This window comes from Photorhabdus namnaonensis (assembly GCF_001684335.1).
GTDB classification, from domain to species: domain Bacteria; phylum Pseudomonadota; class Gammaproteobacteria; order Enterobacterales; family Enterobacteriaceae; genus Photorhabdus; species Photorhabdus namnaonensis.
Window position 1 is genome coordinate 985 of record NZ_LOIC01000104.1, and the last position, 57,671, is coordinate 58,655.

The 57,671-nt window shown below is 39.7% G+C and carries 47 protein-coding genes and 1 tRNA gene (1 of these 48 running past the window's edge); 38 read left to right on the plus strand and 10 right to left on the minus strand.

All coding sequences use genetic code 11. From position 1 onward, the window contains the following. The 12 genes from Phpb_RS22805 to ychH all read left to right on the plus strand — a co-directional run. On the plus strand, positions 1-1,399 hold a 1,399-nt coding region (locus tag Phpb_RS22805), incomplete at its 5' end, for an Ig-like domain-containing protein (RefSeq protein WP_205634825.1). 748 nt (positions 1,400-2,147) lie between these two features. After that, positions 2,148-3,644 (plus strand): hypothetical protein, encoded by a 1,497-nt coding sequence (locus tag Phpb_RS22810; RefSeq protein ID WP_065392358.1) that lies wholly within the window; start codon positions 2,148-2,150, stop codon positions 3,642-3,644. 522 nt (positions 3,645-4,166) lie between these two features. Then, positions 4,167-5,672: a hypothetical protein gene (locus Phpb_RS22815; RefSeq protein ID WP_065392359.1), complete on the plus strand. Its 1,506-nt coding sequence runs from the start codon at positions 4,167-4,169 to the stop codon at positions 5,670-5,672. A gap of 398 nt (positions 5,673-6,070) precedes the next feature. Further along, the gene (locus Phpb_RS22820) at positions 6,071-7,567 is read left to right on the plus strand and encodes a hypothetical protein (RefSeq protein WP_065392360.1); all 1,497 of its coding nucleotides are present in this window, start codon (positions 6,071-6,073) and stop codon (positions 7,565-7,567) included. A gap of 558 nt (positions 7,568-8,125) precedes the next feature. Beyond that, positions 8,126-9,631, plus strand: a complete 1,506-nt coding sequence (locus tag Phpb_RS22825) for a hypothetical protein (protein WP_065392361.1) — start codon at positions 8,126-8,128, stop codon at positions 9,629-9,631. 445 nt (positions 9,632-10,076) lie between these two features. Continuing rightward, positions 10,077-11,579, plus strand: coding sequence for a hypothetical protein (locus Phpb_RS22830; RefSeq protein ID WP_065392362.1), 1,503 nt, complete (start codon positions 10,077-10,079; stop codon positions 11,577-11,579). A gap of 405 nt (positions 11,580-11,984) precedes the next feature. Beyond that, entirely contained in the window at positions 11,985-13,487 is a 1,503-nt protein-coding gene (locus Phpb_RS22835; protein ID WP_065392403.1) for a hypothetical protein, read from the plus strand. Between the two features lie 110 nt (positions 13,488-13,597). Further along, complete coding sequence (locus tag Phpb_RS22840; RefSeq protein ID WP_065392363.1) at positions 13,598-15,118, plus strand: hypothetical protein; 1,521 nt, start codon at positions 13,598-13,600, stop codon at positions 15,116-15,118. Positions 15,119-15,201: 83 nt separating this feature from the next. Continuing rightward, entirely contained in the window at positions 15,202-15,888 is a 687-nt protein-coding gene (locus Phpb_RS22845) for a hypothetical protein (RefSeq protein WP_065392364.1), read from the plus strand. After that, positions 15,885-17,210 (plus strand): hypothetical protein, encoded by a 1,326-nt coding sequence (locus Phpb_RS22850; RefSeq protein WP_065392365.1) that lies wholly within the window; start codon positions 15,885-15,887, stop codon positions 17,208-17,210. Before Phpb_RS22845 ends, Phpb_RS22850 begins: the two co-directional genes overlap by 4 nt. Positions 17,211-17,328: 118 nt before the next feature. Next, a complete protein-coding gene (locus Phpb_RS22855; RefSeq protein WP_065392366.1) occupies positions 17,329-18,273 on the plus strand; it encodes an Ig-like domain-containing protein in 945 nt (314 codons plus the stop codon). Between the two features lie 445 nt (positions 18,274-18,718). Next, on the plus strand, positions 18,719-18,994 hold the full coding sequence (gene ychH / locus Phpb_RS22860) for a stress-induced protein YchH (protein ID WP_065392367.1): 276 nt from the start codon (positions 18,719-18,721) through the stop codon (positions 18,992-18,994). A gap of 130 nt (positions 18,995-19,124) precedes the next feature. On the opposite strand, the gene prs is transcribed toward ychH, so the two are convergent. The 3 genes from prs to lolB form a co-directional block, all read right to left on the minus strand. Next, entirely contained in the window at positions 19,125-20,072 is a 948-nt protein-coding gene (prs, locus tag Phpb_RS22865) for a ribose-phosphate diphosphokinase (RefSeq protein WP_011146321.1), read from the minus strand. 64 nt (positions 20,073-20,136) lie between these two features. Then, positions 20,137-21,012: a 4-(cytidine 5'-diphospho)-2-C-methyl-D-erythritol kinase gene (gene ispE / locus Phpb_RS22870; protein WP_065392368.1), complete on the minus strand. Its 876-nt coding sequence runs from the start codon at positions 21,010-21,012 to the stop codon at positions 20,137-20,139. Next, entirely contained in the window at positions 21,012-21,656 is a 645-nt protein-coding gene (gene lolB / locus Phpb_RS22875) for a lipoprotein insertase outer membrane protein LolB (RefSeq protein WP_082302665.1), read from the minus strand. Before lolB ends, ispE begins: the two co-directional genes overlap by 1 nt. A gap of 274 nt (positions 21,657-21,930) precedes the next feature. Here lolB and hemA point away from each other — a divergent pair, with 274 nt between their 5' ends. The 5 genes from hemA to kdsA all read left to right on the plus strand — a co-directional run bounded on the left by hemA (position 21,931) and on the right by kdsA (position 26,899). Further along, positions 21,931-23,193, plus strand: a complete 1,263-nt coding sequence (hemA, locus tag Phpb_RS22880; RefSeq protein WP_065392369.1) for a glutamyl-tRNA reductase — start codon at positions 21,931-21,933, stop codon at positions 23,191-23,193. 31 nt (positions 23,194-23,224) lie between these two features. Next, the gene (gene prfA, locus Phpb_RS22885) at positions 23,225-24,307 is read left to right on the plus strand and encodes a peptide chain release factor 1 (protein WP_065392370.1); all 1,083 of its coding nucleotides are present in this window, start codon (positions 23,225-23,227) and stop codon (positions 24,305-24,307) included. After that, complete coding sequence (gene prmC / locus Phpb_RS22890; RefSeq protein ID WP_065392371.1) at positions 24,307-25,155, plus strand: peptide chain release factor N(5)-glutamine methyltransferase; 849 nt, start codon at positions 24,307-24,309, stop codon at positions 25,153-25,155. The genes prfA and prmC overlap by 1 nt, the downstream gene beginning before the upstream one ends. Then, entirely contained in the window at positions 25,139-25,948 is an 810-nt protein-coding gene (sirB1, locus tag Phpb_RS22895) for an invasion regulator SirB1 (protein WP_065392372.1), read from the plus strand. Before prmC ends, sirB1 begins: the two co-directional genes overlap by 17 nt. A gap of 96 nt (positions 25,949-26,044) precedes the next feature. Beyond that, entirely contained in the window at positions 26,045-26,899 is an 855-nt protein-coding gene (gene kdsA / locus Phpb_RS22900; protein WP_065392373.1) for a 3-deoxy-8-phosphooctulonate synthase, read from the plus strand. A 140-nt stretch (positions 26,900-27,039) separates the two neighbouring features. Here the strand turns inward: kdsA and dauA are convergent, their stop codons facing one another. After that, a complete protein-coding gene (gene dauA, locus Phpb_RS22905; RefSeq protein WP_065392374.1) occupies positions 27,040-28,755 on the minus strand; it encodes a C4-dicarboxylic acid transporter DauA in 1,716 nt (571 codons plus the stop codon). A gap of 757 nt (positions 28,756-29,512) precedes the next feature. Here dauA and Phpb_RS22910 point away from each other — a divergent pair. The 15 genes from Phpb_RS22910 (at position 29,513) to Phpb_RS22980 (ending at position 44,614) form a co-directional block, all read left to right on the plus strand. After that, positions 29,513-30,205 (plus strand): SDR family NAD(P)-dependent oxidoreductase, encoded by a 693-nt coding sequence (locus Phpb_RS22910; RefSeq protein WP_065392375.1) that lies wholly within the window; start codon positions 29,513-29,515, stop codon positions 30,203-30,205. Positions 30,206-30,442: 237 nt separating this feature from the next. Continuing rightward, positions 30,443-30,691: an acyl carrier protein gene (locus tag Phpb_RS22915; RefSeq protein WP_049581814.1), complete on the plus strand. Its 249-nt coding sequence runs from the start codon at positions 30,443-30,445 to the stop codon at positions 30,689-30,691. A 61-nt stretch (positions 30,692-30,752) separates the two neighbouring features. After that, the gene (locus Phpb_RS22920; protein WP_065392376.1) at positions 30,753-31,613 is read left to right on the plus strand and encodes a hypothetical protein; all 861 of its coding nucleotides are present in this window, start codon (positions 30,753-30,755) and stop codon (positions 31,611-31,613) included. Next, positions 31,603-32,352: an ApeI family dehydratase gene (locus Phpb_RS22925; protein WP_065392377.1), complete on the plus strand. Its 750-nt coding sequence runs from the start codon at positions 31,603-31,605 to the stop codon at positions 32,350-32,352. Before Phpb_RS22920 ends, Phpb_RS22925 begins: the two co-directional genes overlap by 11 nt. Further along, a complete protein-coding gene (locus Phpb_RS22930) occupies positions 32,342-33,526 on the plus strand; it encodes a beta-ketoacyl synthase N-terminal-like domain-containing protein (protein ID WP_065392378.1) in 1,185 nt (394 codons plus the stop codon). The genes Phpb_RS22925 and Phpb_RS22930 overlap by 11 nt, the downstream gene beginning before the upstream one ends. Before the next feature lie 129 nt (positions 33,527-33,655). Then, positions 33,656-35,407: a carbamoyltransferase family protein gene (locus tag Phpb_RS22935; RefSeq protein ID WP_065392379.1), complete on the plus strand. Its 1,752-nt coding sequence runs from the start codon at positions 33,656-33,658 to the stop codon at positions 35,405-35,407. Between the two features lie 184 nt (positions 35,408-35,591). Next, positions 35,592-36,467: a class-II aminoacyl-tRNA synthetase family protein gene (locus Phpb_RS22940; RefSeq protein ID WP_065392380.1), complete on the plus strand. Its 876-nt coding sequence runs from the start codon at positions 35,592-35,594 to the stop codon at positions 36,465-36,467. Between the two features lie 87 nt (positions 36,468-36,554). After that, the gene (locus tag Phpb_RS22945) at positions 36,555-37,538 is read left to right on the plus strand and encodes a hypothetical protein (protein WP_065392381.1); all 984 of its coding nucleotides are present in this window, start codon (positions 36,555-36,557) and stop codon (positions 37,536-37,538) included. A 147-nt stretch (positions 37,539-37,685) separates the two neighbouring features. After that, positions 37,686-37,901, plus strand: a complete 216-nt coding sequence (locus Phpb_RS22950; protein WP_181150261.1) for a hypothetical protein — start codon at positions 37,686-37,688, stop codon at positions 37,899-37,901. A gap of 341 nt (positions 37,902-38,242) precedes the next feature. Then, positions 38,243-39,685 (plus strand): long-chain-fatty-acyl-CoA reductase LuxC, encoded by a 1,443-nt coding sequence (luxC, locus tag Phpb_RS22955; RefSeq protein WP_065392382.1) that lies wholly within the window; start codon positions 38,243-38,245, stop codon positions 39,683-39,685. Between the two features lie 13 nt (positions 39,686-39,698). Beyond that, on the plus strand, positions 39,699-40,622 hold the full coding sequence (locus Phpb_RS22960; RefSeq protein ID WP_065392383.1) for an acyl transferase: 924 nt from the start codon (positions 39,699-39,701) through the stop codon (positions 40,620-40,622). Between the two features lie 34 nt (positions 40,623-40,656). Then, on the plus strand, positions 40,657-41,736 hold the full coding sequence (gene luxA, locus Phpb_RS22965) for a luciferase subunit alpha (RefSeq protein WP_065392384.1): 1,080 nt from the start codon (positions 40,657-40,659) through the stop codon (positions 41,734-41,736). Positions 41,737-41,754: 18 nt separating this feature from the next. Next, on the plus strand, positions 41,755-42,732 hold the full coding sequence (gene luxB, locus Phpb_RS22970) for a luciferase subunit beta (protein ID WP_065392385.1): 978 nt from the start codon (positions 41,755-41,757) through the stop codon (positions 42,730-42,732). 115 nt (positions 42,733-42,847) lie between these two features. Continuing rightward, positions 42,848-43,960, plus strand: a complete 1,113-nt coding sequence (gene luxE, locus Phpb_RS22975) for a long-chain-fatty-acid--protein ligase LuxE (RefSeq protein WP_065392386.1) — start codon at positions 42,848-42,850, stop codon at positions 43,958-43,960. Between the two features lie 72 nt (positions 43,961-44,032). Further along, positions 44,033-44,614: a hypothetical protein gene (locus Phpb_RS22980; protein WP_065392387.1), complete on the plus strand. Its 582-nt coding sequence runs from the start codon at positions 44,033-44,035 to the stop codon at positions 44,612-44,614. 202 nt (positions 44,615-44,816) lie between these two features. On the opposite strand, the gene Phpb_RS22985 is transcribed toward Phpb_RS22980, so the two are convergent. After that, positions 44,817-45,119, minus strand: coding sequence for a HigA family addiction module antitoxin (locus Phpb_RS22985; RefSeq protein WP_036814247.1), 303 nt, complete (start codon positions 45,117-45,119; stop codon positions 44,817-44,819). A 308-nt stretch (positions 45,120-45,427) separates the two neighbouring features. Further along, positions 45,428-45,517 (minus strand) — tRNA-Ser (locus tag Phpb_RS22990). Positions 45,518-45,843: 326 nt separating this feature from the next. Here Phpb_RS22990 and ghrA point away from each other — a divergent pair. Then, positions 45,844-46,785, plus strand: a complete 942-nt coding sequence (gene ghrA / locus Phpb_RS22995; protein WP_065392388.1) for a glyoxylate/hydroxypyruvate reductase GhrA — start codon at positions 45,844-45,846, stop codon at positions 46,783-46,785. A gap of 72 nt (positions 46,786-46,857) precedes the next feature. Further along, positions 46,858-47,397: a TorD/DmsD family molecular chaperone gene (locus Phpb_RS23000; protein ID WP_065392389.1), complete on the plus strand. Its 540-nt coding sequence runs from the start codon at positions 46,858-46,860 to the stop codon at positions 47,395-47,397. A gap of 63 nt (positions 47,398-47,460) precedes the next feature. Here the strand turns inward: Phpb_RS23000 and Phpb_RS23005 are convergent, their stop codons facing one another. Together Phpb_RS23005 and mdtH are read right to left on the minus strand one after the other, a co-directional pair. Next, positions 47,461-48,024: a lipoprotein gene (locus tag Phpb_RS23005; RefSeq protein WP_065392390.1), complete on the minus strand. Its 564-nt coding sequence runs from the start codon at positions 48,022-48,024 to the stop codon at positions 47,461-47,463. A 38-nt stretch (positions 48,025-48,062) separates the two neighbouring features. Next, a complete protein-coding gene (gene mdtH / locus Phpb_RS23010; protein ID WP_065392391.1) occupies positions 48,063-49,268 on the minus strand; it encodes a multidrug efflux MFS transporter MdtH in 1,206 nt (401 codons plus the stop codon). 314 nt (positions 49,269-49,582) lie between these two features. Here mdtH and rimJ point away from each other — a divergent pair, with 314 nt between their 5' ends. The 3 genes from rimJ to Phpb_RS23025 all read left to right on the plus strand — a co-directional run bounded on the left by rimJ (position 49,583) and on the right by Phpb_RS23025 (position 53,920). After that, positions 49,583-50,167, plus strand: a complete 585-nt coding sequence (gene rimJ, locus Phpb_RS23015) for a ribosomal protein S5-alanine N-acetyltransferase (RefSeq protein WP_036778615.1) — start codon at positions 49,583-49,585, stop codon at positions 50,165-50,167. A gap of 1,052 nt (positions 50,168-51,219) precedes the next feature. Then, positions 51,220-52,758, plus strand: coding sequence for a murein biosynthesis integral membrane protein MurJ (gene murJ / locus Phpb_RS23020; RefSeq protein WP_046397690.1), 1,539 nt, complete (start codon positions 51,220-51,222; stop codon positions 52,756-52,758). Between the two features lie 382 nt (positions 52,759-53,140). Then, positions 53,141-53,920, plus strand: coding sequence for a thioesterase II family protein (locus Phpb_RS23025; RefSeq protein WP_065392392.1), 780 nt, complete (start codon positions 53,141-53,143; stop codon positions 53,918-53,920). Between the two features lie 68 nt (positions 53,921-53,988). Here Phpb_RS23025 and argS read toward each other — a convergent pair whose 3' ends face one another. Continuing rightward, a complete protein-coding gene (gene argS / locus Phpb_RS23030) occupies positions 53,989-55,719 on the minus strand; it encodes an arginine--tRNA ligase (RefSeq protein ID WP_065392393.1) in 1,731 nt (576 codons plus the stop codon). A gap of 228 nt (positions 55,720-55,947) precedes the next feature. After that, positions 55,948-56,685 carry a cyclase family protein gene (locus tag Phpb_RS23035; protein WP_065392394.1) on the minus strand — a complete coding sequence of 246 codons (738 nt, stop codon included), beginning with the start codon at positions 56,683-56,685 and terminating at the stop codon, positions 55,948-55,950. Between the two features lie 487 nt (positions 56,686-57,172). Here Phpb_RS23035 and Phpb_RS23040 point away from each other — a divergent pair, with 487 nt between their 5' ends. Beyond that, positions 57,173-57,671, plus strand: the 5' portion of a protein-coding gene (locus Phpb_RS23040; RefSeq protein ID WP_036778604.1) for a cytochrome b. The gene runs 56 nt beyond the window's last position; only the first 499 of its 555 coding nucleotides appear in the window; its start codon is at positions 57,173-57,175; its stop codon lies off the right edge, out of view.

Below are 57,671 nucleotides of genomic sequence, written 5' to 3' on the forward strand. Positions count from 1 at the left end.
GGCGGCGGCGAACCCGTCGTGGGTCGATGCTGATCAAAAGGTCAGCTTTGAGGAGCTGAGTCACAGTTATCGGGTCACCGGTGTGACGGTGGAAGTGGATAAAGACAAAGAACACTACAACAATGGCATTGACAGTTATACCTTCACGGCGACGGTGAAGGACGGGCACGGCAATCTGGTGGTGGGTAAACCGATCGACATTGACTGGCAGACAAATCCAACGGTTGACGGGTTAAAACTGACGAAACAGAACAATTCGGTGAGTAACGCGCAGGGACAGGTGACGGCGACCTTAACCAGTACAGTGGTAGCGATTGATGTACAAGTGTCTGCAAAGACGGCTACTCAGCAGACGCCAATGAATGCAGATAAAAAAGTCAGTTTTATCAGCCCTGATGAGCTTGCTTCTCTTACTGTTAGTCCAGATCACGTAACAGAAGGAGAAGGCGAGGGGCATACTTATACCTTTACTGCCACAGTAAAAGATTTTTCCGGGCAGGCGAAAAGTGGTGTTGCGGTGGCTTGGAGTGCAACAAATAGTAAGGGAGTTACCATTACTGATAAAAACTTGGTTACTCAGGTAGTGGGTGATGGTAAAACAGATGATGATGGGAAAGCGCAATATCAGATATATAGCAAAAGTGGCGGGTTTGTTGCTGTTATGGTAACGGCCAAAGTGAATGATTCATCTGTTGGTTCTAAGAATAAAATGGTAGAAATTAAGGCTAATGAGCAGGATGTTGCTAACTTCTTTATATTGGATTATCACTATAAAGATGGAGAATCGCTCGGGCGTTCAGTACCAAAGGAAAGAATGAACTTTGGCTGGCAAGAAATGAAGTTTAAACCTGAGTATTTGCCTGGAAAATTACATATAGATGGTTATTCTGGAGTATATGATTCAAGTAATAAGAGCGTAGTTGATGTTGAGGCGTTACAAGGTGATTTTCAAGTTAAAAAAGCAGGAACGGCTACATTAACTACGACGTTTACACACCCAGAATCTGGTCGGTATTTAAAATATGTTATTCCCGATGTGAAAATTGACCACTTTGTAATTGTTGATTTTAACCCGACAGGGCCGGGGGTTGGTTACGCTTACTCGAAGGATCGTATTGACACGATTCAACCTTTACCTAGTTGTACAAGAGGAAATAGGATAAAGGAGAGAGATCTTGGTAGTTCAATTGATTATCTGGTTAAGAATTTGAATTTGGATCTTATTCAAAAAGGTTTATTAGGAGATCCTCAGCATGAGCTAAATATTGTCGGAGTAACAATGGGAGGGTTGTATGTAGAAAGTAAAGAAAGTAAAGAAAGTAAAGAAAGTATTCAGGCTCATTTGTTGAATAAGCAAGATTCATACACAAAGGCTTATGTGGTTTTATGTGAGAAGTAGGGAGGGAATAATAGGTAGTAAGCATTATTGTGGAAGAGCATTATCTTGATAGAAAATTAGGCGTTTGTTACTTATTGGTGTTTAACTTTAATATATTGACACTTACAGCAGATATTGTCTCGGGAATAACGGTTTTAGAAGCGTGCCCAGTTGTCATCACTGTGACTTATAGTGAGAACGTAGTCATGCTATCTTCTCGTTATTTTAACAAATTCAGTCACTAATGAGCCACCACAGAGGTTTCTCGTACATTAGCTATAGCTAGAATTTTTAGTCACCAAGGCCATTTAGAACTTGGACAGTGAGGCAAAATCAATTATTTAATTGTTCACTGAAATCAATATAGATGATATTATTAATATAAGTGTTTACGCTGATGGTATTGTGTGATAGGAGTTAGATTAAGTATTTATTACTATTGATACTCATAAATTAATCAGGGAAGATGCGAAAGTTAGAGTAAGTGTTATTCAGCTTGGTCAGGTGCTTTTTTGATATGTGGACTCATATGCTGATGGTTTCTGACTTAGTTTTTTGAATATGGGGAGGAAGCACTGTATGTCATTTTATGATATATTTTGGATAGGGAATACATTGCTATTACAGTAATGGCTAAAGTAAATAGTTTATTTATGTGACAAACAGGAAGGCGATAATAGGTAGTCAGCATCATTGTAGAAGAACATTATTTTAATAGAAATTAGGTGTTTGTTACTTGTTGGTGTTTAACTTTAATATGAGGTTTAATATGTCGACACTTACAGCAGATATAATTTCAGGAATAACGGTTTTAGAGGAGTGCCCGGTTGTTATCACGGTGACTTATTCAGGCGATGATACTCACAAAGTAACGGATTCGACTGACATAGCGTACGATAACCCGAAAAATACCAGTTTTGATGAGATCCCTCGTATTTCAAGAGATGTTGAGAAAAATACCTGTACTGCGAAATTTGTTGTTACTGCTAATTCCGGAGCCAATGATTTCACCATAACATTTTCAATGGATAAGGCTACGGACCCCGATGCTAAATTGGAAATTGCATTTCATCCTATTGATAAAAATGGTTTTTCATATGCAGCATTTGAACCTATCATTATTGGCGATTCGTTGATAAAAGATTTATCTCCGGCAGCGGATAATGAGAAACCTTCACCATTCAATGGTAGCCTGCTTATTAATCTCTATGCGTTGAGTAAAACAAATGATCCGTTACCTTATTTTCAAATTCCTCTGGTAACGGATAAGCCAGTGCGTATTTTTGGGTATGATGGAAAACAAATTACGGCAGAAATATTGCCTTTTGTTCGGGGATTCAATAGAAGTAAATATTATATTAATACGAATGAAAACGGTTTTGTTGCTTTAAGGGTTTTCCCCAGTCAGAAAGATAAGAGTAACTATACGGTTGATATGTTTACGGAATTATCTGATTTTTCAAAGAGATCTTCATCAAATATTCTGTTTATTACAAAAGACATTAATTCAACGTTGGCAACGCCAGATATTGAAGAGCTGAATGGTGATAAATTAATGCCATCAACAGGAGATAGCAGTACAAACTTTCATGTGATTATTCCATTTTATGAAAGTGCTAAACTGAGAGATAGAATTTTCTTAATGATTAGAGAAGATAATAATGAAACGCCAAGTGCGTCTGCTGTCATTACTGATCTGAATCAGTTGAATAATCCGTTTATTTTAGTTCCATATGCCAGTGTTCCAAATATTGGTGGTAATGAGTTGTACTATTATATGGCTGATACAACGGGAAATATAACTATGTCATCTGTCCTCTATTTTGATTTAACGAGGTCAGTACCAAATGTACCACCAGAGGTTCAGCGTATATTAGCGAGACCTAGAATTTTTAATCATAGACGACAGGAGGAATTTTGGTGGCCAGCAAAGATTAATCTTGACGGTATCTTAGGAGGGGGGTTGGATGCCCATATTGCTGTGGGTAAAAACAGTGGAATAGAGGTAAATAATGTCATTAATGTACGTATTTACGTCAATGGTATTGTAAATGAGAATCCATTTTCGAAACTTTATGTTGTTAATCCTCATACGGTAACTGCCGAAGAAGTAGCGGCAGGAGAGACTATTATTCCGCTTGGTCAGTCGCCTTTTAGTAATATAGACTCACACCGTGATGGTACGCCAGGCTCGGTTTATATCACTTACAGTGTAGGCCGAAAAGAATCTAAGGTTTGGCTTGGATACATTGATACTGTTCCGTAGACTCATGTTGTGATGATACGCTAGGCTCAGTTTATATTACTTACAGTGTAGATCAAAAGGAATCTAATATTTGGTTTGGATACATTGGTTGGACAATAAATTTAATCAATTGAGCTTTTACCTGTTTATTGGAAAATGCGTAAGCATTTTCCGTTTTCCCAGACATATTTCTTATTGATGAACTGGCGATTTCTTTATTACTGAGCTATAATATTTTCTTAAGCATCTTTATTTTCAACCAGTGAATCATGGAATTAATGGGGGTAGTATGAATAATACCCAGCATGTTGAAAAGTTATTTAATAACTACCGGAATCTTAACTTGTAACTATATAGGGTATACTTGGATATAAAGCCTATATTATGAGTGGTGGTTACGTTAACGGCTAAAGTAAATAATTTATTTATGTGACAAATAGGAAGGAGATAATAGGTAGTAAGCATCATTGTGGAAGAGCATTATTTTGATAGAAATTAGGTGTTTGTTACTTGTTGGTGTTTAACTTTAATATGAGGTTTAATATGTCGACACTTAAAGCAGATATAATTTCAGGAATAACGGTTTTAGAGGAGTGCCCAGTTGTTATCACGGTGACTTATTCAGGTGATGATACTCATAAAGTAACGGAATCGACAGACATAGTGTACAATAACTCGGAAAATACCCGTTTTGATGAGATCCCTCGTATTTCAAGAGATATCGAGAATAATACCTGTACTGCAAAATTTGTTGTTACTGCTGCTTCTGGAGCTGGTGATTTCACCATAACATTTTTAATGGATAAGGCTACGGACCCTGATGTTAAATTGGAGAGAGCATTTCATGCTATTGATAAAAATGGTTTTTCACATGCAGCGTTTGAACCTATCATTATTGGCGATTCGTTGATAAAAGACTTATCTCCGGCAGCGGATAATGAGAAACCTTCTGAATTTAATGGCTGCCTGCTTATTAATCTATATGCGTTGAGTAAAACAAATGATCTGTTACCCTATTTTCAAATTCCTCTGGTAACGGATAAGTCAGTGCGTATTTTTGGATATGATGGAAAACAAATTACGGCAGAAATATTGCCTTTTGTTCGAGGGTTCAATAGAAATAGATACTATATTAATACGGATAAAAACGGTTTTGTTGCTTTAAGGGTTTTCCCCAGTCAGAAAGAGAAGAGTAGCTATGCGGTTGATATGTTCACAGAATTGCCGGATTTCTCAAAGAGATCTTTATCAAATATTCTGTTTATTACAGAAGACATTGTTCCAACGCTGGCAACGCCAGATATTGAAGAACTGAATGGTAATAAATTAGCACCATCGGTAGGGAGTAGCAGTACAGGTTTTCATGTGAGTATCCCATATTATGAAGGTGTTAGACTGCAAGATAGAATTTTCTTAATGATCAGAGAAGATAATTACGAAACGCCAAGTGTATCTGCTGTCATTACTGATTTGCATCAGTTGAATAATCCATTTATTTTAGTTCCATATGCCAGCGTTCCAAATATTGGCGGTAATGAATTATATTATTATAAGGCTGATGCAACGGGAAATATAACTATGTCATCTGCCCTCTATTTTAATTTAACGAGGTCAGCGCCAAATGTACCACCAGAGATTAATCGTACATTAGCTGCACCCATAATTTTTAGTCATATGCTACAGTTGGATTTTGGCTGGCCAGCGAGGATCAATCTTGAAGATATCTTAGGAGGAGGGTTGGATGCCCATATTGCTGTGGGTCAAGACAATGGAATAGAGGTAAATGATGTCATTAATGTACGTATTTATGTTAATGGTATTGTCAATGAGAATCCATTTTCGAAACTTTATTCTGTTAAGCCTTATACGGTAACTGCTGACGAAGTGGCGGCTGGAGAGGCTATTATTCCGCTTGGTCAGGCACCTTTTACTAATGTGAACTCGTATCGTGATGGTAGGCCAGGTTCGGTTTATATCACTTATAGCGTAGGTCAAAAAGAATCTAAGATTTGGTTTGGATACATTGATACTGTTCCACCTGGACAATAAATTTAACTGATTGAGCTTTTTCTTATTTGTGAACTGGCGATTTCTTTATTGCATACTATAATGTTTTATTAATCGTTGTTATTTTATTTTCAACCAAGGAATCATGGAGCTAATGGTGACAGTATGAATAATGGTCAACATGGTGAAAAGTGATTTAACAATTACCGTAATTTTAACCCCAGATATATTGTAACTATATAGGGTATATTTGGATATAAAGCTTATGTTTCGAGTAGAGATTTATTGTTATTACATTAACGGCTAAAGTAAATAATTTATTTATGTGACAAACAGGAAGGAGGTAATAGATAGTAAGCATCGTTGTATAAACGCATTATTTTGACAGAAAATTAAGTGTTTGTTACTGATTGGTGTTTAACTTTAATATGAGGTCTAATATGTCGACACTTACAACAGATATCGTTTCAGGAATAACGGTTTTAGAGGAGTGTCCAGTTGTTATCACTGTGACTTATTCAGGCGATGATACTCATAAAGTAACGGAAACGACTGATATAGTGTATAGTACCCCAGAAAATATCCGTTTTGATAAGACTCCTCGTATTTCAAGAGATATAGAAAATAATACTTGCGCTGCGAAATTTGTTGTTACTGCTAATTCTGGTGCCAATGATTTCACCATAACATTTTCAATGGATAAGGTTACGGACACCGATGCTAAATTGGAGAGAGTATTTCATTTTATTGATAAGAATGATTTTTCACATGCAGCATTTGAACCCATAATCATTGGTGATTCGTTGATAAAAGACTTATCTCCGGCAAAAGATAATGAGGAGCCTTCTGAGTTTAATGGCAGCCTCCTTATTAATCTATATGCGTTGAGTAAAACGAATGAGCCGTTACCCTATTTTCAAATTCCTCTGGTAACAGATAGGATAGTGCGTATTTTTGGGTATGATGGAGAACAAATTACGGAAGAAATATCTCCTTTTATTCGAAAATTAAGTATTAATAAATATTATATTAATACAGATAAAAACGGTTTTGTTGCTTTAAGGGTTTTCCCCAGTCAGAAAGGGAAGGGGAACTATGCGGTTGATATGTTCACAGAATTGCCGGATTTTTCAAAGAAATCTTCATCAAATATTCTGTTTATTACAAAAGACATTGCTCCGACGCTTATAACGCCAGATATTGAAGAGCTAAATGGTGATAAATTAACGCCATTAGTAGGAAATAGCAGCACAGGTTTTCATGTGAGTATCCCATTTTATAAAGGTGCTGGACCGAAAGACACAGTTTTCTTAATGCTCAGAGAGGATAATGACGAAACGCCAAGTGCGTCTGCCGTAATTACTGATCTGAATCAGTTGAATAATCCGTTTATTTTAGTTCCATATGCCAGTGTTCCAAATATTGGTGGTAATGAGTTATACTATTATATAGCTGATACAACGGGAAATATAGCTATGTCATCTGCCCTCTATTTTAATCTAACGAGGTCAGCACCAAATGTACCACCAGAGATTAAGCGTACATTAGCTGCACCTAGAATTTTTAGTCATATACTACAGTTGGAATTCGGCTGGCCAGCTTGGATCAATCTTAACGATATATTAGGCGGAGGATTAGATGCCTATATTGCTGTGGATAAAAAAAGTGGAATAGAGGTAAATAATATTATCAATATACGTGTTTATGTTAATGGTATTATAAATGATAATCCATCTTCGAAACTTTATTCTGTTGAACCTCATACGGTAACTGCCGAAGAAGTGGCGGTTGGAGAGACTATTATTCCGCTTGGTCAGGCGCCTTTTACTAATATAGACTCATATCGTGATGGTACGCCAGGCTCAGTTTATATCACTTACAGCGTAGGCAGAAAAGAATCTAAGATTTGGTTTGGATACATTGATACTGTTCCGTAGACTCATATCGTGGTGATGTGCCAAGCTTAGTTTATATTATTTACAGTGTAGGTCAAAAGGAATCTAAGATCTGGTTTGGACATATTGATATTGTTCCACCTGGACAATAGATTTGGTTGATTGAGCTTTTACCTGTTTATTGGGAAATGCGTAAACATTTTCCATTTTGCCGAACATATTTCTTATTTGTGAACTGGCGATTTCTTTATTACCGAGCTATAATGTTTTATTAGGCGTTGTCATTTTATCTTCAACAATAAATCATGGAACTAATGGTGGCAGTATGAATAATGGTCAACATGGTGAAAAGTGATTTAACAATTACCGTAATTTTAACCCCAGATATATTGTAACTATATAGGGTATATTTGGATATAAAGCTTATGTTTCGAGTAGAGATTTATTGTTATTACATTAACGGCTAAAGTAAATAATTTATTTATGTGACAAACAGGAAGGAGGTAATAGATAGTAAGCATCGTTGTATAAACGCATTATTTTGATAGAAAATTAAATGTTTGTTACTTATAGGTGTTTAACTTTAATATGAGGTTTAATATGTCAATACTTACAGCAGATATCGTTTCAGGAATAACGGTTTTAGAAGAGTGCCCAGTTGTTATCACTGTGACTTATTCAGGTGATAAGACTCATAAAGTAACGGAAACGACTGATATAGTGTACAGTCATCCAGAAAATACCCGTTTTGATGAGACCCCTCGTATTTCAAGGGATGTCAAGAATAATATCTGCACTGCAAAATTTGTTGTTACTGCCAATTCTGGTGCCGGTGATTTCACCATAGTATTTTCAATGGATAATACTACGGACCCGAATGCTAAATTGGAAATTGCGTTTCATCCTATTGATAAAAATGGTTTTTCACATGCAGCGTTTGAGCCTATCATTATTGGCGATTCGTTGATAAAAGATTTATCTCCGGCAGCAGATGATGAGGAGCCTTCTGAATTTAATGGCAGCCTCCTTATTAATATCTATGCGTTGAGTGAAAAAAATGAGCCGTTACCCTATTTTCAAATCCCTCTGGTAATTGATAATTTAGTGCGTATTTTTGGGTATGATGGAGAAAATATTACGGAAGAAATATTGCCTCTTGTTCTAAATTACGATAATAATAAATACTATATTAATACCGATAAAAATGGTTTTGTTGCTTTAAAGATTTTCCCCAGTAAGAAGGAGAATGGTAATTATACAGTTGATATGTTCACAGAATTGCCGGATTTTTCAAAGAAACCTTTATCAAATATTCTTTTTATTATAGAGGACATTGATCCAACACTTGCGGTACCAGATATTGCAGAACTGGATGGTAATAAATTAACTCCATCAATAGGAAATAGCAGTACAGGTTTTCATGTGAGTATCCCATTTTATGAAGGTTTTAGCCCGAAAGATAGAATTTTCTTAATGATCAGAGAAGATAATGCCGAAACGCCAAGTGTGTCTACTGTCATTAATGATCTGAATCAGTTGGATAATTCGTTTATTTTAGTTCCATATGCTAATATTCAAAATATTGGTGGTAATGAGTTATATTATTATATGGCTGATGCAATGGGAAATATCACTATGTCATCTGCCCTCTATTTTGATTTAACGAGTTCAGTACCGAATGAACCACCAGAGATTAGGCGTATATTAGCGAGACCTAGAATTTTTAATCATAAACGACAGGAGGAGTTTGGTTGGCCAGGTAAGATTAATCTTGAATATATTTTAGGTGGAGGGTTGGATGCTCATATTGCTGTGGGTAAAAACAACGGAATAGAGGTAAATAGTGTTATCAATATACGTATTTACGTTAATGGTATTGTAAATGAGAATCCATCCTCAAAGATTTATTCTATTGCTCCTCATACGGTAACTGATGACGAAGTAAAGGCTGGAGAGACTATTATTCTGCTTGGTCAGACGCCTTTTACTAATGTAGATTCGTATAGTGATGGTACGCTAGGCTCGGTTTATATCACTTACAGCGTAGGTAAAAAAGAATCTAAGATTTGGTTTGGACAGATTGATACTGTTCCCCCTAGGAAATAAATTTAACTGATTGAGATTTTATCTGTTTATGGAAAATGCGTAAGCGTTTTCCATTTTCCAAGACATGTTGCTTATTTGTGAACTGGTGATTTATTTATTACCGAGCTATAATATTTTATTAAATGTTTTATTTTATTTTCAATAATAAATTATGGAGTTAATGGATGCAGTATGAATAATGCTATGCATGGCGAAAAGTGATTTAACAATTACCCTAATTTTGACCAAAAAATAGGGTGACTATATAGGGTATACTTGGATATGTAGCTTCTACACTGAGTGATGGATTTATTGTTATTACAGTAACGGCTAAAGTAAATAATTTATTTATGTGAGAAGTAGGAAGGAGGTAATAAGTAGTAAGCATCGTTGTGGGAGCGCATTATTTTTATAAAAATTAGACACTTATTGCTTATTAATGTTTAACTTTGATATGAGGTTTAATATGTCGACACTTACAGCAGATATTGTTTCAGGAATAACGGTTTTAGAAGAGTGCCCAGTTGTCATTACGGTGACTTATTCAGGTGATGAGTTACATAAAGTAACGGAAATGACTGATATAGTGTACAGTGACCAGCAAGATGTCAGTTTTGATGAGACTCCTCGTATTTCAAGGGATATCAAGAAGAATACCTGTACTGCAAAATTTGTTGTTACTGCTAATGACGGTGCCAGTGATTTCACCATAGAATTTTCAATGGATAATACTACGGACCCCAATGCTAAATTAGAGATAGCATTTCATCCTATTGATAAAAATGGTTTTTCGCATGCAGCGTTTGAACCTGTGATTATTGGCGATTCGCTGGTAAAAGACTTATTTCCGGCAGCGGATGATGAGCAACCTTCTGAGTTTAACGGCAGCCTCCTTGTTAATATATATGCACTGAGTAAAACAGATGATCCGTTACCTTATTTTCAAATTCCTCTGGTAACTGATAAGCTAGTGCGTATTTTTGAAGATGGTAGGGGTCAACTTACAACAGAAATATTGCCTTTTATTAGAGGATTCAATAGAAATAAATATTACATTAATACGGATAGTAGAGGTTTTGCTGCCTTAAGAATTTTCCCCAGTAGAGGGGAGGGTAGTAACTACACAGTCAATATGTTTACAGAGTTGCAGGATTTTTTAAGGAAATATTCATCAAATATTCTGTTTATTACAGAAGACATTGCTCCAACGCTTGAAATGCCAGATATTGAAGAGTTGGATGGTGATAGTTTAACACCATCAGTAGGAAATAGCAGTACAGGTTTTCATGTAAGTATCCCATTTTATGAAAGTGTTAAACCGAGAGATAGAATTTTCTTAATGATCAGAGAAGATAATGATGAAACGCCAAGTGTGTCTACTGTCATTACTGATCTGAATCAGTTGGATAGTCCGTTTATTTCAGTTCCATATGCCAGTGTTCCAAATACTGGCGATAATGAATTATATTATTATAGGGCTGATACAACGGGAAATATAACTATGTCATCTGCCCTCTATTTTAATTTAACGAGGTCAGTACCAAATCAACCACCAGAGATCAGGCGTACATTAGCGGCAGCTAGAATTTTCACTCATAAAGATCAGGCCGAACTTAAACAGAGAGGTAAGATCAATCTTGTAAAAATTTTAGGGGGAGGGCTAGATGCGCGTATTGCTGTGGGTAGAAAAAATGGAATAGATGTGGATAGTATTATCAATGTACGTATTTACGTTAATGGTATTGTCAATCATAGTCCATCTTCAAAAATTTATTCTCTTGAACCGCATATGGTAACTGCCGATGAAATGGCGGCAGGAGAGGTTATTATCCCGCTTGGTCAGGCACCTTTTACGGGTGTAGACTCATATCGTGATGGGCCAGGATTAGTTTATGTCACTTACAGTGTAAGAATAAAGAACTCCAAGATTTGGTTTGGACTCATTGATACGGTTCCTCCTGGACAGTAGATTTAACTGATTGAGCTTTTATTTGTTTATTGGAAAATGCATAAGCGTTTTCCATTTTACCGGCCATGTTTCTTATTTGTAAACTAGCGATTTTTTATTGTGGGTTATTTTTAACCAATGAATCATGGAGTTAATGGTGACAGTATGAATAATGGCAAACATGGTGAAAAATGATCTAACAATTACCGTCATTTTAACCCCAAATATATTATGACTATATGGGGTATACTTGGATATAAGGCTTATGCTTCGAGTAGGGATTTATTGTTATTACAGCAACAGCTAAAGTAAATAATTTATTTATGTGAGAAGTAAAAAGGAGATAATAGGTAGTCAGCATCGTTGTGGATGCGCGTTATTGGTGTTTTTTACTTATTGGTGTTTAACTTTAATATGAGGTTTAATATGTCGACACTGACAGCAGATATCGTTTCAGGAATAACGGTTTTAGAAGCGTGCCCAGTTGTTATCACTGTGACTTATTCAGGTGACGATACACATAAAGTAACGGAAACGACTGACATAGTATGTAGTCACCCAGAAAATACCAGTTTTGATTGTAATCACAGTATTTCAAGGGATACCAAGAAAAATACCTGCACTGCAAAATTTGTTGTTACGGCTCATTCTGGTGCCAGTGATTTCACCATAATATTTTCAATAAATAAGGCTACGGACCCTGATGCTAAATTGGAGATTACATTTCATCCTATTGATGAAAATGGTTTTTCACACGCAGGGTTTACCCCTATAATTATTGGCGATTCGTGGGTAAAAGATTTTTCTCCGGCGGCAGATAATGAGCGACCTTCATCATTCAATGGCAGCCTGCTCATTAATATATATGCGTTGAATAAGACAAATGATCCGCTTCCCTATTTTCAAATTCCTCTGGTAACGGATAAGCCAGTACGTATTTTTGCGGATGATGGAGAACAACTTACGACAGAAATATCGCCTTTTATTAGTGAAAAAGATAATTATCAATATTATATTAATACAGATAGTAATGGTTTTGTTGCCTTAAGAGTTTTCCCTAAGAAATCTGAGGGAAGTTACTCGGTGAGCATGTTCACAAAACTGCCATCTTTTTTGAAAAACGCTTCATCAAGCATTTTGATGATTACCGAAGATATTGCTCCAACGCTTCCAGCGCCAGATATTGAAGGATTGGATGGTGATAAATTAACACCACCGCCAGGAAATAGCAGTACAGATTTTGATGTGACTATCCCATTTTATGCAGGTGCGGAACCACTGGATCAAATTTTCTTAATAATTAGAGAAGGTGATAAAGAAACAAAAATCCGGTCTGCGGTAATCACTGAGTTGTGCCAGTTGGATAATTCGTTTATTTCAGTTCCGTATGCTAATATTCCAAATGCTGGCGATAATGAATTATATTATTATGTAACTAGCAAAATGGGGAAAACAACGATGTCATCTGCCCACTATTTTAATTTGACAGAGGCAATCCCGAATGTGCCACCTGAGATTGAGCGTATATTATCTGTACCCAGAATTTTTACTCACCAATGTCATTTAGAACTTGAACAACAAGGCAAAATCAATTATCTAATTATTCAAGGGGGAGGATTGGATGTGCATATTGCTGTGGGTAAAAATTATGGAATAGAGGTAAATAGAGTTATCAAGGTACATGTTTACGTTAACGGTACTGTAAATGGGCATCCATCTTCAAAGATTTATTCTCTTGATCCTCATACGGTAACTGCCGACGAAGAGGCGGCTGGGGAGGTTATTATTCCTCTTGGTCAGGCACCTTTTACTGATGTAGATTCATATCGTGATGGTACGTTAGGCTCGGTTTATATCACTTACAGTGTCGGCATAAAGGACTCTGAGGTTTGGTATGGACGCATTGATACGGTTCCACCTGGATACTAAATTTAGCTAATTGAGTTTTTATTTATGTGAGAAGCAGGAAGAAGGTAATAGGTAGTCAGCATTGTTGTGTAAATGCATTATTGGTGTTTAACTTTAATATGAGGTTTAATATGTCGACATTGACAGCAGATATCGTTTCAGGAATAACGGTTTTAGAAGAATGCCCAGTTGTCATTACTGTGACTTATTCAGGTGATGACACCCATAAAGTAACGGAAACGACTGATATAGTATGCAGTTACCCACAAGATCGTAATTTTGGTGAGATTCCTCGTATTTCAAGAGATGTTGAGAAAAATATCTGTACTGCAAAATTTGTTGTTGCCGCTGATTCTGGCGCTAGTGATTTCACCATAACATTTTCAATGGATAAGGCTACGGACCCTGATGCTAAATTGGAGATTGCGTTTCATTCTATTGATGAAAATGGTTTTTCATACGAAGGGTTTACCCCTATAATTATTGGAGATTCGTGGGTAAAAGATTTATCTCCGGCAGCAGATAATGAGCGACCTTCATCATTCAATGGCAGTCTGCTCATTAATATGTATGCGTTGAATGAGACAAATGATCCACTTCCCTATTTTCAAATTCCTCTGGTAACTGATAGGGCAGTACGTATTTTTGGATATGATGGAGAAGGAATTACGGTAGAAATATTACCTTTTATGAGTGAAAAAGATAATTGTCAATATTATATTAATACGGATAGTCATGGTTTTGTTGCTTTAAAAATTTTCCCTAAGAAATCTGAGGGGAGTTATTCGGTGAATATGTTGACAAAATTGCCATATGTTTTAAAAAACGCTTCATCAAGCATTTTGATGATTACAGAGAATATTCACCCAACGCTTCCGGCGCCAAATATTGCAGAATTGACTGGTGATAAATTAACACCACCGCCAGGAAATAGGATCACAAGTTTTAATGTGATTATCCCATTCTATGAATCTGCTAAATCACTGGATCAAATCTTCTTAATAATTAGAGAAGGTGATAAGGAAACAAAAAGCCAGTCTGCGGTAATCACTGAGTTGTGCCAGTTGGATAAGCCGTTTATTTTAGTTCCGTATGCCAGTATTCCAAGTGTTGGCGATAATCAGTTATATTATTATGTAACTGATAAGACGGGGAAAACAACTAAGTCATCTGTCCGCTATTTTAATTTGACAAAGGCAGTACCGAATGTGCCACCTGAAATTGAGCGTACATTAGCGGTACCCAGAATTTTCACTCATAAAGATCAGGAGGAACTTGGGCAGAAAGTCAGAATCAATCTTGAAACTATTTTAGGCGGGGGACTGGATGCTCATATTGTTGTGGGTAAAAATCATGGAATAGTGGTAAATAGTGTTATCAAGGTACATGTTTACGTTAACGGCATTGTAAATGAGAATCCATTTTCGAAACTTTATTCTCTTGATCCTCATATGGTAACTGCCGACGAAGTGGCGGCTGGGGAGGCGATTATTCAGCTTGGTCAAGCGCCTTTTACTAATGTAGATTCGTATAGTGATGGTGCGCCAGGAGCAGTTTATATCACTTATAATGTAGGCATGAAATATAGTGAAAACACAAAGGACTCTAAGATTTGGTATGGACGCATTGATACGGTTCTTCCCGGACAGTAAATTTAACCGATTGAGCTTTAATATTTTATTAAGCGTTATCATTTTATTTTCAATTAATAAATCATGGAGTTAATGGTGACAATATGAATAACGGCATATCAAGTGTGATTATCACAGAAAACGCGGCGATAAGTGATTTAACCGATTACCCTAATCTTAATCCCAAAAATATTGTGACTGTATATGGTCTACCTGGGCATAAATTCTATGCTACGACATCTATTGGTGCTTCTATTGTCGACGATAACATTAACGTGGATCAGATCATATTGACGTTAGATGAGACTGGAAAAGGACATTTTTATGTTCGTTCTCCGTTTGAACATAAAAATATTGAAAATAGCGAAGAGTTTTCGGCTTTTTTGATGATTGCTCCACAAAAGGATATTAATAAGGTAATATCTTTTCCGCTTATTTTTGGTAATTATCGTCAGTCTGATGAAGCTATAGTCTTTACCGCCTATAATTATACTACAGGCGCTCCGGCGGATGGGAAGACGCCTTGCTCGATATATCTTTTTATTGATCGTAAAAATAATGATGATATTAATCAAATCCGTGTAAGAGTGAATAATAATGCACTCATCGATGGTTATAATAAGAACTGGGCAGATATTCCATTAAAGGAGGATGGTAGTGCGACAGTGAATGTGACTAGCCATACAGTAGGTAAAGTTAGTGTTTGGCTAACAGTACCTGATTCAGATTCAGGGGATAAAGTCAATTTTGTTTTATCGTTCAGACCAATTCCAATGGGAGATGAAATATGATTACCAATCATGACAATACATTTATTCTTTTATCGTCGCCAAAATTGCCGCAAGCAGATAAAGATGGCTTGATTGATGTTTCTGTTCAACAGAATCAAGATTTAATTATCAAAGTACCCTATTATGAGGATATGGAAATCTGGGATGTGATCGTGGTCAGTGTTGGGGGAATTTTTTCTCGGCCCTATTATGTTCAGAATATTAATACTATTTTTTTCACTATAGCTATACCGTTCTCTGAAATACCGGATGGTTGCTATAATGTGACTTATACATCAGCCGATGATTTCGAGAATGAAAATTTCTCTAAACCGGCTGTTATTAAAATTATTAATTCTCCATCGATAAAATTATTACCATCAATTTACCCAGATTCAACATCTGGCGTTATTCACTATTCATCTCTTGTACAAGATCATGGGTTAAATGTGCATATCAGTTATCAGCATATGCGGAAAGGCGATAGCGTCATATTCCACTGGCGAGGACATAATTTTAATTATGAGCCAATTGAGAGGTCTGACTGGGATGCACAACCAATAACAGTCAGTGATGAGGATATTAAGCAGGGTTATGTTTCTTTAGTGGTGCCGGCGGAAAATGTGCTTTGTTTGGGGCAAGAGGGCGTGGGAACAGGGTATTATGAGGTTGGTAATAATAGTTCTGCTCCAGGTTCAGTGATATTGTCATTAATGGATATGTCATCTGCCATGATATCAATTAGTGAAGGCGCGCCGGTGGTATCTAATGAATATCCCAGAATAAACCCGAAAAATTTGGTTGCGGTTTATGGGCCGCCAGGAAAGAGATTATCGGCCAGTGTTGAATCAGGAAGTATTGTTGAAGGGGGTGGTGCAAAATATCAATTTGCCCCTGATAGTTTCGGGCTGGCTTATTTCCATTTGCAATCTGAGGAAACGGGGAGTTTTCGCTGTACTGTTTCTGCGGAGGATGGAACTATAACTCCGGGTGTAGGGCAGGCAATGTTTAGCGAGTGGAGAGATGGAGGCGGTGTTATCGAAGCTTATGCATTTACCTCTGGAGTACCTGCTGATGGCGTGAGTGTTTGTAGTGGTTATGTGATTGTGGACCGTACTGTCTATTCCGGTAAAAGATTACTTGTTCGTACTGATGGCTCCGCGATAATTTCAGGTTATGGTGATAATGAAAGGGAGTTGCAGGTTGCGATTAGTAAAGATGGTTGTACAACTTTCCATATAACTAATACCAAAGCAGAAAAAAATAATGTGATAATAAGTTTACCCGATAGTGATAAGTCGATTCAATTTTCTATTAATTTTAAACACTTTCCTTCTATTTAGCGTAAGGAATATTGTTAATTAGCATAATGTTATCAAATTGAAATTATTTCGTTTTTTAACTTTAAATCGTTGATGACATATATAAATATACATGACAGTGATAAATTAGGAGAATGAAATGGATGACGAACAAGCACCAAAAGAGGCTAAAACATTAAATTGGCTATCAAGTGAAAAAACGGAAACTATGGATAAACCGATAGATATCGGTGTAAGCGCAATCCAGGATGGTTATTTATTGCATGGGGTGAATGTAGTTTTCACGTTAGATAATCAATCTATGGTATTTAAAGAGAATAATGATCGTAAAATTATAAAAGGTACAGGAATACTGGGTAAGGTATCAGTTGAAATAATCTCTACTGATTCGACTCCGTGTCAAGGGAATGTGTATGCTTGCTTGGAAGATGATACTCAAATAGCAGCCCCTCCTCTTCAGGTCGAGTTTATTTCTATTCTTCAATCGGTGGCAGGGCTTAAGCTTGTCTTAAAAGAAAATAATGCATGGATTAATAGTACCGATGAGAATAAGGTAGTTGCAACGGTGTATGATCGGTTGGGTAATGGAGTTAAAAACCAAAAAATAACCTTCTATGCAGATAGCGGGGCAACAGTCGTTCCATCGTCGGGGATGACAGATAAAAATGGTAAGATAACGGCGTTAATACAATCTAATAGTGCTGGTGAAGTAACGCTAATGGCGCAAGTGGGAGATATTAAAAAGGCTGTAGCTATGTGTTTCACGGATAATCCATATCAGTTAAAGATTATAGAATCTCAGGTTGTGTTGTCTTCATTCTCAAACGCTATTATAGCTGGATATTTATATAAGAATGGCGTAGGTGAACCTAATGTAACTATATCAGTATCTCTGGGATCTTATCTGTTTTTGAGTAGTCAAGACAAACATATGACTACCGATATAAATGGCTATTTTAGCTTTAGAATTGCTACTATAGAGCGTATGCCTCCCATGAATGAATCTGTATCGGTGTATATAAGTTGTATTGATGGGCGGGTATATTCTCAAACATGGGTAGAGTTAACCCCAGAGCTATATTAGGCGTTGGATATTTGGGGATGCTGATTGATGGTTACACATTGAAAAATTAGACAAATCCCCTGTTTTTAGCCGTTATCATGCAGTGTGAAAATAAGATGATTTTTATTATCCCGGTAGGAATCATTGATTAAAAATATATAACTTGGGTGGAATTTCACAACTATCATTGTTATATATCAATATTTAGTTAAAAACCTGAACTTTTCTTTAAGTGAAGTTCAGGCTACTAACTCATTATTTCTTCATGTTATTTCTTACAATGATTAGGGCGTTGTTATTAAATCTCCTTTAGTTGTGATCGCGCCCGCAATGACCTTTTGTGAAATAGGGCTATACTATAAATAAGCTATATAGTTATAGAGAGTCAATTAACATTAGCTTTTGAATTTTCGGTTCTTAGTATTCACGGAGAGTGTGTATTCACGAAGAGTGTTGGAGGTAGCATATGAAACGTCAAAGTGCTTTCATAGTCGGTAATGTATTAATGGGCGTCGGTATGTTCACCATAGTGAGTAGCCTGGCTTATACATTACTGCCTCACATCTTCGGTTTTGGCTGGCCTGAGTTTTTATCTGAAGCGGCGCTATTGGGTGTTTTTATTGGCGCGCTTGTTTGGTTGGCTGGCGCCGGTGTGGGAGGCCGGGAAGGTGTGGCAGATCGTTACTGGTGGTTAAGAAACTATGATGAGCGTTATCGTCGTGGTGATCATCGGTTTCCATAACAAAAATAGAGTTAGTCATAGTTTGTGCTAATGGAAAGGTATGATTATTCCAGATAAGCAAAAAACCCGTTGAAGCTTTTATACAACGGGTTTTTTCTTTAAAAGCGATATTATGAGTACAACTTATTTATTAGTGCTCAAACATCGCAGAAATTGACTCTTCATTACTGATACGCCGGATCGCTTCAGCTAACATACCGGACAAAGTGAGAGTACGAACTTTATTGAGCGCCTTAATCTCAGCAGACAATGGAATGGTGTCACAGACAACTACTTCATCAATCACCGAATTTTTAATGTTGTCTACCGCATTGCCGGAGAAAATCGGGTGAGTGGCATAGGCAAATACCCGTTTCGCTCCGCGTTCTTTCAATGCTTCTGCCGCTTTGCATAAGGTGCCGCCGGTATCGATCATGTCGTCAACCAGCACGCAGTCGCGGCCGGCGACATCACCGATAATATGCATCACCTGAGAAACGTTAGCGCGTGGCCGACGTTTATCGATGATGGCCATATCGGTGTCATTCAGCAATTTAGCGATAGCGCGTGCGCGGACAACCCCGCCAATATCCGGGGAAACAACGATAGGGTTTTCCAACTCTTTCTGTAACATATCTTCCAGCAGAATTGGGCTGCCAAATACGTTATCAACCGGAACATCGAAGAATCCTTGGATCTGCTCAGCATGCAGGTCAACGGTCAGTACGCGGTCTACACCAACGCTGGAGAGGAAATCCGCGACAACTTTGGCGGTAATTGGCACACGGGCTGAACGGACTCGACGGTCCTGACGAGCATAACCGAAATAAGGGATTACTGCGGTAATACGTCCTGCGGAAGCACGACGCAGCGCATCAACCATAACGACTAATTCCATTAGATTGTCGTTAGTCGGTGCACAAGTGGACTGGATGATGAAAATATCACCACCACGCACATTTTCATTAACTTGCACGCTGACTTCACCATCGCTGAAACGGCCGACAGCCGCGTCTCCAAGGTTGGTGTACAGGCGGTTGGCAACACGTTGTGCTAGTTCAGGAATAGCGTTACCAGCAAAAAGCTTCATATCGGGCACGAGAAAGACCTCAGGCTTGCGTCCAGAGAGATATTGTTGACCAATGTAAATAACAAATATTTATTCATTGGTTCAATAACACGGGTATCCCAGAGCGAAAACTGTGCAAAGGTGAATTGTTAACGCCACGCGCAACAAAACCCTGCAACCACTCAGGGGCTTGATTTAACACCTTACGGGCCGATGCTTCTGATTCAAACTCGCCGAATACACAGGCACCGGTTCCGGTCAGGCGTGACGGCGCGTATTCTAGCAGCCATGAAAGAAGCTGTTCAACCTTACGAAAACGTTTTCTTACAAGAGATTCACAATCATTTAGGTACGGAGCCTTTAATAATGCGGCCAGAGGGCGAATTGGCGTATCACGTTTTAATTCTGGATCTGTGAAGACGCGCAGAGTTGAGATTTCAATACCGGGATGCGCAACCAGATACCACTTTTCTGCCGGCTCTGCCATATGCAGAATTTCACCAATACCTTCTGCAAATGCGGCGTGTCCTTTGATAAAGACCGGCACATCAGCGCCAAGACCCACGCCAAGGGTTGCCAGTGTTTCGTCTGTGAAACCGGTTTGCCAGTGATAATTCAGCGCAATGAGTAAGGTAGCGGCATTAGATGAACCTCCGCCTAATCCACCGCCCATTGGCAGACGTTTGTTGATCTGGATATCAGCGCCTTTATGAGCAATCCCGGTATGATGTTTATCGCTGTAGGATTGCAATAGACGCGCGGCGCGAACGATCAGGTTGTTATCGTGTTCCACCCCCTCTACCGGCGTGAGTAAACGGATTTCATTGTCCTGACGAGGGATAATGGTAATTTCATCACCATAATCAAGAAATTGAAATAGCGTTTGCAACTGGTGGTAACCATCAGCGCGACGACCGGTGATATAGAGAAATAGGTTAAGTTTTGCCGGCGAAGGCCAGGTTAATGTCATTATTTTGTCGTCCAGTTATCCATTTTCAGTTTGATGCGACGATCACCCTGAATCAGTTCCAGGCGATTGGGAAGGGCGGGGGTTGTTGAGGTATCGTAGGATTGATAATTAACCTGCCATGTCGCGCCATGTTGCTGATAATTGACGGTTTTCAATAGATGGTTGGCATCAAGTTTAAAGTTTTTGGCATCACCGGGGAGACCTGTTATCCAATGCCGCAGATTATCTAGTGGAATATCCATATTGGTGAGTTGATAAATGATCTCTTCGGGGTTATCACTAAAATATTTTTTACCTTGGCTATCAGTTAATTGAGTCATGTCTGGCTGAACGATCAGCTCTAATTCAGTGCTGCCTAGCGGGTTAGTCAGTAATAAACGGTAGCGTTCAGGATGATATTGTCGCCAGAAAAAGCGGGCATAAACTTTTTTCTCATTAGACAGATAGGCAAAAGAGCCACGTGTTTGATATTGATTTAATTGCTGTAGCTGTTGGGTACGTGTTCGCCATTGGGGAGAATCTGCCGAACCGGTTCCGCCAGGTTGCGTTAATGTACAGGCGGTCAACAATAGACAAGAGAGCGGCAATAGACGGAATAGTGATAATTTTTGTATTGGTTTTGTCGGCACTGATTTTATCGACATTGGTTTTATAGGCATTGATTTCATCGGCAATCTCTGTTTAATAACGTGAAAACTTTTACGTCACTTAATAATGAAGAATGAACTATTAATCCAGTTAAATTTCAAAAAAATGTTCTGAATAATGATATCAGACACTGCTGATCGTCTTTTATTGATCTGAGGTATCAAGTAGAATGCACAGTTTATAAGAGTCCTTATTAAGGGTGATGATTTCATCAAATAGAATGTTTTTTACGATGAACTGTCTCTCTGCTGATAACTCAATGAAGTTGATATGACTTTGTTAGCACTTGGTATTAACCATAAAACGGCTCCTGTATCCCTGCGTGAACGGGTGACTTTTTCTCCGGGTACTATTGGGGAAGCGCTTGATAACCTTCTCCAGCATCCCCTGGTGAAAGGGGGGGTTGTATTGTCAACGTGTAATCGTACCGAGCTTTATCTCAGCGTAGAACAGCAAGATAATCTGTATGAGCAGTTAATTGACTGGTTGTGTGGATATCATCAGCTAAATCCCAGAGATCTAAGATCCAGTATTTACTGGCATTGTGATAATGAAGCTGTCAGCCACTTGATGAGAGTGGCGAGTGGGCTGGACTCGTTGGTGCTGGGAGAACCTCAGATTCTTGGGCAAGTGAAGAAAGCATTTGCCCAGTCGCAGCACAGCCGCTCTTTATCGAGTGAACTGGAGCGACTGTTTCAGAAATCATTTTCTGTCGCTAAGCGCATAAGAACGGAAACAGAGATTGGTTCGAACGCAGTTTCTGTGGCGTTTGCTGCTTGTACCCTGGCGCGGCAGATTTTTGAATCACTTTCTGAACTAAATATTTTGTTGGTCGGCGCCGGAGAAACGATTGAACTGGCGGCTCGTCATTTGAAAGAGCATCGTGTGCGCCATATGATGATTGCTAACAGGACGAAAGAGAAGGCACAAGTGTTGGCTGATGAAGTTCAGGCGGAAGTGATCACTTTGCCTGAAATCGACACACGTTTAGCAGAAGCTGATATTGTTATCAGCTCGACTGCCAGTCCTTTGCCTATTATTGGTAAAGGGATGGTTGAACGTGCATTAAAGTTACGTCGTAACCAACCGATGTTGCTCATTGACATCGCGGTTCCCCGTGATATAGAGCCTGACGTGGAAAAATTGAATAACGTCTATCTCTACAGTGTTGATGATTTACAAGCGATTATTCAGCAGAATCTCGCGCAGCGCAAAGCGGCGGCGGTTCAGGCTGAATGTATTGTTCAGCAGGAAAGCCGTTATTTTATGGACTGGTTGCGTTCGCAGAGCGCAGTAAATTCAATCCGTGAGTATCGTAATCAGGCAGAACGAGCGCGGGCTGAAATGACAGCTAAGGCACTGGCTGCTATCAATCAGGGAGCTGATGTAGAACAGGCGGTTAATCAATTGACTCATCAATTGGTGAACCGTCTGATACATGCTCCTACCAAATCACTCCAGCAAGCAGCCAGTAATGGTGAGCTGGAGCGCCTTAATTTATTACGTGACAGCCTGGGGCTGGAACATAATTAACCATATCTCGGAATAGGGTCTAAAACCAAGAATGAAGCCTTCTATTGTTGCTAAATTGGAAGCATTGCAAGAACGTCACGAAGAAGTTTTGGCTCATCTCGGTGATGCCGATGTGATTGCTGATCAGGAACGTTTTCGTGCTTTGTCGCGGGAATATGCTCAACTGACTGATGTGACGAGCTGTTTTAAGGTTTGGCGTGCTGTTCAGGATGATCTTAAAGCAGCCGAAATCATGCTTGATGACCCTGAAATGCGGGAAATGGCACAGGAAGAGATCAGGGACGCCAAGGTTCGTAATGAAGAGTTAGAACAACAACTACAATTATTGCTGTTGCCAAAAGATCCTGATGATGAGCGTAACTGTTTTCTTGAAGTACGTGCGGGAACCGGTGGTGATGAAGCGGCTATTTTCGCCGGGGATCTGTTTCGTATGTACAGCCGTTATGCGGAATCCCATCGTTGGAAAGTTGAAGTTATCAGTGCTAATGATGGTGAGCATGGTGGGTATAAGGAAATTATCGCTAAAGTTTCCGGCGAGCAGGTTTATGGTCACTTAAAATTTGAATCGGGTGGTCATCGTGTTCAGCGTGTGCCGGAAACCGAATCGCAAGGGCGCATTCACACGTCTGCTTGTACCGTCGCGGTTTTGCCGGAGGTCCCGGAAACGGAGTTGCCCGATATCAGCCCAGGTGATTTACGTATTGATACGTTTCGTTCCTCCGGGGCAGGCGGTCAGCACGTCAATACCACAGATTCCGCTATTCGTATCACTCATATTCCAACCGGTATTGTGGTTGAGTGTCAGGATGAGCGCTCTCAGCATAAAAACAAAGCGAAAGCGATGTCCGTATTGGCCGCGCGTATTCATGCGGCGGAAGTTCGTAAGCGTCAAGAGGCCGAGGCGTCTGAGCGCCGTAACTTGTTAGGCTCCGGTGACCGTTCAGATCGCAACCGCACTTACAATTTTCCCCAAGGGCGAGTGACGGATCACCGTATTAACTTGACGTTATACCGCCTTGATGAAGTGATGGAAGGCAAATTGGATATGCTTGTTCAGCCAATCGTTAATGAATATCAGGCTGATCTCTTATCGGCTTTGTCAGAGCAAGATTGATGGATTATCAATCTTGGCTTAAACAAGCCGCAATACAGTTATCGGCAAGTGACAGTCCTAAACGAGACGCGGAAATTTTGTTGGGGTTTGTCACTCGCCATGCCCGGACTTACCTATTGGCGTTTGGTGAAACGCAGCTAGCTTCGGCGCAGTTCAGCCAGCTTGAGGCTTTACTCGCTCGCCGGGTGAAAGGTGAACCTATTGCCTACATCACCGGTGAGCGTGAATTCTGGTCATTGCCATTAAATGTCTCTCCCGCCACGTTAATCCCGCGTCCTGACACTGAATGTCTGGTGGAAAAGGCGCTTGAACGGTTATCGTCGACGCCTTGCCGCATTTTGGATTTGGGAACGGGAACCGGCGCAATTGCACTGGCGATCGCTAGTGAGCGTCCTGATTGCCGGATTACCGGGGTTGATATCAATCCTGATGCGGTCATGTTGGCGCAGGGCAATGCTGAAAAACTCAAAATACAAAATGTGGATTTTTGGGTAAGCGATTGGTTCTCTTCGTTGAATAATCAACAGTTTGGTATGATTGTCAGTAATCCGCCTTACATAGATGAAACCGATCCACATCTGTCTCAGGGTGATGTTCGGTTCGAGCCGGATAGTGCGTTAATTGCGGCAAAACAGGGAATTGCTGATCTGAATACCATTATTGATCTGTCTCGCCATTTTTTGTCGCCTGGTGGATGGTTGTTATTGGAACATGGTTGGAAACAGGGAAATGTTGTAAGAAGCCTGTTTTCTGAGAGTGGTTATCAGCAGGTGGCTACTTTTCAGGATTATGGCGGTAATGAGCGAATAACACTGGGTCAGTGGAAAAGTGATGAAAGCCATAGCTGATTATGAATTTAATGATGCATCGTTAAGTAGCGGTATCCTGTTAATTTCCAGAACCTTGCGTGCTGATTTTCCTCAGCGTTCAGTGGAAATGCAGCTTCAAGCATTGATTGATGAGGCCAGACGTGAAATATCTCCGCAGCTAAATATAGAAGAACGACTGGAAAAATTACTGAGGCTTTTTTATCAAAGCTGGAAATTCGGCGGCGCCAGTGGTGTTTATTGCCTGTCAGATACATTATGGCTGGATAAAGTATTGCAAACCCGCCGAGGTTCCTCTGTTGTTTTAGGGGCAATTCTTATTCATATTGCTCAGGCTTTAGAACTGCCGTTTATGCCGGTTATTTTTCCGACGCAGTTGATTTTGCGTGTTGATTATCCAGATAACACGGCGAAGTTTATTAATCCAATCAATGGGGAAGCGCTAACTGAACGTGTGCTTGATGTATGGCTTAAAGGTAATATTAGCCAGACAGTGGAATTAGCAGCAGATGATTTGCAAGGAGCTGATAACGCCAGCATTATACGTAAAATGCTGGATACGATAAAAGTCGCATTAATGGACGAAGGACAAATGGAATTGGCGCTGAGGACGAGTGAAGCTGTGCTGATGTTTGATCCCGATGACCCCTATGAAATACGTGATAGAGGGCTGATTTATGCGGAACTTGACTGTAATCATATTGCGATTTCTGATTTAAATTATTTTGTGGAGAACTGCCCGGAAGACCCGGTGGCGGAAATGATCAGAATGCAAATATACGCTATTAAGCAGCAAGGCATTGTTTTACACTAAAATATTGTTTTGTATTGAAATACTGCTTTGCATTGAGATATTGTTTTGCACTGATTTATTTCATTAATTTATTGGTCCTTAACGGAAGGTATAAGTATGCAACAGAAAGTGGTTCATATTGGTGATATCAAGGTCGCTAATGATCTACCGTTTGTTCTCTTTGGTGGTATGAATGTCCTTGAGTCACGGGATTTGGCCATGAGTATTTGTGAGCACTATGTCACAGTGACACAAAAATTGGGCATTCCTTATGTTTTCAAAGCCTCCTTTGATAAGGCAAACCGATCATCAATTCACTCTTACCGTGGTCCCGGTCTGGAAGAGGGAATGAAGATTTTTCAGGAGTTGAAACAGACTTTTGGTGTGAAAATTATCACTGACGTGCATGAACCGGCACAGGCGCAGCCGGTGGCGGAAGTGGTTGATGTCATCCAACTGCCGGCATTCCTGGCGCGTCAGACTGATTTGGTTGAGGCAATGGCGCGTACCGGCGCGGTGATTAATGTTAAAAAACCCCAATTTATTAGCCCAGGTCAGATGGGGAATATTGTGGAAAAATTCAAAGAAGGCGGCAACGATCAAGTGATCTTATGTGACCGTGGCAGCAACTTTGGTTATGACAATTTGGTGGTGGATATGCTGGGCTTCAATGTTATGGCTCAGGCAACGGGGGGGCATCCGGTAATTTTTGATGTCACTCATTCACTGCAATGCCGCGATCCATTTGGCGCTGCGTCTGGTGGTCGTCGCGCTCAGGTTGCTGAACTGGCGCGTGCGGGAATGGCGGTCGGTATTGCCGGCTTGTTCCTTGAAGCTCATCCTGATCCAAAGAATGCGATGTGTGATGGTCCATCAGCATTGCCGTTGGCAAAACTTGAGCCATTCTTGAACCAGATGAAAGCCATTGATGACGTGGTGAAAAGCTTCCCTCAACTGGATACCGATAAATAAAATGGCTTTTTGATGTCATGACATCAAATGATGACGAGATTTTGTGATAAATAAATTAATGGCGCTGGTTTACACAGCGCCATTAATTTATAGGGAAAAAAGTATTGGAAAAAGAGTTAGCAAGTTTTTGTCTGGTAATTTCAGCTATCCATTTTGCCATTGAAATTTAACTCTGCCATTGCTCGTGGCAATGTCGCATGGAAACTAAGGTGATTTTCAACCAATGGTATCCTGGCTCTGGCCAGTGTTTTTAAAGGCTGAAATGGAATATCACAAACAGCAATATATTTATCCTTACCCACTTCATCGATAAAGCGTTGGAAAGCGTGCATCCCACCGGCATCCAGCACGGGAACGGCATCCCATTGCATAAGGATCGTCTGATAACGGGTACTTTCTTCCTTTAATTCTGTAAATATACGTTCAGCGGCGGCAAAGAATAGCGGGCCATTGATACGGACAACCAGCAGACCTTTATCGACATTTGTTTGCGGCAATTGACTGATGCGAGTCATATTGGCTATTCGGCGCATAAACAGCAGTGAAGCTAATACGATACCGATCGTAATGGCAATAATCATATCAAACAGAACTGTGAGCGACATGCAAAGTACCAGCACAATAATGTCATCCTTTGGCGCACGGCGCATGAGGTCGATAACTTTATGTATTTCGCTCATATTCCAGGCGACCATGAGCAACAGGGCGGACATGGCGGCCAGAGGAAGATAGGAGAGCATGGGGGCCAATGCCAGTAAAGTCAATAATACGAGCAGAGAATGAACAATGGCTGAAATCGGCGATGTCGCGCCGGCTCTGATGTTGGCGGCTGAACGGGCGATTGCGGCGGTAGCCGTAATGCCGCCGAAAAATGGTACGACTATATTTCCTAATCCTTGACCAATCAATTCACTGTTTGAGTGATGCTTTTTACCGGTCATACCATCCAAAACCACAGCGCAAAGCAGTGATTCAATAGCGCCTAACATTGCCATTGAGAAGGCGGCGGGTAATAGGGCTGAAATTGTCGCCCAATTTATATCAATTTGAGGTGAACCCATATCAGGTAAATGCCACGGTAAAACAAATTGCGGCAGGATGGGGGGAATGCCTTGCCCTTGAGTACCATCATTCAAAATATAACTAAACTCGGAACCAATAGTAGCAACATGTTGATCGAATAAGTTCATGATCCCCATCACGGCGGTTCCTGCAATGAGAGCGGGAAGATGCCCGGGTAATTTCAGCCCAAGCTTAGGCCAATAAATCAGAATGGCGAGTGTCGTCAAGCCAATCAGCGTATCACTCAAATACAGCGTTGGCAGCGCTTGAAACAGAGCCGCAACCTTATTGATATAATTCTCTGGCATATGTTCCAATTGCAGGCCGAAAAAATCTTTTACTTGCATGGTTGCGATAGTAATCGCGATTCCAGAAGTAAAACCGAGTGTGACAGGGAGGGGAATATATTCGATCAATTTACCAAAGCGGGCTAATCCCATCACCAACAAAATAATGCCTGACATTAATGTTGCAATGAGCAAACCGCTCAGGCCAAATTGTTGAGAGACTGGGTAAAGAATGACAACGAAAGCGGCGGTAGGGCCGGAAACACTATAGCGTGAGCCGCCGGTTATCGCGATTATCATCCCGGCGATAGCGGCGGTGTAAAGCCCATATTGTGGCGCGACGCCACTCCCGATTGCTAGCGCCATAGCGAGCGGAATGGCGATAATACCGACAGTAATACCGGCGATAATATCTTTAGTTAAACGAGTAAAAGAGTAAGGTTCTTTCCAACAAGCATCAATTACAGCACTAAACGGCCGTATACCGTTCATTCTACGAGTTTTCATCTGTGCATAAACCAAAAATATAGAGGGAAAAAGCAATAAGGTTGTTACAACCAAATTGCAAACTGAATTGTAAAAATAGTGCTTTTAGTTCAACGCGATAGCGCTATAGATCAAAATTAATGTTAATAGCTTAACGTCAGGAAAGTGAAAAGTAAAAGGGAGAATAATGTTCTTATTACCATAAAATAGGCTGAAACCGATTCTATTAAGTATCTATTCTTATTGGTAAATATTATTGAATTAACTTCATAAAGAATTTAATTAATATTTTTAAACTTGAAGCTATATGTTTGTTCTATTAATCATAAAATTATAATGTTTTATCTTTATAATAAATTAACAGAATTAATTGCAGTTTTTAATTGTTATTGTTAGGAAATTAAATAATTAATTATGCATTCACCACATATATTGATTATGACTGGATTAAATTAGACATATTGGATATTTTTACGCATGATGGTTTTCATTTAATTTTTGGGTGTAATTTAACCAATGCTTTGATATCGCTTAAATATTAGATTAATAATTTGACAGGCTTAAGAACTCCTCCTATTATTTAGGGTGACTTATAGAATTAGATGGATTAAATGCGTTTAAAATAGGTAAGCTAAAAATATATGTGTTAAAAGTATATGTGTTAAAAGCATATAAGGTAAAAATGTTTTTTTGTTTAGATGATATTTATTCTGAATGCTTTATTTAAAGTAGGGATTACTGTTGGAAAATATCTTTTAGATAAGGTGGGAATATTTAAATGCATAAATATAACAGCAAGATACTTATTATTGGCTCATCAAGTGAAATAGGGAGTGCAATTTTCCGGCATGCGGTTGCGAGCGGTTATGAAGTATTAGGTACCTCACGTAGACCGCAGAATGAAGAAATTCATTTAGATGTTATGTCGGATAACAGTGTTAGAGAAGCCATTAGCATGGCAATTGACAAGATGAAATGTATTGACGCGGTTATCTATACGCCGGCAATGTCATTGGATGGTTTATTGCATGCTCAGGATATTGAGGGTTGGCATGATGTTTTTAATGTCAACTTGTTTGGCGCAGCAAGAGTAGCAAAATATTTGCTGCCACATTTTATGAAGAATCGTAATGGCGTGATACAATTTATATCTTCTACAGCGAGTTTACGTGGGGAAACAGGCGCCACCGCTTATTCTTGTTCGAAAGCAGCCATGAATGCATTGGTAAAAAATATCTCTAATGACTATGGTCGTTTTAATGTTAGGGCTTACACTGTCATGCCGGGATATGTTGACGGTGGTATGTTGCGGCATATTTCTCCGGAAAAGAAGATGGAATTCGCCAGAAGCACCGCATTAAAACGAATAGCAGATGTTGATGAAATTGCCCGTTTTTGTGTGGGGACATTGAGTACATCAACCTATATCACAGGAACATCTCTTTGCATTGATGGGGGATTAGGTGGTTAATTGTTGCTGACAGTTAATCAGAGTACGTTTTGCGATGTATGTATGGGGTGAGTGTAGCCAATAAAGAGGCAACTTGAAAGATAATGGGTATATACCCTATGGATTTCAAGATGCATCGCGACGGCAAGGGAGTGAATCCCCGGGAGCATAGCAAACTATGTGACCGGGGTGAGCGAGTGCAGCCAACAAAGAGGCAACTTGAAAGATGACGGGTATAGGCGTCATTGGGGATATAATATGGATAATATTGATATGGTTAATGAAGAATTAGCAAGTATTTTAGTGAATGTCGCTGAGTTAGACTCCGATTTTAAAATAACTTCGAATAAATTGTTGAAAAGTGATCTCGGCATTGACTCATTAAAACTAATTGATGTCATTTTGTCAGTTGAGCGAACCTTTGGCAAAGAGATTTCTGAAGATGCGCTTGCCCGTATTCAAACTGTAGGTGAGTTATGGGAGGAAATAAAAAATAACCTGCAATGATCGGGTTGACTTAACCAATAATTAAAAACTCTCTATTTTTCAAATAATAAGTTGAGGGAAAATGTTGACTTTTAACGTGGAAAATTTAGCTATTTATCCGAATATATTTCGGAGTGAGAGAGAGGGGGAATTTTCTCTTCCCGCTGATATTTCTGAATTTGTAAGCAATAAAGGTGATCGTTTTCGTGACGACTTTAGCCGCGTTTGTACCTACTTGGCTAATCAGTTTATTGCAGAAGATAGACATGCAGAAAATGAATCGGTGATTGTGGGGACAGAATACGGCAACCTTGAAGCAATGCTTCGTTTTCAACGGCAGGTCATGAACAATGATAAAACGGTATCGGCTCAACAATTCCCTTATGCTACCACCAGTTCAGCTTCAACCTTTATTAACATTGATAAGAAGGTGACGGGAGGAAACTGTACATTAAACGCGGGCAGTAAAACCCCGGTAATGGTATTCATGCAAGCATTGCTTAATTTGAATAATAGATCAGCAGGCGCCAGCTACCTCTTTTGCGGTGATGTTTATTGCACAGAAGCACTTGATGATATACGAAAGAAAATCAGCAATCAGAAGTCAGTATCTTCTGGTGTGATGTGTGCGACGCTATTGAGTGGAAAACAATTTGCGGCGGATTTTTTCTTCGGGTTGACAGTGGGAGAGATAAAAAGACGGTGTGATGCTTTATCACCGAATACCAAGATATTTATATACAATACGTTGGAGCGGAATGACGCATTAATTCATGTTGTTAAAGATAGTAATGTAATTGAATATCAAGAATATAACAGCGCTTTTTTGTTTCATGAGTTTATGGGGGTGATTAAGCACAGTAAACAAGGAGACGCGGTTGTGTTTATTGAAATCGATAACATGAATGCTTCAGGCGTAAGGGTTATATACAATGATGATTAATCGTATTAACCATGTTTTTTCACCTCAAGATGAAATATTCAAATATCATTTTCCCGGTAATCCTATTGTTCCGGGGATCTTGCCAGTCGCCGCTTTTTGTAAAGAGATGGCTGATACATCTGCCGATTTTATTAGTTTAAGAAATCTATTTTTTCATCAATTTATACGTCCTGATGAAAATATCCAATACCGCCAAGAGGAAAATAAGATTTCTGCAATGGTATCGGAACAACACTGTTTTTCTTTTCTCCTGAATTATACTGGCAAAGATGCAAGAGGTGAAAGTAAGAAAATTTTTTACGCCTCTTCTCTATTATCACCCTCATTGCGTGAACCCGAATTTTGGTTTTTACCGAATATAGTCTATGTTAATGATGGATTAAGCAGAGCGAATTGCAGCCTGGATATGAAATCATTGCGCGATGAGGCTGCTTATTTGCAAAAATATCATTATTCTCCTTTGATTATTCTGGTCGAGGCAATGGGAAATTTAGCATTAATTTTGCAGCGTCAACAACAGAATATTTCAACAGCAGGCGATTATGTTTTTGCCAAATTTGGTGAATTGGCCTTCGATCCTGATATCGAACATATTAACTCTCCTGTGTTTATTGAGACTAAAGTCACTCGATTTGGCTCAATAATGTGTTGGGATGCCAGGGCATATCGTGAAGGGGAAAAATTACTTTGGATAACTGACGCAGTATCAATTAAGAAGAAGGAGAACGATGTTGGATAAAATATATGTTACAGGTCTTGGCGTCGTTACTCCAATTGGTATAGACGTCGAAAGTTATTGGAAAAATTTATGTGCCGGCGAGTCAAATTTTACTCGATTGGAACCGATTTATCCTTCTTTGAAACCAAATTTTATCGCTGGAAGAATTTCGGCTGAACGGCGTCTGGATATAAAAGCCAGAGCGCCGAAATGTACTGGTCCACAGGTCCCTGATTCTTCTCTGTATGCTGTCGATGCCGCACTTCAAGCGATAGCGGACGCAGGATTACAGCCAGGGTGTGCTGAATTGCGCAATGCCTTGGTGTGTGTGGGTAATAATGAGGCTGAGGCGGATATTCTTGATCAATTAGTTGAAGGTATCCCGGTAAATTGGCATTCGAATATCTATTCGAGTCACGCCGTTTCCGATAATGTCGCTCGTGCGATTGGTTCATTCGGGCCTTCCATGACGATACATAATACTTGTGCGTCAGCAAATATTGCGCTTGAAACAGCATTACGCATGATGAATGCCGGTATTGTCTCAACATCCGTCATTGGAGGCGGAGACGCTTTTTCAAAAAAGGTGTGGTCAGGTTTTTACATGCTTAATGCATTAGGTGCGGAACAGTGCCGTCCATTTTCGAAATTAAGGCGCTTTATTACGATATCTGAGGGCGCCGCTTTTTTGGTGTTGCAGAATAGAAAACACGTTGGTGAATATCAATCTCCTTATGCTGAATTGATCTCTACTGCCAGTAATAATGACGCATTACATCCGACCAATCCTGATATTAACAGTGTCACTCAATGCCATAAAAAATTATTAGATTCGGCAGGGGTGGAAGCCAAAGATATAGGTGGCATATATGCACACGGTACAGGGACTAAGGCTAATGACGCTGTAGAAGCATCGATATTCTCTGAATATTTCCCGAATTCAGCGGTTTCAGCAATTAAAGGCACTATCGGACATATGATGGCGACGGCGGGAGCAATTGGCGCAGTCAGTGCTTGTTTATCTTTGAGAGATCAAATTATGCCGCCGACAAATATCTTACCAGAGGATTTTGAATATCAATTTAATTTAATCACTCGTCAAATGGAAATGAAGAATAATTTAAAATATATACAAAATAATGCGTTTGGTTTTGGTGGTAATAATGCCATTACTCTATTTGGCAAGGTGACTTGATTCTTCGTAATGCAAAATGGGCTATTAGTATAAAGCAGTGCATAGTTTAATTTTTATGAAAGAAAAATATACCCTCAACAAAGAGGCAACTTGAAAGATGACGGGTATAACAATTTGGAGGTGAAGAAAATGATTATATTAGGTATCAGCGGCCTTCCCAATTCTCAACATTTTATGCGAGAAAATTACCCAGGCGTAGGTAAATTAGACGAGCGTATTTGTCAGGGAGTCGATAGTGCGGCCTGTGTGATGGTTAATGGAAAAATTGTCGCCGCGGCTGCGGAAGAGCGATTTACCGGAGAAAAAGGAACAGGCCGGTTTCCTGCTAATGCCATTAACTATTGTTTGGCGGAAGCGGGTCTTACGCAAGATGATATACAGGTTATTGCCCACGGTTTTAATTATGATAATTATCGCCGTTTTTTCATGTCGAATCAGAAAATGTTTGAAGAGGCTTTTAGTGGAAAAACGGTGATTAATGCATTGGCCTCAGAGGGGTGGCAGAATATTGAATCACGTTTTCAGGGGGTAGATCACCATCTGGCTCATGCGGCGTCAGCCTTTTATCCCAGTGGCTTCCCGTCTGCGCTATGCGTTATTTCAGACGGTATGGGCGAAATAGAATCCCTAAGTGTTTATCTTGCTAAAGACCAGCAATTCCAGAAATTATACAGTCAGCCAATTAGCTCTTCATTAGGAATATTTTATTCTATCTGTACTCGGTTCCTTGGTTTTGTATTTAATAGTGATGAATATAAAGTCATGGGACTTGCTGCGTATGGTAATCCTGAGCGATACCGCGATATCTTCAATAAATTGGCTCAATTCGATGCAGAGAGTGGAACGATACAGATAAATTGGTTACCGCAAGCATTTGACAATTCGGAATATGGTTTTCCCGGTGCAATGGCACAACTGAGCGATATGTTTGGTTTGACGATGAGAAATGAAGATGACCCTCTGCTGGATGTTCATCAGGATTTTGCCGCCGGATTACAGGAGAAATTTACACTGTTGCTGAAACAGTTAGTGACCTATTGGCTGCGAAAAACGGGTGAAACATCACTCTGCCTTGCTGGAGGATCGTTCTTAAACTGCAAAGCAAACCAAGCCCTTTGTCAGCTTGATGGTGTAGAAAACGTCTTTGTTCAACCGGCGTCGGGTGATGATGGTTCGGCCTTGGGCGCCGCGCTTTTTGTGGCTGGTGGATACCACAATGGCGCGGATTCTTGCTTTAATCCTTATCTCGGCCCTCGTTTCTCTACCGATGAAGTCCGTAATGTATTATTCCGGCATGGCGGCAATGCGGGCATGAAATGGCGTTATTTGGGGCTGAATGATGATTATTTTGCCTCTGCGGCTCAAGATATCGCGGAAGATAAAATCATTGCCTGGTTCCATGATCGAATGGAATTTGGCCCAAGGGCGCTTGGCAACCGTTCAATTTTAGCTCTGCCGGCAGGTGAAAAAATAAAGGATAGAATTAATAGCACCGTGAAATTCCGTGAGGCTTTCCGTCCATTTGCCCCGGCAATTTTGGATGAGGATTGCGACACTATTTTTGAGACCCGCAATTTAACGCCAACTCGATATATGCTTTGCACCGCCAAAGTAAAACCAGAAATGATGAAGCCGGTGTCAGGTATTGTCCATGCTGATGGAACGGCGCGTATTCAGCTTGTTGAACGTGCTATTAACACAACTTTTTGGCGATTATTGAAAGCGGTACAGAAAATAACCGGTTATGGCTGTCTGGTGAATACTTCATTTAACGTTAGGGGGCAGCCGCTTATTATGTCACCGGAGGTTGCAGTAGAGACATTTTTGAAAACCTCACTGGATAAGCTTTATATTGAGGGGTTTGTCGTATGGAAAGAATAACCTTGATGGCGTCCTGATTGAGATGTCAGTTAATTGATTTTGGCATCAAATGTGTTTCTTTATCATTTTAGGAAAATATCTGGAGATGATATTTGATGATATAGAAACACATCCTTTTGCAAAACAGAGATTATCTACTGGGCAGCATAATGTAACTATCGATCAGCAAAGGTAATATAAAAATATGATAAAAGAACTTCAACAGCGTAAGCTGCTATCAATCGTGCAATCACAGAATGGTCTTATCGGGTACCGGTTTTCTAATAGTTTATATGCTGCTGCTGAACTCCTTGATAAGGCGCTTTTACAAGTTTTAAGTAAGGGAATATCTGTTACTTCACACACATGTACCACATTGTTACCTCGATCCACGTTAGAGCGTATCAGTTTCTTTGATAAATTGCCTAGCAATCCATTGCATGTCTATCCCCATTTAACTCACGATGCCATGAGTGAAAATAGCGGGGATGCATGGGTATTGAGCCCATCGACTTGTTATCATACCTTTGCTCATTTGGCAGAGAGTACTCATGATTGGGAACTGAAATATTTTACGGCTAAAGGGCAATGTCATCGATATGAACCGGCTAAAGATGAGCCTACCCGTATGGGGAATTTTACCATGCGTGAATTAATATTGGTGGGGCTACAGGAAAAAGTAGAAACACATTGTGAAATAATATTTGGGCAAGCTGTTAAATTCTTACGATTACTGTTTCCTTCTCTTGCGGTAGAAAAAGCCAGTGATGTATTTTATGGAGAGCATTCTAAAGTGACTCGTAAAGTACAGTTATCAATGGGCGTCAAGTGTGAAATACTTATTCCTTGGTTTGATAAATACAACGTTAGCGTTGGTTCACGAAATTTACACCGAGATTTATTTACCACCAACTTCAATATTGTCAGTCGTGCCAGTGATAATTCTATGCATTCTGCTTGTATTGCGTTTGGGATGGAGAGATTACTTTTGGCGCTGTTAGCACATACTTTGAATTATGAACCTGAGTTACTCATCGAAAATATAGCACAAGCAGCCGAAGTAATATTAAAGGAAAAATAACAGTGATTACATGGCGTAATATATCTGGTCTGCCATTCATAAGTTAGTCCATTGTACCGAGGTAATAAAATACTCATGGAAAATGTGATGGATAAATCATATGCAAATGTCGCGATAAATAATGTCGCAATAAATTGTTTTACCGGTAGCCTGACAAGATTACTTAATCTACAGGGTAAAGAAATTTTTGAGGCGGAGATCTTTGAAGCTGGCAATGGTTATTTATTTCGTAGTGGTTATGATGCATTAAATATGCCTGAATATACTTGTTCGATTGAAACTGTTGGGCTAACTGGCACAGCGAATTTGGGCGCAGATATAGTTTTACTACCGATAGATTACGCCCATTGGGGTCGCCAATTATATGAATTATTACGTCACAGGAAAGGCGTCGTTGCTTGGGTTAATTCGGCGCATTTATCTTATTCTGAGGCTTACGCCAATAAACCAGAATATCTCCATGCCGTGCTGATTAGCGCTATTGCAGATGATTATTCACAAGTGCGTATCTTCGATTCTTTAGTAGTTGATCGGGAATCCTATGCTTGTGAGGCATGGATGTCATCTGAACAATTCTATTTAGCGCTTTCTGATAAAGTGCCCAATGAAACTTATGATCATATGGGTAATTTTTATATTGTTGATTCACTGAAAGATCAGGAAGATATGCCGGTAAGGGAATTACTGACGCGTCAGGCCGAATTATTTAATACCTTGCCTGAATATTATGACGCATTGAAAAATTATGGCAAATTATGTCTGAACGCGTTTCAGCAAGCAGAGGAAGAAGCTTGCCGGGCGGCTAAAAGATTGTTTGATCATATTAGCGTATTGTATGTGATCCCTAATTTGAATCTGTTAAAACACTCTTTAATCAGAGCTGATATTGCGCCTTCTCTGATTGAACAGTGCACGGAATTGATTGATCACTGGAAAGCTTTGTCTATTTTAGCGTTGAAATTTGAAGCCACATTATCACCGCAAGTATTGGAAAAAATAGCAGGGCGTTTTGATCATATTGAGCAAATAACTAACATGATGTGGGAAGAGTTATATCGGTATAAAGGTTAAGTTTGAATCTCTTATGTCGGTGTTAGGAGATGCTGTTAATTAATAATTACGTTGAATAAGTGATGGGGATTTGGTAACGATATATCAACGTACTATCATGATATGGAATTGATATACATTACTTTGACATGGTTCGGAGAACACACTATGCACAATACTCAAGGAAAAACCCCAGCCAGTTTCCTGATCCGTTTACGTAATAAGGATACGCCCACTGAGATCAGCGCCGGAACGCTTGATGAACTGGTTAAAGTCACTGGTATGAGTAAAACTGAGATCGCACACCTTGCTTTGCGCAACTTTGCAGACCGGTACCTATCGCACTATCAGGCTAATAATTTGCATGAGTATTATCACGCATAGAAGAATAGTGACTCTTTTAATTTAAACTTTTCATTAACAAATCTTGTTGATATGAAAATTTTCCTTTGCTATTTTAACAAGTATTAAAGCTGAGGTAGATATTATATTGACGATCCGTTCAGTCACATTAACAGATTTGAGTAGAAAATTCAGAATGTTATCATATTCTGACGAAAGTTACAGGTCAGGTGTCCCGTAATCAGAATCTGATTTTCTGTATATTTTATTACTTACATCGTCGTAACATAAAAATATAAAAAAACAAGTATTGGTACGACCAGTTTGCAAGATGATTAAACAATAACTTAAGTTGAAATAACCCCATTAAATGGATGGCAAATATGAGTAAAAAAATTTCATTCATTATTAACGGCCAAGTCGAAATCTTTCCCGAAAGTGATGATTCAGTGCAATCCATTAATTTTGGTGATAATAGTGTTTACCTGCCAATATTGAATAATTCTCAAGTGAAAAACATTATTGATTATAATGAAAATAATGAATTACGGTTGCATAACATTATCACTTTTCTCTATACGGTAGGACAAAGATGGAAAAATGAAGAATATTCAAGACGCAGGACATACATTCGCGACCTAAAAAAATATATGGGATATTCAGAAGCAATGGCCAAGTTAGAAGCTAACTGGATAGCTATGATCTTGTGCTCTAAAGGCGGTCTTTATGATGTTGTAAACAATGAACTAGGTTCTCGTCATATTATGGATGAGTGGATACCTCAGGATGAAAGTTATATTAAGGCTTTTCCGAAAGGTAAGTCTGTACATTTACTAGCAGGTAATGTCCCATTATCTGGGATTATGTCTATATTGCGCGCCATTTTAACCAAGAATCAATGCATTATAAAAACCTCGTCAGCAGATCCTTTTACAGCCAGTGCATTAGCGTTGAGTTTTATCGATGTGGACCCTAATCATCCAATAACGCGCTCTTTGTCTGTTGTATATTGGCAACATCAAGGTGATACATCACTCGCGAAAGAGATTATGCAACATGCGGACGTTATTGTTGCTTGGGGAGGGGAAGAGGCAATTAATTGGGCTGTAGAGCATGCGCCACCCTATATTGATGTGATTAAATTTGGGCATAAGAAGAGTTTTTGCATTATTGATAATCCTGATAATTTGACGTCTGCCGCGACAGGTGCGGCTCATGATGTCTGTTTTTACGATCAACAAGCTTGTTTTTCTGCCCAAAACATATATTACATGGGAAATCATTATGAAGAATTTAAGCTAGCGTTGGTAGAAAAACTTAATCTATATGCTCATATATTACCAAACGCCAAAAAAGATTTTGATGAAAAAGCGGCTTATACCTTAGTTCAAAAAGAAAGCTTGTTTGCTGGATTAAAAGTAGAGGCTGGTGCTCATCAGCGCTGGATGATTATTGAATCGAACGCGGGGGTGGAACTTAATCAACCACTTGGCAGGTGTGTGTATCTTCATCATGTCGATAATATTGAGCAAATATTACCTTATGTTCAAAAAAATAAGACGCAAACCGTCTCTATTTTTCCCTGGGAGTCATCATTTAAATATCGAGATGCATTAGCATTAAAAGGTGCGGAAAGAATTGTAGAAACAGGAATGAGTAACATATTTCGAGTTGGCGGCTCTCATGACGGAATGAGGCCATTACAACGATTAGTGACATATATTTCTCATGAAAGACCTGCTAACTATACGGCTAAGGATGTTGCGGTTGAAATAGAACAGACTCGATTCCTGGAAGAAGATAAGTTCCTTGTGTTTGTCCCTTAATAGGTAAAAAAGTATGGAAAATGAAGCCAGATATAAAACCATCGACCATGTGATTTGCGTTGAAGGAAATAAAAAAATTCATGTCTGGGAAACGTTGCCAGAAGAAAATAGCCCAAAGAGAAAGAATACCATTATTATTGCGTCTGGTTTTGCCCGAAGGATGGATCATTTTGCTGGTCTGGCGGAATATTTATCGCGGAATGGATTTCATGTGATCCGCTATGATTCGCTTCACCATGTTGGATTGAGTTCAGGGACAATTGATGAATTTACCATGTCTATAGGAAAACAGAGCCTGCTAGCCGTGGTTGATTGGTTAAATACACGAAAAATAACTCACCGTGGTATTTTGGCTTCCAGCTTATCCGCGAGGATAGTTTACGCAAGCCTATCTGAAATCAATGTTTCGTTTTTAATCACTGCGGTCGGAGTTGTTAACTTACGATATACTCTCGAAAGAGCGTTAGGGTTTGATTATCTCAGTTTACCTATTGATGAATTGCCGAATAATCTGGATTTTGAAGGCCATAAATTGGGTGCTGAAGTCTTTGCGAGAGATTGCCTTGATTTTGGTTGGGAGGATTTAACTTCTACAGTCAATAGCATGAGGTCTCTGGATATACCGTTTATTGCTTTTACTGCAAATAATGACAATTGGGTAAAGCAAGATGAAGTCATCACATTGTTATCAAATATTCGTAATAATCGATGCAAGATATATTCTCTGCTAGGAAGCTCACATGATTTGGGTGAGAACTTAGTAGTCTTGCGTAATTTTTATCAATCGGTTACGAAAGCTGCTATTGCGATGGATAATGGTAGTTTGGATATTGATATTAATATCACTGAACCATCATTTGAACATTTAACTATTGCAACAGTCAATGAACGCCGAATGAAAATTGAGATTGAGAATCAAACGATTTCGCTATCTTAACGCTATCGCTCGGATAGAAATATAAGGATTCCCTATGAAATTTGGCAATTTTTTACTTACCTACCAACCGCCCCAATTTTCTCAAACAGAGGTAATGCAGCGTTTGGTTAAATTAGGCCGCGTCTCTGAGGAGTGCGGTTTTGATACTGTCTGGTTACTTGAGCATCATTTCACGGAGTTTGGTTTGCTGGGTAACCCTTATGTCGCTGCTGCGCATTTACTGGGTGCAACCAAAAAATTGAATGTAGGGACTGCGGCTATTGTTCTTCCTACAGCCCATCCAGTACGTCAACTTGAAGATGTGAATTTATTGGATCAAATGTCAAAAGGGCGATTCAGGTTTGGTATTTGTCGGGGGCTTTACAACAAAGACTTTCGTGTATTTGGCGTAGATATGGATAACACTCGCGCCTTAACGGAGTGCTGGTATGGGTTGATAAAGAACGGAATGACGGAAGGATATGTAGAAGCTGACAATGAACATATCAAGTTCCATAAGGTAAAAGTAAACCCGACCGCATATAGTAAAAGTGGAGCGCCTGTTTATGTGGTGGCTGAATCAGCCTCGACCACTGAATGGGCCGCTCGACACGGTTTGCCGATGATCTTAAGTTGGATCATAAATACTAACGAAAAGATAGCTCAAATGGAGCTTTATAATGAGGTGGCTCAAGAACATGGGCACGATATTCATAATATCGACCATTGTTTATCATATATAACATCTGTAGATCATGACTCAATTAAAGCGAAAGAAATTTGCCGGAATTTCCTGGGGCATTGGTATGATTCTTATGTGAATGCCACGACCATTTTTGACGATTCAGATAAAACAAAAGGTTATGATTTCAATAAGGGGCAGTGGCGTGACTTTGTATTAAAAGGACATAAAGATACTAACCGCCGCATTGATTACAGTTATGAAATTAATCCTGTAGGAACCCCGAAGGAGTGCATTGACATCATCCAAACAGACATTGACGCCACGGGAATATCAAATATTTGTTGTGGGTTTGAAGCTAATGGAACAGTAGACGAAATTATTGCTTCCATGAAGCTTTTCCAGTCTGATGTCATGCCGTTTCTTAAAGAAAAACAACGTTCGCTATTATAATTAGCTAAGGAAAATAAAATGAAATTTGGATTGTTCTTCCTTAACTTCATCAATTCAACAACTGTTCAAGAGCAAAGTTTAGCTCGCATGCAGGAAATAACCGAATATGTTGATAAGTTGAATTTTAAACAGATTTTGGTATATGAAAATCATTTTTCAGCTAATGGTATTGTCGGTGCTCCTTTAACTGTTTCTGGTTTTTTACTCGGTCTGACAGAAAAAATTAAAATTGGCTCATTGAATCATATCATTACAACTCATCACCCTGTCCGAATAGCGGAGGAAGCTGGCTTATTAGATCAGTTGAGTGAAGGGAGATTTGTTTTAGGATTTAGTGATTGCGAAAAGAAAGATGAAATGCATTTTTTTAATCGCCCAGATAAATATCAACAGCAATTATTTGAAGAGTGTTATGAAATTATTAACGATGCTTTAACAACGGGTTATTGTAATCCAGATAACGACTTTTATAGTTTTCCTAAAATATCAGTCAACCCCCATGCTTATACGCCAGGCGGGCCTAAGCAATATGTAACAGCAACGAGTCATCATGTTGTTGAATGGGCGGCCAAAAAAGGCATTCCTCTCATCTTTAAGTGGGATGATTCTAATGATATTAGACATGAATATGCTGAGAGGTATAAAGCCATTGCTGATAAACATGGTGTTGACTTATCAGAGATAGACCATCAGTTAATGATCTTGGTTAACTATAACGAAGATAGTCAGAAAGCCAAAGAGGAGACACGTGCATTTATCCGTGATTATGTTCTTGAAATGCATCCGAATGAAAATTTGGAAAAGAAACTTGAAGAAATAATTACAGAAAACGCTATCGGAGATTATACGGAATGTATAACCGCGGCTAAGTTGGCAATTGAAAAGTGCGGAGCAAAAGATGTATTGCTATCCTTTGAACCAATCAGTGACTTGATGCGCCAAAAAGAGGTAATCGATATTGTGGATGATAATATTAAGAAGTATCACATGGAATAATAAGTACTATATGGAATAATAAGTACTATATGGAATAATAAGTACTACATGGAATAAATAGTATGACAGAAGTGCTGCCATACTTTCTAATATTATCTGGAGAGGTGAAACAGGTATGACTTCATATGTTGATAAACAAGAAATCACAGCAAGCTCAGAAATTGATGATTTGATTTTTTCGAGCGATCCGTTGGCTTGGTCTTATGATGAACAAGAAAAAATCAGAAACAAACTTGTGCTTGATGCGTTTCGTCATCACTACAAACATTGTCGAGAATATCGTCACTACTGTCAGGCACACAAAGTCGATGACAATATTATGGACATTGATGACATACCTGTATTCCCAACATCAGTTTTTAAGTTTACTCGCTTATTAACGTCTCATGAAAACGAGATTGAAAGTTGGTTTACCAGTAGCGGCACGAATGGTTTAAAAAGTCAGGTAGCACGTGACAGATTAAGTATTGAGAGACTTTTAGGCTCTGTGAGTTATGGCATGAAATATGTTGGTAGTTGGTTTGATCACCAAATGGAGTTGGTCAACTTGGGACCTGATAGATTTAATGCTCATAACATTTGGTTTAAATATGTTATGAGCTTGGTGGAGTTGCTATATCCTACGACATTCACCGTAACAGAAGAGCGAGTAGATTTTGTTAAAACATTGAATAATCTTGAGCGAATAAAAGATCAAGGGAAAGATATTTGTCTTATCGGTTCGCCATATTTTATTTATTTGCTCTGTCATTATATGAAAGATAAAAATATCTTGTTTTCTGGAGATAAGAACCTTTATATCATAACGGGGGGCGGCTGGAAAAATTACGAAAAAGAATCCCTGAAACGCGATGACTTTAATCATCTTTTATTCGATACTTTCAGCCTCAGTGATATTAATCAAATCCGCGATATATTTAATCAAGTTGAACTCAACACTTGTTTCTTTGAAGATGAGATGCAACGTAAACATGTTCCGCCGTGGGTATATGCGCGAGCGCTTGATCCTGAAACGTTGAAACCTGTACCTGATGGAACGCCGGGTTTGATGAGTTATATGGATGCGTCATCAACGAGTTATCCCGCGTTTATTGTCACCGATGATGTCGGGATAATTAGCAGAGAATATGGTAACTATCCCGGCGTGGTCGTTGAAATTTTACGTCGTGTCAATACGAGGGCGCAAAAGGGGTGTGCTTTAAGTTTAACTGAAGCGTTTGGTAGTTAAAGTATGGTATCGAGAAACATTAGCTTAATATAGCTCTCATTGTTATTATTGCTCAAAGCAAAAGGAGATAATATGGAAAAATTGGCAGTTATGCTTGCATTGGGAATGGTGAGCTTTGGTGCAATGGCAGTTGATGGGTATAAAGATGCAAAGTTTGGCATGACAGAAGAAGAATTTCTTTCGAAGAGATTATGTGATTTTGAAAAATTTGAGGGAAGCCCTCAAATAAAAGAAGTATCACTTTATTCATGTTCTGACTTTTCGTTTGCTAATAAAAAGCAGGAAGCAATGGCATTTTTTTTAAATGGAAAATTTAAAAGATTAGAGATTGATATTGGCCGCCTCGTGAAGCCAGTAAGCAAATCGTTAGAGAAAAAGTATGGAAATGAATCATCGTATCCATCAAAAGAAGAGTTTGAAAATGCGCTAAAATACAATGGAACTATGTCTATAGGTTATGATAATAATACGGTATTAGTTGATATACATATAATGTGTAGCAAAGAAGGCATAGAAACCAGTCGACTGATTTATACGAGTCCAGATGTTCATACGATCCCAGATCTCGAGAATAAAATTCAGGAATTAAGGGGATCAAAGGAATTCCAAGAGTTACTGGAACTAGATCGTGAAAAACTGGATGAAGATGTTTGAGGCGACAATAGCCACCTTCGGGTGGTTTTTTATATCTGTTTCGTCCCAACATTTGATAGCTAATGTCCTTTGCCCAATGCTTGCGAGATAAATATACAGTCGTTTTGTCGAACTCTGTTTAGGGTTCTCGGTCCTTCTTGTATCGGGGGTATATGCAAGCAAAAAAGCCTAGGTGGTAAACCTGAGCTCAGGTTGTTGACTTTTAGGTATGAGATAAATGGATAGGTTTAAATAACGGTGTCAGTTTGGAGATATCAACAGTCTTTTCTGCTTTATCGAGGCTATAAGTTTCTTGCAGTTTTAGCCACAATCGTGGAGAGCTACCAAGCACTTTTGACAGTTTTATTGCCATCTCTGGCGTGACTGCTGCTTTACACGACACTAGACGTTGAGCCGTAGACGGGGCAACATTCAATGCTCGCGCTAGATCACGAATTCCTAAACCTAATTCTTCCAAAGAGTCAGCAATAATTTCGCCTGGGTGAGGTGGGTTAAACATTTTCATTAGTGATAATCCTCGTAGTTAACGATGTACGTATCACTATCGATAAATTCGAATGTCACACGCCAATTTCCTGAAATAGTAATTGTAATGTCCATATAAGTAAAAAACCTAGGTATTTAACCTGAGTTTCTTTTTAAATTTGGAGGAGAGGGATGGATTCGCTGCGCTCACCCTGCGGGCCGCCGTTGGCGGTCCAAAACGGCAAGCCGTTTTGTCGAACCCTAGTCGAGGGTTCTCGACCCTCCCTGCGTCGGAGGTATATGCAAGTAAAAAAGCCCAAGTGGTAAACCTGAGCTTTCTTTCGAATTTGGCGGTGAGGGAGGGATTCGAACCCTCGATACGTTTTCACGTATACACACTTTCCAGGCGTGCTCCTTCAGCCTCTCGGACACCTCACCATCTTTTTTTCATCCCAGCTACTTTGTTTAACATCGTCGCTGCAACGGGGCGCTACTATAGGGAAAACCGTTACAAGCGTCAACACTCTTCTGATACTTTTCTTTGGTTTTTTGATTGGTTAGCTAAATAAGAATCAATTCGATGAATTCATACCCACTAACACCACTAAAATGGACAAATACAAGTTCCCCGATAAGAAAAAAATGAATTCGTTAACTACTTAACATTCTCAAAATTTTCGTAATGACGATTAACAAAGGGACTTGCAACCTACACCCAATCATCAGATAACCTGTATGAAAATGTAAGATGAGGATAAATAATCGTGGATATTATCTTTTACCACCCTTTTTTTGATGCTGCTCAGTGGATTCAAGGTATGCAGCAACGACTGCCCAATATCAATGTCCGTCAATGGAAACGCGGCGATAATAAGCATGCGGATTATGCAATGGTTTGGGCGCCTCCCTATGAGATGTTGGCTAATCGCTCCGAATTGAAGGGGATTTTTACTTTAGGTGCAGGAGTAGAGGCCATTTTGAAGCAGGAGCAACAAAGACCAGGGATGTTGCCCGCCGGTGTGCCACTGATGCGGCTTGAAGATGCGGGTATGGGGCGGCAAATGCAAGAGTATGCGGTAGCAATGGTTTTACATTATTTGCGGCGCATGGATGAGTATAAGTTGCAACAAGGGCAGAGGATGTGGAAACAACTCGTGCCCCATGATCGCGAAGATTTTGTCGTCGGTGTGTTGGGCGCCGGTATTCTGGGACGCAGTGTTGCGGAGACGTTAGTTGAGCTTGGCTTTACTGTGCGTTGCTGGAGCCGTACTCCAAAACAGGTTAACAATATAGTTAGTTTTCACGGTGAAGATCAATTAGGCGATTTTCTTTCCGGGAGTAAGGTGCTTATCAATTTGCTGCCCGATACACCAAAAACCCGTGGTATTCTGAATTTATCGCTGTTTAGCCAACTAAAACCAAAGTCATATCTGATTAATATCGCACGAGGCGCCCATTTAGTAGAACATGATCTGTTGGTGGCGATTGATAAAGGTTATATCGCCGGGGCTGCATTGGATGTGTTTGTTGAGGAACCACTACCAGAGATGCACCCGTTCTGGACTCATCCTCGTATAACGGTGACGCCACATATTTCGGCTATTACTATTCCCAATATTGCTATGGATACGATTAGTGAAAATATTCGGCGAATTGAAAAGGGAGAATCACCAACCGGTGTGGTGGATATAGAACTAGGATATTAATAACGTCTCTTTACAGTAGGGGCGGCTATTAGAGACAATAATGGCGAAATTGCTATTTATTTGGAAACTGAGATGAATGAATTTTCAATAGTCTGCCGTATTTTAGGAACTTTATTTAATCGTCAACCGCAAGACCCGATTCTGAAACCACTGCTGACGATGATTGTCGAAGGTAAATTGAAGCAATCATGGCCACTGGAACAAGATGCGTTGTTGGATCGTTTGCAACAAAATTGTGATCTATCAGCAATGCAAGCTGATTATGTGGCACTGTTTTATGGCGATGATGCCAGTGTACCAAGCCGCCGTTCTGACTATATCGGGGAGAGTGAAAACGATATTCGTCAGTTTCTGATTGAACGAGGAATGCCGTTGTCAGATGGGCCAGTCGATCAGTTTGGTTCTCTGCTATTAAGTGCTTCATGGCTGGAGGATCAGGCGGCAGAAGATGAGGTTCAGGGGCAGATTGAGCTGTTTGATGAGTATCTTCTGCCGTGGTGTGGGCAATTTCTGGGGAAAGTGGAAGCCCATGCCACAACCGGTTTCTACCGGACATTAGCCATGATTACTCGTGAGGCGCTACAGGCGTTGAGAGAAGAGCTGGATTCTTAGTTTTAAAATGATAAAAAGGCAAATAATTTGGAATTATTTGCCTTTTTGCTAGTGCGCTGGAAATTATTTATCGGTCAGCGTAATAACTAATTTGCCCGGTTTAACTTCTAACCTTTCTGCTAATGTTTTAGCGGCGGCTTCTGCTTTGCTGTGGTCCGGTTTTAATACATAAACCGGGTGAGTATCAAAGAAAGCGCTGAGTGATTTATTCAGATAAGGAACTAATGCGTTAATCAGTTTTTCCATTTTTTCCTGTGTGATTTGGTAATCAACGATTTCCAACTCTTTCAGAAAAATAGCCCCCTTTTCCTGCTCAAAAACAGGTTGTGCTTTCAGGATGAGTTTCATGTCAGCCTGAGCCGGGCCAAGCAGGGAAGTAATATTTACGTTTGCGCGGCCGGTTAACGCTATTTTGTCTGGTTCTGTCCGGCCAATTTGGCTGGATAGCTCTGTCAATTCAATATCCGCGTTAGCAATACCGTGTAATTCAATCTGCTTCTGGTAATGGATGTGTTTTGCCAGATAACCATTAATTAGCTCTTCGCTGATACTGACGCCTTTGAATTGATCGCAACCACTGATTAACCCCGCTAGCAGTAATACTGCCCCCAAGAAAAATTTTCTCATATCAACTCCTTATATTTTGGAGGGCAGATTTTACCTCATTAATTGCCACTCAGCATGGCAGATTCAATTTTACGTTGGTTGAATTGACGATGCAGAGCATACAACGTTATCAAGCCAATAATCCCAAGCAGGAACCAAGGCAATTGCGGCATATGCAGCGCATGGCCGGTATCATATAACCAACCACCGCCGGTATAACCCAAGGCGCCGCCCAATGCCAGGCCAAGACGGCTAAATCCCATATAACTGCCGCGCGCGCGCGGATCAGCCAGTGAAGCGCTTAATGTTTCGCGGGCAGGTTCAGCGGTGACGGTACCGAGATAGAACAGGCAAATAAGGCCAAACAAGGTATTTATTTCACCAATCAAACCGACTGGAAACATACTCAGGCTCATCAGGAAAAGCCCGGCCATTAGACGCTGTTCTAGCCGGAATCGTTTTTCACTCCAGCGGGCGAGCGGATACAGCAAAGTGAGCGATAGGGTTGCTTCAATCGCGTACATCCATTTCACTGCGGCAGGTGTTCCGGCGATTTCATTGACAATAATCGGAAACATCAGCATCACTTGGACAGACAGCATAAAGTAGCCGGTCAACGTTAAGACATAAGTGAAGAAGCGGCGATCTTTAATAACGCGCTGCATCCCTTCCCAGATGGGCGTGCGGGTAGTCGAAATTCGGTAGGCAGGGAGGAATAATGCATTCCAGATGGCTGCCAGAACGAAAACACCGGCACCTGTCCAACAGACAAGTTGGAAATCGTATTGCAACAGCCAGCTACCAATCAGTGCGCCGATAACCGCACCGGCGCTGTCTTGCATCAACAGCAGCGAGAAGAAACGGCCACGCTCGTGCGGTCGAGTCAGTTTGATGACCAGCGCGGTCCGGGGAGGATCAAATAAGGTCCCCCCCAGTGCGGATAATATGCAGGCAAGCCACAGTATCCACGGTTCGGTGGCTAAGGCGATTAAAGCAAAACCAAGAGCGCGTAATAGCATGCCGGTAACGATCATCGGCTTCGCGCCGAAACGGTCTGCAATTGCGCCGCCGAAAATGCCTAAACCTTGTTGTACAAACTGGCGTAAACCAAGCGCAAAACCGACGACCAGCGCGGCCCAGCCCAGTTGCTCAACAAAATGTATTGATATTAAAGGAAATACGACGAAGAAACCCAGAACGACCAATAAGTTATCGAATAACAGGAAGTACTTACCCAGGCTACGTGCTTGTGAAACCAGTGACATTGCTCACCATTGGAGTAGTAAGATAGAGAGGACAATACAGTTCCTTTATATTCTGTACTTAATTTGATCATTAGGATAGTGAGTTATGGATAATATTTTTTTATCGCAAAAGTAATGGTTGGAAGCTGTTTTTTACAGATAAATCGCTTAAATTTTTAACGGATAAATTAATATATACCCTATGGATTTCAAGATGCATCGCGACGGCAAGGGAACGAATCCCCGGGAGCATAGGAAACTATGTGACCGGGGTGAGTGAGTGCAGCCAACAAAGAGGCAACTTGAAAGATGACGGGTATAGTTAGGGAGAAATAATGTTTGGTTATAGTTCCACTTTACCGAAAGTTCGTCTGATCACGGAACGAATGGTGGTACGTTTGGTGTACGAGCGGGATGCTTATCGTTTGGCTGAGTATTATTCAGAAAATCACGAATTTCTTAAACCTTGGGAACCGACCAGAGATAGAAGTCATTGTCAGCCTTCCGGTTGGATAAACCGATTGAATTTAATCATAGAGATGCAAAGACAGAGTGCGGCTTTTCATTTTCTGCTACTTGATCCAAATGAAAATGAAGTTATTGGCGTTGCCAATTTCAGTAATATTCTGCGTGGGGCTTTTCATGCCTGTTATTTGGGATATTCGCTTGGTGAAAAGTGGCAAGGAAAAGGGATGATGTACGAAGCTTTACAACCAGCTATCCGTTATATGCAACGTCAACAGGGGATGCATCGGATTATGGCTAATTATATGCCGGATAATCATCGTAGTGGGAAATTGTTGGAACGATTGGGTTTTGAACGTGAAGGTTATGCCAAGAAATACCTGATGATTAATGGAGTTTGGCAAGATCACGTATTAACCGCATTGACAGATGACAAATGGAGTGGAAAAAGTTGATTATTAAGCTGTACTGTCACCAAATAAAGTAAATTAAATTAGTAATGATGAATTAAACCATCGTTGAAAATCTGCCTTCCTCACACCTTATTTTGACCCTTTTTTAAGGACTGATTTTAATTTATTGATTTTTAATGGAATATTATTTCTCTTGTAAAAAAGGGTTTTTTCGTTGTTTTATTAAAATATGCTTTAATCGTCAGTAGGTTGAAGTTAATATGTAACAGTTCACTGCCGTACAGGCAGCTTAGAAACAAGAGTTTTATCCTGAGTAAGCTTTAATGAGTTGACTTATTTGACGCACTGACTTCGGTTGGTGCGTTTTTTGAAGTGGCTATTTGAGCTTTCTGTAGTAAGGCTAGTTGCAAGTCGCCATCATCTAGGCCAAATACGATGTTACATTGGCAGCTTATAAAAGTTAATGAATTCTAGTGCATAGGCGTGAATTTATGTATACCTGACGCTTTTGTTAACAAAGTGAATGATTAACCTTGGTAGATTCGCATAATAAGTGCAACATCGTTACTCTGGAAGTAAATATGTCCGTATTCCTTTGAATAATTCATTGGATATTTTATTATTGGCTAATTGTTTTGGAAATAATTTGAATGTTTTTTTAATCCATAAAAATAGGTATTATCCTAATTGGCCTATTTAATAAGAATAACAATCTAATTGAAAAAAATAGATAAAAAAGAGTGAGTGAAAATAAATATTCATATAATTTGAGTCCGTACATAATTTTATGTTAAATAATAATTTATTGATTTTAAAGGAATATTGTTTCTCTTAAAACAGGTTTTTTTATTGTTTTATCGATATGTTTTAACCGTCAGTAGGTTAAAGTTAATATCTAATCGTCCACTGTTGGATAGGTAGCTTAGCAAGCTGGATTAAGATGGTGTGGCTTGGTGGTTTTTTGCACTAATACAGGCAACTTAAAAAGCACCGGCAGTTTACAAGTATCTCAGTCGTGTATAATCCATTTTCCATTTTTGCACTGTCATACAGACAGTTCAGAAATCAACTAACATGATTTTGAGATAAATACGATGAATTTATTGAAATCACTGGCTGCGGTTAGCTCTATGACCATGTTCTCTCGGGTTTTGGGCTTTATCCGAGATGCCATTATTGCCCGCATATTTGGGGCAGGTGTTGCAGCGGACGCTTTTTTTGTCGCATTTAAACTGCCTAATTTACTGCGTCGTATTTTTGCCGAAGGCGCCTTTTCTCAAGCATTTGTGCCTATTTTGGCAGAATATAAGAACCAACAAGGTGATGAAGCGACTCGGACGTTTATTGCTTATGTTTCCGGTATGTTGACGTTAATTCTGGCCATTGTTACTGTGTTGGGGATTTTAAGCGCGCCTTGGGTGATTTATGTTACTGCGCCCGGTTTTACCGATACCGCCGATAAATTTACGCTGACAACAAATCTGTTAAGAATTACCTTTCCTTATATTTTTCTGATATCACTGGCCTCATTGGCAGGTGCGATATTAAATACCTGGAATCGATTTTCTGTTCCTGCCTTCGCTCCGACGTTACTTAATATCAGCATGATTGTGTTTGCGTTATTTGTCGCCCCTTATTGTAATCCGCCGGTGATGGCGTTGGGTTGGGCGGTGGTTGTCGGAGGAATTTTGCAACTGTTATATCAGCTTCCTCATTTAAAAAAGATTGGCATGCTGGTATTACCGCGTATTTCTTTCCGTGACAGCGGCGTATGGCGGGTTATGCGGCAGATGGGACCCGCAATTCTTGGGGTTTCAGTCGGCCAGATTTCATTAATTATTAATACGATTTTCGCCTCATTTTTGGTGTCCGGTTCTGTCTCTTGGATGTATTACGCTGACCGTTTAATGGAATTACCTTCTGGTGTATTGGGTGTTGCGCTTGGGACAATTCTTTTGCCTTCACTGGCGAAAAGTTTTTCTAGCGGAAATCATGAGGAGTACACCAAATTAATGGATTGGGGGCTGAGGCTCTGTTTTTTGTTAGCACTGCCTTGTGCTGTTGCTTTAGGTATGCTGGCAGAACCTTTAATCGTTTCTCTGTTTCAATACGGTAATTTTACGGCATTTGATGCAGTAATGACCCAAAAAGCGTTAATTGCTTACTGCTTTGGATTGATGGGGCTAATTATTGTTAAGGTGCTGGCGCCGGGTTTTTATTCTCGTCGAGATATTAAAACCCCGGTGAAAATTGCGATTGCTACTTTGGTTCTGACTCAACTAATGAATCTTGCCTTTGTTGGTCCACTAAAACATGCAGGGCTGGCTCTGTCTATCGGTTTGGCATCTTGTTTCAATGCCAGTCTGCTTTACTGGCAATTACGTAAGAAAAATATTTTTAAGCCGTTAGCGGGTTGGGGGGTGTTCTTATTTAAACTGGTGGTGGCAATTGCAGTGATGATTGCTGTATTGGCGGTTACTTTGTGGCTGATGCCAGCATGGGATCAGGGAAATATGGCTATGCGCCTGTTGCGATTAATGGTGGTGGTTATCGCCGGGGCAGGCAGCTATTTTGCTGCGCTGATATTGATGGGTTTTCGGCTAAAAGATTTTGCCCACCGCGGGTTTCAATAAATTGAGATATCCCGGTAATTATTATGAGATCAAGCTGCGCTTGAATTTTCTGAAGTTACCGGGATATCAGCTAAGTTACTTTACCATATTCCTATTTTTTCGATTTAAAACTATTAATGTTCTCAAATTTAAATTTATGCTTGAATCCGTTTCATGAATAAAAATAAATTTTTTAATATCTTATTGTTGTAAATATTTATAAGTTATTGATGGATAATAGTTATAATAACTTCGTTTAATAATATTTTAATGAAAAATTAATTATGCGTGTTAGATCGTGTTTTTTTACAAATAAATATAAAGAATGTTGGGACTAAGCAGTTTGCCGGCTACTATGATGGATCGGCTGACTTTGACAGATTTAATTGGGAGAGAATAATTTATGTGGTTTGAAAAATTAAGTCATATACAATCAGATAAAACGGATCATATCTTATTTTGTTTTCCTTATGCGGGTGGCTCGGCAGAAGTTTTTCGTAGCCTAAGTAACTGTTTAGCAAAGAATATATTAGTATATGCATTGCAATTACCGGGTTGCGGCAGCCGTTTTGATGAAGCATTAAGTCGAGATGTGGAAAATATTTTGCAAGCAGTACATGAAGAAATGAAGCGTCTGATTAATGGTAAGCAATTTTCTTTATTTGGGCACAGCAACGGCGGCTTATTTGCTTATGAATTAGCTAACCGATTAAACAATGAGAATCAGTCTCCAGCAAACGTATTTATTTCTGCGGAAGCGGCTCCACATATTACCAGTTTTAAAGAAGATCCGTTTAATTTGTCCGATACTCAATTGAGCGAGTTATTGGTAAGATATGGTGGAACTCATGATGAGATCATTAGTGATGAAGATTTGAAGGCGGTGTTCTTTCCTGTTATTCGTAATGATTTCTCGATCAATTACCATATGAAACGTTACTTGCTGCCAAAGCAAAGTGTATCAGAACTCGTTTTGATTTATGGGCGACAGGATAAAACGATGTCAAAAGAGGATATATTGGCGTGGGAAAATTATACTTGTGGTGGGATTGATATTCACTTTGTGGATTCTGATCATTTCTTTATCCGGCATATACCAAAAGTGGTTGCAAATATCATCCATGCAAGAATTGAATTAAGTACCAAGCGGGAACGTACTGCTGTGTTATCGGCCAAAGTCTAATTAATTGGCGTGATAAGGCAATATATATACCCGATCACGCCAATTTTCAGAAAACAGCGATTATCCTGTTACATCCGTTCTACCGTCTCAATGCCCAACGTATTCAGACCTTGTTTCAATGTTTTCGCGGTCAGGAGCGCCAGTTTCAGGCGGCTTTGACGCAACTCTTCACTTTCAGCATTGAGGATCTGGCAGTGTTCATAGAAGCCAGAGAACAGACCGGCTAGATCGTACAGGTAAGCACACATAACATGTGGCGTACCTTCACGGGCGACGGTGGTGATGGTCTCTTCAAATTGTAACAAACGGGTGGCTAATGCTTGTTCACGCTCTTCATTGAGGATAACGGGTAATGTCAGGCTGCTTTCATCAATTTCCGCACGCTTGAAGATGGAGGCGACACGGGTGTAGGCATATTGCATATAAGGTGCGGTATTGCCTTCAAAAGCGAGCATATTATCCCAATCGAAGATGTAATCTGTGGTACGACTTTTGGAGAGATCGGCATATTTCACGGCGCCGATACCGACAGCTTCAACCACTTTTTTCAGTTCATCTTCTGGCATATCCGGGTTCTTTTCACGGATAAGGGTATTGGCACGTTCAATGGCTTCGTCCAATAGATCGGTCAATCTGACCGTACCGCCGGCGCGAGTTTTAAATGGCTTGCCATCTTTACCTAACATCATGCCGAACATATGGTGTTCCAGCGATACGGATTCTGGCACATAACCCGCTTTACGAACGATGGTCCAGGCTTGCATCAAATGCTGATGTTGACGGGAATCGATGTAGTAAAGAACGCGGTCAGCGTGCAGGGTTTCATGACGGTATTTCGCACAGGCGATATCTGTTGTGGTGTAAAGATAACCACCGTCTTTCTTTTGGATAATAACGCCCATCGGTTCACCTTCTTTGTTTTTATATTCATCAAGGTAAACCACGGTTGCGCCATCGCTTTCGACTGCCAGCCCTTGCTGTTGCAGATCAGCGACAATACTGGGCAGCAGATCGTTGTACAGACTTTCACCCATGACAGAATCTTTAGTCAGCGTGACATTCAGACGATCATAGGTTTGTTGATTTTGGGCCATCGTGATATCCACTAGCTTGCGCCACATGGTTCGGCAATATTCATCACCGCCTTGCAGCTTCACCACATAGCCACGGGCGCGGATGGCAAACTCTTCGTCTTCATCGTAATTCTTTTTCGCTTCGCGATAGAAAGCTTCCAGATCGGATAATGCCATATCGCTGGCATTTTCATTTTGCACTTTTTCCAGATAGGCAATCAGCATACCAAACTGGGTTCCCCAGTCACCCACATGGTTAGCGCGGATAACCTTATGACCGAGGAATTCAAGTGTACGGACGGCAGCATCACCAATAATAGTGGAGCGTAGATGACCAACGTGCATCTGTTTCGCTACATTGGGGGCGGAATAATCGACAACAATAGTTTGTGATTCGGCTGGAGTAACGCCCAGTTTCTCATCTTTCAGGGCAGTTTCGATATTCGCTGCAATCCACGCTTGATCAAGGAAAATATTGATAAAGCCGGGGCCGGCGATTTCAACTTTACTGGCGATACCTTGCAGATCTAGCAGGCTAACAACTTTTTCTGCCAGTTGTCGGGGGGGCATACCCACTTTTTTCGCCGCGGCCATCACTCCATTGGCCTGATAATCGCCAAACTGCGCTTTCGCGGATTGGCGGATGTGAGCTTCGCTGTCGGCTGGAGCACCTGCTGCAATCAGCGCCTGGCTGACTTTTTCTGAAAGAATCGCCTGAATATTCACCTGGTTACCTTAAATGACGAACAAGAAATAGGTATATTGTAGCAAACAATATCCTTTGCAAAATGGTTCATAAGAAAAAACGGCGGGTTTTATACCATATTCAACACATGACATACCACTTTACTGTTGCTTTGCGCCAAGTTGCGAAGAGAAAAAATGCGTTTCCTCGAAAAATCATGATCGTGACTATAATGCCGTAATAAATATACGGCATAAGAGAAGGAACGGTCATGGAAGTATGGCAAATGAACGAACAGGAAAACCAGAGGCTTTTTTAGGTTTGGCTACGATATTAAAAATGACTGCGCCACGTACAGGTACTTGGTCTAAATTAGCCAACAGTTCTATCTGATAAGTATCTTGCTTTAAGACATAATCTTCGCCCAACAAGGCATTATTCTTTCTAAAGTCTTTAGCGGCGTCGGTATCAAATGTTTCATGTCCAATGGCTTTAACATGACGCTCCTCAAATAAAAATTTAAGGGCATCTACTCCCCACCCAGGTATTTGGTTATTGCCTGAATCATCTTTATTGTCCATTTTCTCCTGGGATGGCCAGCGTTTACTCCAATCCGTTCTGAGCGCAACGAAAGTACCTGCCTCAATAACGCCATATTCTTCTTCAAATTTAAGAATATCTTCTTTAGAGAGTGAAAAGTTAGGGTCCTGTTTTGCTCTTTCTGATTGATCAAGCACGATTAAAGGTAAAACCAATTCTTTTAATTCCAGTTCATCAACATAACGGGTATTCGGAACAAAATGACAGGGAGCATCAATGTGAGTCCCATATTGGCCGGGAAAAGAAAATTTCTGAACAAAAAAGCCATCTTTATAATCAAAAAGTGTTTTAAATTCTGCTGAATCAAGCATAAAAAAATGTGGAGAATCTTTATCGAAGCTATGCGTCAAGTCGACCCATTTTTTTGATTTCAGCAAAGTGAGTGCTTGTAAAATGTTATTTGACATAAAAAACCTCATTTTTGATAATTTATTGATGTTATTTTTACCACTATTACATGATTAATGCTGTAAGATTTATTGCCGTAAATAGTGATGTACCTCATGTTTTATTCACTTTTATTGTTCCAGTAATGAACATACGAAATAAAGGCATGTTTGTGTTAGGCTCGTCGGGTACGAGTACATCAGATTATTTTTTTATAAACGGAAAATTATAAAGAAATAATATATTTGATTTTTACATTAGTTAAAATTCAAAATCAAATATAATAAAAAAATATATATTATATGTTTTTGGGGCATTGTTCTTAATGTGACTTATTTCTATCTTATTGTTATTTAATGTTTTTTATTTTAAATGAATTTCATTGATTAAAATTGAAAATCTTTTGCAAATTATTTGTTGAAATTTTTAATAAAAAAGAAATTAATATCGTTTATGATTTAATGAATCCCGAAAAGCTCATCAGCATTGATCTAAAAAGGAACGACTATGCTTTGGAAGAATACTTCTAACCAATTTGGTCATTTATCTGTCCTGCTACACTGGCTGGTTGCCTTGGTTGTGTACGGCATGTTTGCGCTAGGGCTGTGGATGGTGACATTGGGGTATTACGATACGTGGTATCACAAAGCGCCTGAAATTCATAAAAGTATCGGAATAGTGCTGCTGATAGTGATGGTTGTACGTGTTATCTGGCGTTTTGTTTCTCCACCACCAAAACCATTAGCCAGTTATAGCCGCTTAATCAGAGTCAGTGCTGTTTTAATGCATATTTTGTTGTATATCTTACTGTTTAGCATTTTGATTAGTGGTTATTTAATTTCGACTGCTGATGGACAGTCAATAGCTGTCTTTGACTGGTTTACTGTGCCAGCCACATTAACGGGTCAGGGCGAACAGGCAGATACTGCCGGTATGATTCATCTTTACCTTGCCTGGGCGGTAGTAATTTTATCGCTATTACATGCTGTCGCGGCATTAAAACACC

Coding starts and splice junctions, on each gene's coding strand:
- Phpb_RS22825 (WP_065392361.1), top strand. CDS start 8,126: ATGTCAATACTTACAGCAGATATCGTTTCAGGAATAACGGTTTTAGAA.
- Phpb_RS22840 (WP_065392363.1), top strand. CDS start 13,598: ATGTCGACATTGACAGCAGATATCGTTTCAGGAATAACGGTTTTAGAA.
- luxC (WP_065392382.1), top strand. CDS start 38,243: ATGAGTAAAAAAATTTCATTCATTATTAACGGCCAAGTCGAAATCTTT.
- luxB (WP_065392385.1), top strand. CDS start 41,755: ATGAAATTTGGATTGTTCTTCCTTAACTTCATCAATTCAACAACTGTT.
- Phpb_RS22835 (WP_065392403.1), top strand. CDS start 11,985: ATGTCGACACTGACAGCAGATATCGTTTCAGGAATAACGGTTTTAGAA.
- Phpb_RS22980 (WP_065392387.1), top strand. CDS start 44,033: ATGGAAAAATTGGCAGTTATGCTTGCATTGGGAATGGTGAGCTTTGGT.
- luxE (WP_065392386.1), top strand. CDS start 42,848: ATGACTTCATATGTTGATAAACAAGAAATCACAGCAAGCTCAGAAATT.
- Phpb_RS22920 (WP_065392376.1), top strand. CDS start 30,753: ATGTTGACTTTTAACGTGGAAAATTTAGCTATTTATCCGAATATATTT.
- Phpb_RS22945 (WP_065392381.1), top strand. CDS start 36,555: ATGGATAAATCATATGCAAATGTCGCGATAAATAATGTCGCAATAAAT.
- prmC (WP_065392371.1), top strand. CDS start 24,307: ATGGATTATCAATCTTGGCTTAAACAAGCCGCAATACAGTTATCGGCA.
- Phpb_RS22820 (WP_065392360.1), top strand. CDS start 6,071: ATGTCGACACTTACAACAGATATCGTTTCAGGAATAACGGTTTTAGAG.
- mdtH (WP_065392391.1), bottom strand. CDS start 49,268: ATGTCACTGGTTTCACAAGCACGTAGCCTGGGTAAGTACTTCCTGTTA.
- Phpb_RS22810 (WP_065392358.1), top strand. CDS start 2,148: ATGTCGACACTTACAGCAGATATAATTTCAGGAATAACGGTTTTAGAG.
- Phpb_RS22845 (WP_065392364.1), top strand. CDS start 15,202: ATGAATAACGGCATATCAAGTGTGATTATCACAGAAAACGCGGCGATA.
- Phpb_RS22815 (WP_065392359.1), top strand. CDS start 4,167: ATGTCGACACTTAAAGCAGATATAATTTCAGGAATAACGGTTTTAGAG.
- Phpb_RS22950 (WP_181150261.1), top strand. CDS start 37,686: ATGCACAATACTCAAGGAAAAACCCCAGCCAGTTTCCTGATCCGTTTA.
- prfA (WP_065392370.1), top strand. CDS start 23,225: ATGAAGCCTTCTATTGTTGCTAAATTGGAAGCATTGCAAGAACGTCAC.
- Phpb_RS23025 (WP_065392392.1), top strand. CDS start 53,141: ATGTGGTTTGAAAAATTAAGTCATATACAATCAGATAAAACGGATCAT.
- lolB (WP_082302665.1), bottom strand. CDS start 21,656: ATGTCGATAAAATCAGTGCCGACAAAACCAATACAAAAATTATCACTA.
- kdsA (WP_065392373.1), top strand. CDS start 26,045: ATGCAACAGAAAGTGGTTCATATTGGTGATATCAAGGTCGCTAATGAT.
- Phpb_RS22985 (WP_036814247.1), bottom strand. CDS start 45,119: ATGAAAATGTTTAACCCACCTCACCCAGGCGAAATTATTGCTGACTCT.
- Phpb_RS22935 (WP_065392379.1), top strand. CDS start 33,656: ATGATTATATTAGGTATCAGCGGCCTTCCCAATTCTCAACATTTTATG.
- Phpb_RS22925 (WP_065392377.1), top strand. CDS start 31,603: ATGATGATTAATCGTATTAACCATGTTTTTTCACCTCAAGATGAAATA.
- ispE (WP_065392368.1), bottom strand. CDS start 21,012: ATGACATTAACCTGGCCTTCGCCGGCAAAACTTAACCTATTTCTCTAT.
- hemA (WP_065392369.1), top strand. CDS start 21,931: ATGACTTTGTTAGCACTTGGTATTAACCATAAAACGGCTCCTGTATCC.
- Phpb_RS22910 (WP_065392375.1), top strand. CDS start 29,513: ATGCATAAATATAACAGCAAGATACTTATTATTGGCTCATCAAGTGAA.
- Phpb_RS22930 (WP_065392378.1), top strand. CDS start 32,342: ATGTTGGATAAAATATATGTTACAGGTCTTGGCGTCGTTACTCCAATT.
- Phpb_RS22960 (WP_065392383.1), top strand. CDS start 39,699: ATGGAAAATGAAGCCAGATATAAAACCATCGACCATGTGATTTGCGTT.
- Phpb_RS22915 (WP_049581814.1), top strand. CDS start 30,443: ATGGATAATATTGATATGGTTAATGAAGAATTAGCAAGTATTTTAGTG.
- Phpb_RS23000 (WP_065392389.1), top strand. CDS start 46,858: ATGAATGAATTTTCAATAGTCTGCCGTATTTTAGGAACTTTATTTAAT.
- luxA (WP_065392384.1), top strand. CDS start 40,657: ATGAAATTTGGCAATTTTTTACTTACCTACCAACCGCCCCAATTTTCT.
- Phpb_RS22830 (WP_065392362.1), top strand. CDS start 10,077: ATGTCGACACTTACAGCAGATATTGTTTCAGGAATAACGGTTTTAGAA.
- Phpb_RS22855 (WP_065392366.1), top strand. CDS start 17,329: ATGGATGACGAACAAGCACCAAAAGAGGCTAAAACATTAAATTGGCTA.
- Phpb_RS23035 (WP_065392394.1), bottom strand. CDS start 56,685: ATGTCAAATAACATTTTACAAGCACTCACTTTGCTGAAATCAAAAAAA.
- Phpb_RS22940 (WP_065392380.1), top strand. CDS start 35,592: ATGATAAAAGAACTTCAACAGCGTAAGCTGCTATCAATCGTGCAATCA.
- Phpb_RS22850 (WP_065392365.1), top strand. CDS start 15,885: ATGATTACCAATCATGACAATACATTTATTCTTTTATCGTCGCCAAAA.
- rimJ (WP_036778615.1), top strand. CDS start 49,583: ATGTTTGGTTATAGTTCCACTTTACCGAAAGTTCGTCTGATCACGGAA.
- ychH (WP_065392367.1), top strand. CDS start 18,719: ATGAAACGTCAAAGTGCTTTCATAGTCGGTAATGTATTAATGGGCGTC.
- sirB1 (WP_065392372.1), top strand. CDS start 25,139: ATGAAAGCCATAGCTGATTATGAATTTAATGATGCATCGTTAAGTAGC.
- dauA (WP_065392374.1), bottom strand. CDS start 28,755: ATGAAAACTCGTAGAATGAACGGTATACGGCCGTTTAGTGCTGTAATT.
- murJ (WP_046397690.1), top strand. CDS start 51,220: ATGAATTTATTGAAATCACTGGCTGCGGTTAGCTCTATGACCATGTTC.
- Phpb_RS23005 (WP_065392390.1), bottom strand. CDS start 48,024: ATGAGAAAATTTTTCTTGGGGGCAGTATTACTGCTAGCGGGGTTAATC.